Source organism: Burkholderia sp. PvR073, from assembly GCF_054055695.1.
On sequence record NZ_JBSRXO010000003.1, the window covers coordinates 114,191 to 171,224 of the forward strand.

The 57,034-nt window shown below is 66.9% G+C and carries 53 protein-coding genes and 1 tRNA gene (2 of these 54 cut by a window edge); 31 read left to right on the forward strand and 23 right to left on the reverse strand.

Translation table 11 applies throughout. The features are described 5' to 3' along the window. The 4 genes from phbB to ACVK00_RS12250 all read right to left on the reverse strand — a co-directional run. Positions 1-18, reverse strand: partial view of an acetoacetyl-CoA reductase gene (phbB, locus tag ACVK00_RS12235; RefSeq protein WP_228905715.1) — the 5' end (the start) only. It extends 726 nt beyond the left edge of the window; 18 of the gene's 744 nt are visible here — the first part of the coding sequence; it begins with the start codon at positions 16-18; the stop codon falls past the left edge of the window. 211 nt (positions 19-229) lie between these two features. Next, positions 230-1,411 (reverse strand): acetyl-CoA C-acetyltransferase, encoded by a 1,182-nt coding sequence (locus ACVK00_RS12240; RefSeq protein ID WP_228905716.1) that lies wholly within the window; start codon positions 1,409-1,411, stop codon positions 230-232. Between the two features lie 276 nt (positions 1,412-1,687). Then, on the reverse strand, positions 1,688-2,269 hold the full coding sequence (gene phaP, locus ACVK00_RS12245) for a TIGR01841 family phasin (RefSeq protein ID WP_228905717.1): 582 nt from the start codon (positions 2,267-2,269) through the stop codon (positions 1,688-1,690). Positions 2,270-2,750: 481 nt separating this feature from the next. Continuing rightward, entirely contained in the window at positions 2,751-3,515 is a 765-nt protein-coding gene (locus tag ACVK00_RS12250; protein ID WP_284894662.1) for a ParA family protein, read from the reverse strand. Between the two features lie 214 nt (positions 3,516-3,729). Between ACVK00_RS12250 and ACVK00_RS12255 the strand changes: the two genes are divergently transcribed. Continuing rightward, positions 3,730-3,951, forward strand: coding sequence for a hypothetical protein (locus ACVK00_RS12255; protein ID WP_228905721.1), 222 nt, complete (start codon positions 3,730-3,732; stop codon positions 3,949-3,951). Positions 3,952-4,235: 284 nt separating this feature from the next. Here the strand turns inward: ACVK00_RS12255 and ACVK00_RS12260 are convergent, their stop codons facing one another. Next, positions 4,236-4,799, reverse strand: coding sequence for a single-stranded DNA-binding protein (locus ACVK00_RS12260; protein WP_284894660.1), 564 nt, complete (start codon positions 4,797-4,799; stop codon positions 4,236-4,238). 103 nt (positions 4,800-4,902) lie between these two features. Further along, complete coding sequence (locus tag ACVK00_RS12265; RefSeq protein WP_043173922.1) at positions 4,903-6,090, reverse strand: MFS transporter; 1,188 nt, start codon at positions 6,088-6,090, stop codon at positions 4,903-4,905. Positions 6,091-6,353: 263 nt separating this feature from the next. On the opposite strand from ACVK00_RS12265, the gene uvrA reads away from it, so the two are divergent. Together uvrA and ACVK00_RS12275 are read left to right on the forward strand one after the other, a co-directional pair. Beyond that, positions 6,354-9,239, forward strand: coding sequence for an excinuclease ABC subunit UvrA (gene uvrA / locus ACVK00_RS12270; RefSeq protein WP_166723790.1), 2,886 nt, complete (start codon positions 6,354-6,356; stop codon positions 9,237-9,239). A 258-nt stretch (positions 9,240-9,497) separates the two neighbouring features. Next, a complete protein-coding gene (locus ACVK00_RS12275; RefSeq protein ID WP_166723791.1) occupies positions 9,498-10,580 on the forward strand; it encodes an AI-2E family transporter in 1,083 nt (360 codons plus the stop codon). A gap of 102 nt (positions 10,581-10,682) precedes the next feature. Here ACVK00_RS12275 and purU read toward each other — a convergent pair whose 3' ends face one another. The 5 genes from purU to ACVK00_RS12300 form a co-directional block, all read right to left on the reverse strand. Beyond that, a complete protein-coding gene (purU, locus tag ACVK00_RS12280; protein ID WP_166723792.1) occupies positions 10,683-11,567 on the reverse strand; it encodes a formyltetrahydrofolate deformylase in 885 nt (294 codons plus the stop codon). A gap of 50 nt (positions 11,568-11,617) precedes the next feature. Further along, entirely contained in the window at positions 11,618-12,475 is an 858-nt protein-coding gene (locus ACVK00_RS12285) for an NUDIX hydrolase (RefSeq protein ID WP_284894659.1), read from the reverse strand. Between the two features lie 5 nt (positions 12,476-12,480). Next, the gene (locus tag ACVK00_RS12290; RefSeq protein WP_354122865.1) at positions 12,481-13,101 is read right to left on the reverse strand and encodes a LysE family translocator; all 621 of its coding nucleotides are present in this window, start codon (positions 13,099-13,101) and stop codon (positions 12,481-12,483) included. Between the two features lie 26 nt (positions 13,102-13,127). Continuing rightward, positions 13,128-13,694 carry an adenine phosphoribosyltransferase gene (locus tag ACVK00_RS12295; protein ID WP_228905725.1) on the reverse strand — a complete coding sequence of 189 codons (567 nt, stop codon included), beginning with the start codon at positions 13,692-13,694 and terminating at the stop codon, positions 13,128-13,130. A gap of 79 nt (positions 13,695-13,773) precedes the next feature. After that, the gene (locus ACVK00_RS12300; protein ID WP_284894764.1) at positions 13,774-15,780 is read right to left on the reverse strand and encodes a monovalent cation:proton antiporter family protein; all 2,007 of its coding nucleotides are present in this window, start codon (positions 15,778-15,780) and stop codon (positions 13,774-13,776) included. 125 nt (positions 15,781-15,905) lie between these two features. On the opposite strand from ACVK00_RS12300, the gene kdsD reads away from it, so the two are divergent. The 11 genes from kdsD (at position 15,906) to ACVK00_RS12355 (ending at position 25,149) form a co-directional block, all read left to right on the forward strand. Then, positions 15,906-16,889, forward strand: coding sequence for an arabinose 5-phosphate isomerase KdsD (kdsD, locus tag ACVK00_RS12305; protein ID WP_166723797.1), 984 nt, complete (start codon positions 15,906-15,908; stop codon positions 16,887-16,889). Continuing rightward, positions 16,889-17,425, forward strand: a complete 537-nt coding sequence (locus ACVK00_RS12310) for a KdsC family phosphatase (RefSeq protein ID WP_228905728.1) — start codon at positions 16,889-16,891, stop codon at positions 17,423-17,425. The genes kdsD and ACVK00_RS12310 overlap by 1 nt, the downstream gene beginning before the upstream one ends. A 3-nt stretch (positions 17,426-17,428) precedes the next feature. Further along, positions 17,429-18,043 carry an LPS export ABC transporter periplasmic protein LptC gene (gene lptC, locus ACVK00_RS12315; RefSeq protein ID WP_228905730.1) on the forward strand — a complete coding sequence of 205 codons (615 nt, stop codon included), beginning with the start codon at positions 17,429-17,431 and terminating at the stop codon, positions 18,041-18,043. 20 nt (positions 18,044-18,063) lie between these two features. Next, positions 18,064-18,729, forward strand: a complete 666-nt coding sequence (gene lptA / locus ACVK00_RS12320; RefSeq protein WP_228905731.1) for a lipopolysaccharide transport periplasmic protein LptA — start codon at positions 18,064-18,066, stop codon at positions 18,727-18,729. Beyond that, entirely contained in the window at positions 18,726-19,502 is a 777-nt protein-coding gene (gene lptB, locus ACVK00_RS12325; RefSeq protein WP_166723800.1) for an LPS export ABC transporter ATP-binding protein, read from the forward strand. The genes lptA and lptB overlap by 4 nt, the downstream gene beginning before the upstream one ends. A 170-nt stretch (positions 19,503-19,672) precedes the next feature. Next, entirely contained in the window at positions 19,673-21,178 is a 1,506-nt protein-coding gene (locus ACVK00_RS12330) for an RNA polymerase factor sigma-54 (protein ID WP_228905732.1), read from the forward strand. A 158-nt stretch (positions 21,179-21,336) separates the two neighbouring features. Beyond that, positions 21,337-21,696: a ribosome hibernation-promoting factor, HPF/YfiA family gene (gene hpf / locus ACVK00_RS12335; RefSeq protein ID WP_006477786.1), complete on the forward strand. Its 360-nt coding sequence runs from the start codon at positions 21,337-21,339 to the stop codon at positions 21,694-21,696. A gap of 169 nt (positions 21,697-21,865) precedes the next feature. Beyond that, a complete protein-coding gene (locus ACVK00_RS12340; RefSeq protein WP_006752627.1) occupies positions 21,866-22,405 on the forward strand; it encodes a PTS sugar transporter subunit IIA in 540 nt (179 codons plus the stop codon). 129 nt (positions 22,406-22,534) lie between these two features. Next, entirely contained in the window at positions 22,535-23,503 is a 969-nt protein-coding gene (gene hprK / locus ACVK00_RS12345; protein ID WP_010090664.1) for an HPr(Ser) kinase/phosphatase, read from the forward strand. A 75-nt stretch (positions 23,504-23,578) separates the two neighbouring features. After that, complete coding sequence (gene rapZ, locus ACVK00_RS12350) at positions 23,579-24,487, forward strand: RNase adapter RapZ (RefSeq protein ID WP_228905733.1); 909 nt, start codon at positions 23,579-23,581, stop codon at positions 24,485-24,487. A gap of 26 nt (positions 24,488-24,513) precedes the next feature. Next, positions 24,514-25,149: an LON peptidase substrate-binding domain-containing protein gene (locus ACVK00_RS12355; protein WP_228905734.1), complete on the forward strand. Its 636-nt coding sequence runs from the start codon at positions 24,514-24,516 to the stop codon at positions 25,147-25,149. Positions 25,150-25,271: 122 nt separating this feature from the next. Here ACVK00_RS12355 and mutY read toward each other — a convergent pair whose 3' ends face one another. Both mutY and mutM read right to left on the reverse strand, forming a co-directional pair. Next, positions 25,272-26,378: an A/G-specific adenine glycosylase gene (mutY, locus tag ACVK00_RS12360; RefSeq protein ID WP_284894647.1), complete on the reverse strand. Its 1,107-nt coding sequence runs from the start codon at positions 26,376-26,378 to the stop codon at positions 25,272-25,274. Between the two features lie 35 nt (positions 26,379-26,413). Further along, the gene (gene mutM, locus ACVK00_RS12365; protein ID WP_006752632.1) at positions 26,414-27,241 is read right to left on the reverse strand and encodes a bifunctional DNA-formamidopyrimidine glycosylase/DNA-(apurinic or apyrimidinic site) lyase; all 828 of its coding nucleotides are present in this window, start codon (positions 27,239-27,241) and stop codon (positions 26,414-26,416) included. Positions 27,242-27,327: 86 nt separating this feature from the next. Here mutM and ACVK00_RS12370 point away from each other — a divergent pair, with 86 nt between their 5' ends. From ACVK00_RS12370 to hisC, 8 genes are all read left to right on the forward strand, one after another. Beyond that, positions 27,328-29,151, forward strand: coding sequence for a tetratricopeptide repeat protein (locus ACVK00_RS12370; RefSeq protein ID WP_284894646.1), 1,824 nt, complete (start codon positions 27,328-27,330; stop codon positions 29,149-29,151). Then, a complete protein-coding gene (gene lolB, locus ACVK00_RS12375; RefSeq protein ID WP_284894645.1) occupies positions 29,151-29,771 on the forward strand; it encodes a lipoprotein insertase outer membrane protein LolB in 621 nt (206 codons plus the stop codon). The genes ACVK00_RS12370 and lolB overlap by 1 nt, the downstream gene beginning before the upstream one ends. A 27-nt stretch (positions 29,772-29,798) precedes the next feature. After that, the gene (ispE, locus tag ACVK00_RS12380) at positions 29,799-30,680 is read left to right on the forward strand and encodes a 4-(cytidine 5'-diphospho)-2-C-methyl-D-erythritol kinase (RefSeq protein ID WP_228905739.1); all 882 of its coding nucleotides are present in this window, start codon (positions 29,799-29,801) and stop codon (positions 30,678-30,680) included. A 53-nt stretch (positions 30,681-30,733) separates the two neighbouring features. After that, positions 30,734-30,810 (forward strand) — tRNA-Gln (locus ACVK00_RS12385). Positions 30,811-30,854: 44 nt separating this feature from the next. Then, positions 30,855-31,817, forward strand: a complete 963-nt coding sequence (locus ACVK00_RS12390) for a ribose-phosphate pyrophosphokinase (RefSeq protein WP_011657974.1) — start codon at positions 30,855-30,857, stop codon at positions 31,815-31,817. Positions 31,818-31,979: 162 nt separating this feature from the next. Next, positions 31,980-32,588: a 50S ribosomal protein L25/general stress protein Ctc gene (locus ACVK00_RS12395; RefSeq protein ID WP_228905740.1), complete on the forward strand. Its 609-nt coding sequence runs from the start codon at positions 31,980-31,982 to the stop codon at positions 32,586-32,588. Between the two features lie 119 nt (positions 32,589-32,707). Next, a complete protein-coding gene (pth, locus tag ACVK00_RS12400; protein ID WP_006760396.1) occupies positions 32,708-33,307 on the forward strand; it encodes an aminoacyl-tRNA hydrolase in 600 nt (199 codons plus the stop codon). Positions 33,308-33,432: 125 nt separating this feature from the next. After that, positions 33,433-34,500, forward strand: a complete 1,068-nt coding sequence (gene hisC / locus ACVK00_RS12405) for a histidinol-phosphate transaminase (RefSeq protein ID WP_284894644.1) — start codon at positions 33,433-33,435, stop codon at positions 34,498-34,500. 82 nt (positions 34,501-34,582) lie between these two features. On the opposite strand, the gene ACVK00_RS12410 is transcribed toward hisC, so the two are convergent. The 3 genes from ACVK00_RS12410 to rsmD all read right to left on the reverse strand — a co-directional run bounded on the left by ACVK00_RS12410 (position 34,583) and on the right by rsmD (position 36,131). Next, positions 34,583-34,849 carry a YfhL family 4Fe-4S dicluster ferredoxin gene (locus ACVK00_RS12410; protein WP_006760398.1) on the reverse strand — a complete coding sequence of 89 codons (267 nt, stop codon included), beginning with the start codon at positions 34,847-34,849 and terminating at the stop codon, positions 34,583-34,585. 58 nt (positions 34,850-34,907) lie between these two features. After that, positions 34,908-35,405, reverse strand: coding sequence for a pantetheine-phosphate adenylyltransferase (gene coaD, locus ACVK00_RS12415; protein ID WP_006398238.1), 498 nt, complete (start codon positions 35,403-35,405; stop codon positions 34,908-34,910). 111 nt (positions 35,406-35,516) lie between these two features. Next, entirely contained in the window at positions 35,517-36,131 is a 615-nt protein-coding gene (gene rsmD, locus ACVK00_RS12420; protein ID WP_284894642.1) for a 16S rRNA (guanine(966)-N(2))-methyltransferase RsmD, read from the reverse strand. Between the two features lie 201 nt (positions 36,132-36,332). Between rsmD and ftsY the strand changes: the two genes are divergently transcribed. Then, a complete protein-coding gene (gene ftsY / locus ACVK00_RS12425; RefSeq protein WP_284894641.1) occupies positions 36,333-37,499 on the forward strand; it encodes a signal recognition particle-docking protein FtsY in 1,167 nt (388 codons plus the stop codon). Positions 37,500-37,603: 104 nt separating this feature from the next. On the opposite strand, the gene maiA is transcribed toward ftsY, so the two are convergent. Then, the gene (gene maiA / locus ACVK00_RS12430; RefSeq protein ID WP_284894640.1) at positions 37,604-38,248 is read right to left on the reverse strand and encodes a maleylacetoacetate isomerase; all 645 of its coding nucleotides are present in this window, start codon (positions 38,246-38,248) and stop codon (positions 37,604-37,606) included. A gap of 190 nt (positions 38,249-38,438) precedes the next feature. Between maiA and ybiB the strand changes: the two genes are divergently transcribed. Both ybiB and leuA read left to right on the forward strand, forming a co-directional pair. After that, positions 38,439-39,413, forward strand: a complete 975-nt coding sequence (gene ybiB / locus ACVK00_RS12435; protein ID WP_284894639.1) for a DNA-binding protein YbiB — start codon at positions 38,439-38,441, stop codon at positions 39,411-39,413. Between the two features lie 410 nt (positions 39,414-39,823). Then, positions 39,824-41,470, forward strand: a complete 1,647-nt coding sequence (gene leuA / locus ACVK00_RS12440; protein ID WP_284894638.1) for a 2-isopropylmalate synthase — start codon at positions 39,824-39,826, stop codon at positions 41,468-41,470. A gap of 143 nt (positions 41,471-41,613) precedes the next feature. On the opposite strand, the gene ACVK00_RS12445 is transcribed toward leuA, so the two are convergent. Beyond that, entirely contained in the window at positions 41,614-41,997 is a 384-nt protein-coding gene (locus ACVK00_RS12445) for a nuclear transport factor 2 family protein (RefSeq protein WP_228905756.1), read from the reverse strand. A 45-nt stretch (positions 41,998-42,042) separates the two neighbouring features. Further along, positions 42,043-42,612 (reverse strand): acyloxyacyl hydrolase, encoded by a 570-nt coding sequence (locus ACVK00_RS12450; protein ID WP_284894637.1) that lies wholly within the window; start codon positions 42,610-42,612, stop codon positions 42,043-42,045. A gap of 360 nt (positions 42,613-42,972) precedes the next feature. Here ACVK00_RS12450 and rpoH point away from each other — a divergent pair, with 360 nt between their 5' ends. From rpoH to ACVK00_RS12480, 6 genes are all read left to right on the forward strand, one after another. Beyond that, positions 42,973-43,908: an RNA polymerase sigma factor RpoH gene (rpoH, locus tag ACVK00_RS12455; RefSeq protein WP_166723814.1), complete on the forward strand. Its 936-nt coding sequence runs from the start codon at positions 42,973-42,975 to the stop codon at positions 43,906-43,908. A 328-nt stretch (positions 43,909-44,236) separates the two neighbouring features. After that, the gene (cydP, locus tag ACVK00_RS12460) at positions 44,237-44,515 is read left to right on the forward strand and encodes a cytochrome oxidase putative small subunit CydP (protein WP_416378709.1); all 279 of its coding nucleotides are present in this window, start codon (positions 44,237-44,239) and stop codon (positions 44,513-44,515) included. Next, positions 44,505-46,082: a cytochrome ubiquinol oxidase subunit I gene (locus ACVK00_RS12465; RefSeq protein ID WP_284894636.1), complete on the forward strand. Its 1,578-nt coding sequence runs from the start codon at positions 44,505-44,507 to the stop codon at positions 46,080-46,082. The genes cydP and ACVK00_RS12465 overlap by 11 nt, the downstream gene beginning before the upstream one ends. A gap of 31 nt (positions 46,083-46,113) precedes the next feature. Continuing rightward, a complete protein-coding gene (cydB, locus tag ACVK00_RS12470; protein WP_284894635.1) occupies positions 46,114-47,250 on the forward strand; it encodes a cytochrome d ubiquinol oxidase subunit II in 1,137 nt (378 codons plus the stop codon). A 54-nt stretch (positions 47,251-47,304) separates the two neighbouring features. Next, on the forward strand, positions 47,305-47,427 hold the full coding sequence (gene cydX / locus ACVK00_RS12475; protein WP_124615840.1) for a cytochrome bd-I oxidase subunit CydX: 123 nt from the start codon (positions 47,305-47,307) through the stop codon (positions 47,425-47,427). A 584-nt stretch (positions 47,428-48,011) separates the two neighbouring features. Further along, the gene (locus ACVK00_RS12480; RefSeq protein WP_284894634.1) at positions 48,012-50,495 is read left to right on the forward strand and encodes a family 20 glycosylhydrolase; all 2,484 of its coding nucleotides are present in this window, start codon (positions 48,012-48,014) and stop codon (positions 50,493-50,495) included. 185 nt (positions 50,496-50,680) lie between these two features. Here ACVK00_RS12480 and nagE read toward each other — a convergent pair whose 3' ends face one another. From nagE to nagA, 4 genes are all read right to left on the reverse strand, one after another. Beyond that, positions 50,681-52,444 carry an N-acetylglucosamine-specific PTS transporter subunit IIBC gene (gene nagE, locus ACVK00_RS12485; protein ID WP_284894633.1) on the reverse strand — a complete coding sequence of 588 codons (1,764 nt, stop codon included), beginning with the start codon at positions 52,442-52,444 and terminating at the stop codon, positions 50,681-50,683. A gap of 87 nt (positions 52,445-52,531) precedes the next feature. Beyond that, positions 52,532-55,114 carry a phosphoenolpyruvate--protein phosphotransferase gene (gene ptsP, locus ACVK00_RS12490; protein WP_284894632.1) on the reverse strand — a complete coding sequence of 861 codons (2,583 nt, stop codon included), beginning with the start codon at positions 55,112-55,114 and terminating at the stop codon, positions 52,532-52,534. Positions 55,115-55,129: 15 nt separating this feature from the next. Beyond that, positions 55,130-56,137: an SIS domain-containing protein gene (locus tag ACVK00_RS12495; protein ID WP_284894763.1), complete on the reverse strand. Its 1,008-nt coding sequence runs from the start codon at positions 56,135-56,137 to the stop codon at positions 55,130-55,132. Then, a protein-coding gene (gene nagA / locus ACVK00_RS12500) for an N-acetylglucosamine-6-phosphate deacetylase (protein ID WP_354122866.1) crosses the window boundary here: on the reverse strand, positions 56,130-57,034 show its 3' portion. Its footprint extends 199 nt past the window's final position; 905 of the gene's 1,104 nt are visible here — the last part of the coding sequence; its start codon lies off the right edge, out of view; the stop codon is at positions 56,130-56,132. Before nagA ends, ACVK00_RS12495 begins: the two co-directional genes overlap by 8 nt.

The following is a 57,034-nucleotide window of genomic DNA, read 5'->3' on the forward strand; positions in this document are numbered from 1 at the left end:
TGCAATTCGCTTAGTCATCCTATAAGTTACCGAGAAGAAAAGTAATCAATGGTGCGCGGCGACGGCATGGCACCTGCCGCCGCCCCACCGCTTCGGTGCGCCCGCGTCGCTGACGCGGCGCGCACCGGAACATCACACCTGTTGCGGGTTGCTCGTTCCGCGCGAAAGCTGCTTCGCGCGTGCGCGGCGCAGGCCTGCGCCGTACGCTGGCATGCTCGTCAGGCCCCGCTCAACCACGTTCGACCGCGAGTGCGACACCCATCCCGCCGCCGATGCACAGCGACGCCAGCCCGCGCTTCGCATCGCGCTTGACCATCTCGTGCAGCAGCGTCACCAGGATCCGGCAGCCCGACGCGCCGATCGGGTGACCGATCGCGATCGCCCCGCCGTTCACGTTCACCTTCGACGTGTCCCAGCCCATCTGCTTGTGCACCGCCAGCGCCTGCGCCGCGAATGCCTCGTTGATTTCCATCAGGTCCAGGTCGCCCGGCGTCCAGCCCGCACGCTCCAGGCAACGGCGCGATGCCGGCACCGGCCCCATGCCCATCACGCTCGGATCCACGCCCGCATTCGCGTACGCCTTGATCCGCGCCAGCGGCGTCAGGCCCAGCGCCGCCGCCTTCTGCGCCGACATCACCAGCACCGCCGCCGCGCCGTCGTTCAGCCCCGACGCGTTCGCCGCCGTCACCGTGCCTTCCTTCGCGAACGCCGGCTTCAGACCCGCCAGCGATTCCGCCGTCACGCCGTGACGCACGAACTCGTCGGTCGCGAACTGCAGCGGCTCGCCCTTGCGCTGCGGAATCGACACCGGCACGATCTCGTCGTTGAAGCGGCCGGCCTTCTGCGCGGCTTCCGCCTTGTTCTGCGACAGTGCCGCGAACGCATCCTGCTCGTCGCGCGTGATCCCGTATTCCTTCGCGACATTCTCCGCCGTGATGCCCATGTGGTACTGGTTGTACACGTCCCACAGGCCGTCGACGATCATCGTGTCGACCAGCTTCGCGTCACCCATCCGGAACCCGTCGCGCGAGCCCGGCAGCACGTGCGGCGCCGCGCTCATGTTTTCCTGGCCGCCCGCGATCACGATCTCCGCGTCGCCCGCCGCGATCGCGTTCGCCGCCAGCATCACGGCCTTCAGGCCCGAGCCGCACACCTTGTTGATCGTCATGCCCGGCACCGCGCTCGGCAGGCCGGCCTTGATCAGCGACTGACGCGCCGGGTTCTGTCCCGAGCCCGCCGCCAGCACCTGCCCCATGATCACTTCGCTCACCTGCTCGGGTTTCACGCCCGAGCGCTCCAGCACCGCGCGAATCACCGTCGCGCCCAGTTCCGGTGCCGCGATCTTCGCGAGCGAGCCGCCGAATTTGCCGACCGCGGTCCGCGCGGCCGATACGATCACTACGTCCGTCATGTTCAGTTCCTGCTTTGAAATCAGTGGGTCGATCTGAATTGTGTGCCGGTGCCGGTACGGCACTGCGGCCGGCGACGGCGCGTGAGCGCCGCGCGGCTCGCGATGCGGCAGCACGTTCGCGCGCGCATGCGCGCGGCACATCCGCGTGTTCCGGCCGTGCCCGGGCACGCCGCGGCGAGCCGGAAGATTGCCGGCCGCCACGCGGCACACGCGGCGGCCGGCGCCTCACGGCGCCGCTCACTCTTCACTCGTGTCGCGCTTGCGCGCGACACGCGCTCATGCAGCGGATTCGCGCGAAGCCGCGTCCTTGCGTGCGGCGGTGGCCGTCTGCTTGGCACCGCGCGCCGTCGTTTCGCTGACCGCGTCGAAACCGCTTTGTGCGGCCTCGATCGCCTGCCCCGCCGCTGCGCGCACGGAGTCGGCCGCGGCCGTCGCCGCGGACAGCGCCGAGTTCAGCGCGGCGACCACCGGGGCCGAGCCGGCCGGCGCGTGCTTCGACAGTTCGCCGAACACGTCCTTCATGCGCTTGTCGTTCTGCTCGTACTGAACCTGCGCGACCTTCGCCCACTCGGCCTGCGTCGACACCGCGATGTCGAACAGGTGGCGGCCGTACGCGACGGCCTTGCCGGCTGCTTCCTGCGGGACGGCAACCTGCTGCGCGAAGCCCACGGCCGGGTTGCTGGTGTTGAACGCGTTCTTCAGCTTGTCCTCGTACTCCTCCAGCGCCGTCTTGGCCGCCTGTACATTGAGTTCGACGACAGCCTCGAAACCGTTGATCGCCGGACGGGCAAGTGCGAACCATGCGGCGATTCCGGACTGATAATCGGCGGCGAATTTTTCGGGGGCAAATACGGACATCGGGTATGCTCCTGTTGGCAATTGCGAGAGACGACACAAAGGAAATGGAAGTCAGATCGACAGCCTGCTCCCTTATTTTCAACCCGCAGACGGCATTGAATGCGAGAAGTTGAAGAAGGCATTTTAGATGCATTAATTGTCAATTAAATGGCATTAATGCTAGGTAAAAACCCTTAAGGGTTGGAATAACCGCCTCGCGGCGGACGCATGCGCAGGTGGGGTCATGCTGCAACGCCTTGCGCCAAAAAGATTTTTTACTTTCTTACAGCAGCACGCGCCGTCCGACCCGCAATATTTACCCCGTCACCATTTCCGTTATTGGAAAAAAAGGTGCGTATGAAAACAGAACAACCATCCGTGTAATCGTTTTTCTGCGGATTTATTCTGAAATCGTTACCAGGATTATTTCCGAAATCGGAATCAGAATTATTAACAACGAATTAAATTATCGGATGAATTGCCGCACTTAATGGCGCGGATCTCACCCGACCAGCTCGCGATGCAGCGCGCGAAACTCCTGCGCGAGCTTGTGCGCCGGCTCGAGATGGATCACCGGCGTCGACTGCTGATGCGACTCGCGGATCTTCACCGAAGCCGACAGCCGCGACGCCAACACCGGCAACCCTTCTTCGATGAGTTCGTCGACCAGCCGCTGCGGGAGACTCGCGCGCGGCTGGAACTGGTTGATGACGATCCCTTCGACCTCGAGCGCCGCGTTATGGTCCTGCTGGATTTCCTTCACGTTCTCGAGCAGCGTGTACAGCGCGCGGCGCGAGAAGTCGTCGCAGTCGAACGGAATCAGGCAGCGCTCGACCGCGATCAGCGCCGAGCGCGTGTAGAAGTTCAGCGCGGGCGGCGTGTCGATGTAGACGGCGTCATAGGTGTCGAGCTCGTTCAGCGCGTCGCGCAGCTTGTAGATCTTGTAGCGCGACTCGAGCTTGCCGTGCAGCGTGTCGAGATCCGGATGCGCGGGCATCACGTCGAGCCCGTCGAACGGCGTCGGATGGATGAACGACGCGACGTCGACCGGCCGGAAGTTGAACGTCAGCGCCGTCTCGAAGAATTCGGCGACGCCGGGATGCACGTCGCTCGCGCGGTCGCCGAGCAGATAGCGCGTGGAATTCGCCTGCGCGTCGAGGTCGATGACGAGCGTGCGTATTCCTTCGCTCGCGCTGATCGCCGCCAGGTTGCAGACGATCGTCGATTTGCCCACGCCGCCCTTCTGGTTGAATACGACCCGCCGCATGGTGTCTCCTTCGATCGAAACGTCGAAAGAAGCAGTTTAGCCGGTCAATCGTGGCGACGGGGTGACATAAGTCAGATGCGCGGCACTGCACCACAAATGAAAACGTTGCCGGCACGCCGCGCGCCCTCGGCGCAAGGGGCCGAAATGTTGCAGTGCCGCATGCGCGATGCTAAACTAGGGAAAACCCTTAGTTCAAGCTCGCGAAGGAGCAATCGTGTACCCCGTATTTTCGTTCCTGATGGACATGCTGCCGGGCCGCAGCAAGGCGTCGTTTGCGCCCGCGGCCAAAGTGAACCGCGTCACACTCACGGGCACGGTCGACCGCAGCGACGGTGTGGTCCTGTCGATCGATGGCGGCGACGCCTTGGTCCGCTGGCCGAAGGGCGGAAAGTCGGTTGAGCGCGTCAGCAATCTGGTCGCGATCGCGGAAGCGTAATTCGCTGGTTCTCCGGCGCGCTCGGCGCCAGTTAGTTCAGCGTGCACGCGCGACGCCATCGCATCGATGGCTCCGCCGAAGGCCTTGGTCAATGCCATCGGCACTTCAGAAATTGCGTATCGAGTCACGTCAGGCTCCATTCGACGGAACGGAACCATTCGGTTAGGCACGTTCCAGCCGAATCGAAAAACGTGCACACGCAAAAAGACCCGAAGCTCCAGGCCAAATCACTGATTTAGCTCGGAAGTTCGGGCCTATCCGTACAGCGGGAACTAACGTTCCTCTTAGAACGGAATATCGTCGTCCATCTCGTCGAAGCCGCCGCCTGCCGGCGCGCTCGGACGGCTCTGGCCACCGCCTGCACCGCCGCGCGGTGCGCCGCCGGCACGACCGCCAGCACCGCCGCCACCGCCGCGCTCCATCTGCTCGCCGCCGCGACCGCCGCCGCCACCACCACCGTAGCCGCCGCCGTAACCGCCTTCGTCACCGCCACCACCGCCGCCGCCCGCGCCGCCACGGCCGCCGAGCATCTGCATCTGGTCGGCGACGATTTCGGTCGAGTAGCGATCCTGGCCGTCCTGGCCCTGCCACTTGCGCGTGCGGATGCGGCCTTCGATATAGACCGACGAGCCCTTCTTCAGGTATTCGCTGACGATTTCGGCGAGACGGCCGAAGAACGCCACGCGGTGCCACTCGGTCATTTCCTTGAAATCGCCGCTTGCCTTGTCCTTGTAGCGATCGGTCGTCGCGAGACGGATGTTCGCAACCGCGTCGCCGCTCGGCAGGTAACGGACTTCAGGATCGGCGCCGAGATTGCCGACGAGGATGACCTTGTTGACGGATGCCATGTGTTTCTCCAGTAAATTCGATGCCGGGCCGCCCGCGAAAGTCGTCGGAGCGGCCCGCCGGACAAGCCGGCGAGCGCCGCCCGTGCGTGTCCGAAAAGAAGGTTCAGGCCTTGCGCGGCGGCGCTTTCATGCTGGCCGCGATTATAAGCCACGCCGCCACGAGCCCAGAACACGCATAGAAGACGGTGTTCGCGCCGCCGTGTTTCAGCAGCCAGCCGCCTACGATGCCGCCGAGCGCGAGCCCGATCGATTGCGTGGTGTTGTAGACACCGGTGGCCGCGCCCTTGCGCGAACCGGGCGCGAGCTTCGACACGAGCGACGGCTGCGATGCTTCCAGGATGTTGAAGCCGAGGAAGTACACGAACAGGATCGCCGCCACAATCAGAATGGTATGCGGTGCGCTGCCGAGCAACAATTGGCCGATCAGGATAGCGAGGATCCCGCCGAGCAGCACCGGCTTCATCTTGCCCCGTTTTTCCGCGACGATGATCGCCGGGACCATCATCACGAACGCGAGCCCCATCACCGGCAGGTAGATCTTCCAGTGCGCGGCGACCGGCAGCCCGCCGTCGACCAGCAGGCGCGGCACGACGAGGAACAGTGCCGTCTGCGTCGCGTGCAGCACGAGCACGCCGAAGTTCAGGCGCAGCAGCTCACCGTTGTGCAGCACCTCGGCGAACGGCGCCGGCACGTGCACGGGCTTCGCCGCGTCGGGCACGATCCACACGACGACGCCGATCGCGAGGATCGACAGCACGCCGACGATCGCGAACAGCCCGCTCATCCCGACCCAGTGGAACACGATCGGCGCGCCAACGATCGCGACCGCGAACGACACGCCGATCGAGCCGCCGACCATCGCCATCGCCTTCGTGCGGTTCTGCTCGGAGGTCAGGTCGGCGATGAACGCGAGCACCGCGGACGACACGGCGCCCATCCCCTGGATCACGCGACCGACGATGATCCACGTGATGTCGTGCGCGAATGCGGCGACGAAGCTGCCGAGCGCGAAGATCACGAGGCCCGTGGCGATCACCGGCTTGCGGCCGAACTTGTCGGACGCCCACCCGTAGAAGATGTAGAACAGCGACTGCGTGACGCCGTAGGCCCCGAGCGCGATGCCGACGAGCAGCACGTTGTCGCCGCCCGGGATGGTTTTCGCGTAGACCGAGAACACCGGCATGATCATGAACAGACCGAGCATGCGCAGCGCGAAAATCGCCGCGAGCGACGTGGTCGCGCGCAGTTCGGGCGCACTCATGCGGGAAGACGTGGCGGACGGATTGGACATCGGGAATGAATTTCGAATGATCGGAATGTCCGCCCGGCGGCGGGCGGCGGAAGATCAGGGCCACCGGCCCGGCAGGCCTGGCAGGCGCTTTCCGGGACGTCCCACGGGCAGCCTGCGGGCCGCCCGAAGCCGTGCGGCGCGGCCGCTTCCCCGGCGTGGGCACCGCCTTGCTGCCAGTTGCTGCAAAGGCTGGGGGCCCCCAACGACGGCCTCGAAAAGCCGTTATAGTAGCAGGTTTGGTTCCCTCCATTTTCGCCAGGTTCATGGAACAGATCCGTATCCGTGGGGCACGCACCCACAACCTGAAAAACGTCAATCTCGACCTGCCGCGCCACAAGCTGATCGTGATTACCGGGTTGTCCGGGTCGGGCAAGTCGTCGCTCGCGTTCGACACCCTTTATGCAGAGGGCCAGCGCCGCTACGTCGAAAGCCTGTCCGCATACGCCCGCCAGTTCCTGCAGTTGATGGAGAAACCCGATGTCGACCTGATCGAGGGCCTGTCGCCCGCGATCTCGATCGAGCAGAAGGCGACGTCCCACAACCCGCGTTCGACCGTCGGCACGGTCACCGAGATCCACGACTACCTGCGACTTTTGTTCGCACGTGTCGGCACGCCGTACTGCCCCGACCACGACATCCCGCTCGAGGCGCAGAGCGTGTCGCAGATGGTCGACGCGGCGCTCGCGCTGCCCGAGGAAACCAAGCTGATGATCCTCGCGCCCGTCGTCGCGAACCGCAAGGGCGAGCACGCCGAGCTGTTCGAGGACATGCAGGCGCAGGGCTTCGTGCGCTTTCGCGTGCGCTCGGGCGGCGGCACCGCGAACGAAGGCGTCGCGAAGATCTACGAGGTCGAGTCGCTGCCGAAGCTCAAGAAGAACGACAAGCACACGATCGACGTCGTCGTCGACCGCCTGAAGGTGCGCCCGGACATGAAGCAGCGCCTCGCGGAATCGTTCGAGACCGCGTTGCGCCTCGCCGACGGCCGCGCGATCGCGCTCGAGATGGATACCGACCACGAGCACCTGTTCAGCTCGAAGTTCGCGTGCCCGATCTGCTCGTACTCGCTGCAGGAGCTCGAGCCGCGCCTGTTCTCGTTCAACAACCCGATGGGCGCGTGCCCGGAATGCGACGGCCTCGGCCAGATCACGTTCTTCGACCCGAAACGGGTCGTCGCGCACCCGTCGCTGTCGCTCGCCGCGGGCGCCGTGAAGGGCTGGGACCGCCGCAACCAGTTCTACTTCCAGATGCTGCAGAGCCTCGCGGCGTTCTACGAATTCGACATCGACGCCGCGTTCGAGGATCTGCCGGAAAAGATCCGCAAGGTGCTGCTGTTCGGTTCGGGCAAGCAGACGATCCCGTTCTCGTACATCAACGAGCGCGGCCGCACGACGATCCGCGAGCACGTGTTCGAAGGGATCATCCCGAACCTCGAGCGCCGCTACCGCGAGACCGATTCGGTCGCGGTGCGCGAAGAACTCGCGAAGTACCAGAACAACCAGCCGTGCCCGTCGTGCGAAGGCACGCGGCTGCGCCGCGAGGCGCGCCACGTGCGGGTCGGCGCGGGCGACTACGCGCGCGGCATCTATGAAATCAGCGGCTGGCCGCTGCGCGATGCGCTCGGCTATTTCGCCGGCCTGTCGCTCGACGGCGCGAAACGCGAGATCGCCGACAAGGTGATCCAGGAAATCGTCGCGCGCCTGACCTTCCTGAACAACGTCGGCCTCGACTACCTGTCGCTCGAGCGCAGCGCCGAGACGCTGTCCGGCGGCGAGGCGCAGCGGATCCGGCTCGCGTCGCAGATCGGCTCGGGCCTGACCGGCGTGATGTACGTGCTCGACGAGCCGTCGATCGGCCTGCACCAGCGCGACAACGACCGCCTGATCGCGACGCTCAAGCACCTGCGCGACCTCGGCAACTCGGTGATCGTCGTCGAGCACGACGAGGACATGATCCGCACGGCCGACTACGTCGTCGACATGGGCCCCGGCGCGGGCGAGCACGGCGGCGTGGTGGTCGCCGAAGGCACGCCGAAGCAGGTGCAGTCGAACCCGCAGTCGCTGACGGGCCAGTATCTGGTCGGCAAGCGCACGATCGAGTATCCGGACGAGCGGCTCGCGCCCGATCCCGAGCGGATGCTGCGCATCGTCGACGCGCACGGCAACAACCTGAAGCACGTCGACCTCGAGTTGCCGGTCGGGCTCCTGACCTGCATCACCGGCGTGTCGGGTTCCGGCAAGTCGACGCTGATCAACGACACGCTGTATCACGCGGTCGCGCGCCACCTGTACGGCTCATCGGCCGAGCCGGCGCCGCACGAGGCCATCGAGGGCCTCGAGCACTTCGACAAGGTGATCAACGTCGACCAGTCGCCCATCGGCCGCACGCCGCGCTCGAACCCGGCCACCTACACGGGCCTGTTCACCCCGATCCGCGAGCTGTTCTCGGGCGTGCCGACCGCGAAGGAGCGCGGCTACGATCCGGGCCGCTTCTCGTTCAACGTGAAGGGCGGCCGCTGCGAGTCGTGCCAGGGCGACGGCGTGCTGAAGGTCGAGATGCACTTCCTGCCGGACGTCTACGTGCCGTGCGACGTGTGCCACGGCAAGCGCTACAACCGCGAAACGCTCGAAGTGCATTACAAGGGCAAGAACATCAGCGAAGTGCTCGACATGACGGTCGAACAGGCGTACGAATTCTTCAGCGCGGTGCCGGTGATCGCCCGCAAGCTGAAGACGCTGCTCGACGTCGGCCTCGGCTACATCCGCCTCGGCCAGTCGGCCACGACGCTGTCGGGCGGCGAGGCGCAGCGCGTGAAGCTGTCGCTGGAGCTGTCGAAGCGCGACACGGGCCGCACGCTGTACATCCTCGACGAGCCGACCACTGGCCTGCACTTCCACGACATCGCGCTGCTGCTCGAGGTGATTCACCGGTTGCGCGACCAGGGCAACACGGTCGTGATCATCGAGCACAATCTCGACGTGATCAAGACGGCCGACTGGGTGATCGACCTCGGCCCCGAAGGCGGCGCCGGCGGCGGCCAGATCATCGCGCAGGGCACGCCCGAGGAGGTCGCGAAGACCAAGGCGAGCTTCACCGGCAAGTACCTCGCGCCGCTACTCAAGCGTTCACCCCGCAAGGCGGCGGCCGGTTGACCGCTTCCGTTCCCGCGCGCGGCCGCCCCGGCCGCGCCCCTGCCGGCGCCCGCCGCGGCGCCGGTCTCCTCGTTTTCCCTTGTGCGGTTTTCCCTTCTGCGTTTACACCACGAGCCAAACTGTCCCGTGACAGACCATAATGGCAGCTATACTTTACGGTCGTAAGGTTCGCTATCCGCACCAATCCGGTGCGACGCCGGGCGAGCACCGTCCTGCCGCCCACCGCGCGGCGCGACACACGAACGACAGGAATCCACGATGGAGAAGCAACAAGAGTCGCGCGACGCGCAGAGCCGCGAGCCCCACCTGCGCAGCGTGCGGCTGACGAGCGACTTCAGCCTGCCGAAGCTGTCGGCGATCGAGGTTGGCAGCTATCTGTTCGCCCTCGTCTCGATGGTGCTCGTCATCGAACTCAAGCTGCTGGGCGGGCTGCTGGCCGGCCTGCTGGTCTATCAGCTGATCCACACGATCGCCCCGGTGATCGAACGCCACACGACGAGCATGCGCGCGCGCTGGGTCTCCGTCGTGCTGCTGTCGATCGCGATCGTCGGCGGGCTCACGGGCCTGACGATCGGCATCATCGATCACTTCGAGCACACGGTGCCCAACCTGCAGAGCCTGCTCGGCCAGCTGATGCAGATCGTCGAGCAGACGCGTGCCCGCACGCCGGCCTGGATCGCGAACCTGCTGCCCGTCGACGTCGAACAGATGAAAACCAAGGCGGCGCTGCTGATGCACTCGCACATGGATCAGCTCCAGCAAGGCGGCAAGAGCGTCGCGCGCGGCTTCGGCCATGTGCTGTTCGGGATGATCATCGGCGCGATGATCGCGATCGGCGTCGAGCACGGCAAGGTGCGCCGGCCGCTGTCGACCGCGCTCGTCACGCGCGTGTCGCGCTTCGCCGAATCGTTCCGCCGGATCGTGTTCGCGCAGATCAAGATCTCGGCGATCAACGCGGCCTTCACCGGCATCTACCTGCTCGTCGCGCTGCCGATCTTCCACCAGCGGCTGCCGTTGTCCAAAACACTCGTGCTCGTCACGTTCATCGTCGGGCTGCTGCCGGTGATCGGCAACCTGATCTCGAATACGCTGATCGTCGCGGTGTCGCTGTCGGTCAGCATGGGCACCGCGATCGCATCGCTCGCGTTCCTCGTCGTGATCCACAAGCTCGAATACTTCCTGAACGCGAAGATCATCGGCGGCCAGATCGAGTCGCGCGCGTGGGAGCTGCTGCTCGCGATGCTGATCATGGAAGCCGCGTTCGGGCTGCCGGGCGTGATCGCCGCGCCGATCTTCTATGCCTACCTGAAGCGCGAGCTGTACATGCTGCGGCTGATCTGACGCGCCGCGCATCACGCGATAAAAAAACGCCGCGCCCCATCCAGGGCGCGGCGTTGTTACTTGCGGGCCGGCTGACGGCTAGCGGCCGACGCGAACCGCCGATCAGCGGAACACGACGGTCTTCGTCCCGTTCAGCACGATCCGGTGCTCGACGTGCCACTTCACCGCCCGCGCGAGCGTCACGCACTCGACGTCGCGGCCGATCGCGGTGAGCTGGTCGGGCGTCATGCTGTGGTCGACGCGCTCGACTTCCTGCTCGATGATCGGGCCTTCGTCGAGGTCGGTCGTCACGTAGTGCGCGGTCGCGCCGATCAGCTTCACGCCGCGGTCGAACGCCTGGTAATACGGCTTCGCGCCCTTGAAGCTCGGCAGGAACGAATGATGGATGTTGATCGCGCGGCCGGCGAGCTGCTGGCACATGTTCGGCGACAGGATCTGCATGTAGCGCGCGAGCACGACGAGATCGGCCCGGTGCTCGTCGATCACTTCCAGCACGCGCGCTTCCTGCGCGGCCTTCGCCGCATCGGACGAGCCACCCACGAGCGGGAAGTGATGAAACGGGATGTTGTAGCTCGCGGCGAGCTGGTAGAACTCCTTGTGGTTCGACACGATCGCCGGGATCTCGATCGGCAGCTGGCCGGTGCGGTAGCGGAACAACAGGTCGTTCAGGCAGTGGCCGATCTTCGACACCATGATCACGACGCGCGGCTTCACGGCCGCGTCGTGCAGCTCCCAGCGCATCGCGAACTGCTCGGCGAGCGGTGCGAATTCCTGGCGAAGCGTGTCGAGCGCCGACGCGGCATCCGCGCCGTCGGCATCCTGCTCGAAGTGCACGCGCATGAAGAACTCGCCGGTGCGGCTGTCGCCGAACTGCGCCGAGTCGAGAATGTTGTTGCTGCGCTCGAACAGGAAGCCCGAGACCGCGTGAACGATGCCGTGCCGGTCGGGGCACGACAGTTTCAAGATAAAGCTGTGATCGGTCGACATGACCGCTACTCCCTTCGTTTCGGTATTCGTCAAATAGGCCGTTCGGCGCGTTACGCGGCCGGCACGAACAGCGCGTCGATGCCCGCCGCGTCGGCCGCCGCGAGCCAGCGGTGGCGCAGCAGCGCGTCGAGCATCGCGAGGCTCGCATCCATCGTCGCGCGGCCTTCGCGCAGCCAGCCGATCACCTCGGGCACACCGGCCAGCACGTGCTCGGCCACTTCGCCGTCCTGGTTGTGCGGCGCGAAGTCGCGCGGCAGCGGCAGGTCGTACACGAAGATCAGTTCGGACTGCGTGCCTTCCGGCAGCGAGCACAGCACCTGCACCGCCCGGCCCGCGATCGCGCGCGCCGCCAGTTCGGCCGGCATGCCGGCCTCTTCCCAGCATTCCTTCGTGAGCGTCTCGTGAACGCTCAAGCCCCAGCCAATGCCGCCCGCGACGACGTTGTCGAGCATGCCGGGGTCGGTGGCCTTGGTCGCGCTGCGGCGGCCGAGCCACATCTGCGGCGCGGCGGGCGAACCCGGCGCAGCCGCATATTCTACGATGCCGTTCAGGTGCACCGCATAAGTCTGCGTGCCGAAAAAACGCGACGCGGCGCGCTCGATATACGCGAGCGGCGGATCGTCGAAGCGGTTGCGGATCGCATAGATCTCGTCGCGCCAGCCGGGAATCGCGCCTTCGGCCGCCAGCGCGCCGATCGCGCTCGCGAGCGCCATGCTGCGTGCATCGACCGTGTCATAGCGCGCCGACAGCACGACGCGCTCGTCGGTCAGCTCGAACACGTCGGGCCAGCGGGCGAGCTTCGCGACGTCCCGGCGACGCACCCAGCCGACCTGCTCGCCCGCGATCTCGAAACGCAGGTGCGCGAGCGGATCGAAGCGGCGCGCGGCCGCAATGCACGGAAACGTCATCGGGTTCAGTCCTTCAGCGCGACGCGAATGCCGATCGCGATGAAGGTCGCGCCGGCAATGCGGTCGAGCCACACGCCGGCCTTCGGACGGCGCTTCAGCCATGCGCCGATCGCGCCCGCGCCGACACCGAACAGCGAGAAGATCGCGGCCGTCTGCAGCATGAACAGCGCGCCGAGCTCGAACATCTGCAGCGTCACGCCCTGCGCGCCGTGCGGATCGACGAACTGCGGCAGGAACACGACGAAGAACAGCGTGACCTTCGGGTTCATCAGGTTGCCGATCACGCTCTGCCGGAAAATCGCGCGAAGCGGCTGCGGCGCACGCGCATGCGCATGCGCATTCGCGAGGCCCTGGCTGCGCAGCGCCTTGATGCCGATCCACACGAGGTACGCGGCGCCCGCGAGCTTCAGCGCCTGGAACGCGACCGGCGACGAGCGCAGCACGGCCGCGACGCCGAGCGCCGCGAGCGTCGTATGGAACAGGATCCCGGCCGTGAAGCCGAGCGCCGCGACGAAGCCGGCCGCGCGGCCCTGCGAGATGCCGCGTGCGAGCACCTGCAGGTTATCGGGACCAGGCGCGAACGTGATCGCGATCGACGTGGCGAGAAACAGCATGAAGTTGGGCATCGTGACCTCGCGGCGTGGGCCAGCGTTCAGTGACCGGGGAATTCGGTGACGGTATAGACGGGCAGCCCCGCGTTGCGCAGCAGCGTCGAGCCGCCGAGATCGGGCAGGTCGATGATCGACGCGCCCTCGACGACGACCGCGCCGAGCCGCTGCAGCAGGTTGCGCCCCGCCATCATCGTGCCGCCGGTCGCGATCAGGTCGTCCATGATGATCACGCGGTCGCCGGGGCGGCATGCGTCCTCGTGGATCTCGACCGTCGCGCTGCCGTATTCGAGGTCGTAGGATTCCGAGCGCGTCTTGTACGGCAGCTTGCCGACCTTGCGGATCGGCACGAAACCGACGCTCAGCTCGTACGCGACGATCGGCGCGATGATGAAGCCGCGCGCGTCGAGCCCCGCGACGTAGTCGAGCTTCGCATCGACATAGCGTTCGACGAACAGGTCGACGAGGATGCGCAGCGCCTTCGGGCTCTGCAGCAGCGTCGTAATGTCGCGGAACATCACGCCCGGCTGCGGCCAGTCGGGCACGGTGCGGATCTGGCTGTGGATGAAGGCGACCGGATCGAGCGGTGCGCCCGACGACGAATGCGGCATGAAACTCTCCGAAAAAAACGGTGCGCGAAGATCGGGCACCGTTTCGAATCAATACGGGTCAGGTCAACGAAATCGCGACTCAGGCGACCGCGGCCGGCGGCTCGCGCCGATGGCGCGACAGCCGCTCCTCCGCGAGCGCGAGCGCCTCGGGCAGCCCGCGCAGCACGACGATGTCGCTCGCGCGCAGCTTGGTCAGCGGGTCGGGTTCGACGCCGCGAATCCCGTGCCGGCGGATCGCCGTGACTTCCAGCCCGAGCGCATACAGCCCGAGCTCTTCCAGCGAGCGCCCGACCGCGTCCGCGCGCGCGTCGACCGGCACCGATTGTAGCCGCACCTGCTCGTGATCGTCGTCGTCCGCGTCGTCCGCGCCGTGGAAATAGCCGCGCAGCAGCCGGTAGCGCTCGTCGCGCATCTCCTCGACGCGCCGCACGACCTTGCGCATCGGCACGCCGACCAGCACCAGCGTGTGCGACGCGAGCATCAGGCTGCCCTCGACGATCTCCGGAATCACCTCGGTCGCGCCGGCCGCGAGCAGCTTCTCGAGATCGGCGTCGTCGACCGTGCGCACGATCGCCGGCAGCGTCGGCTCCAGCTCGTGCACGTGGTGCAGCACGCGCAGCGCGGACGGTGTGTTCGCGTACGTGATCGCAACGGCCGCCGCGCGATGGATACCGGCCGCGACCAGCGACTCGCGACGCGCCGCGTCGCCGAACACGACCGATTCGCCGGCCGTCGCGGCCGCGCTCACGCGATCGGGATCGAGGTCCAGCGCGACGTACGAAATGCCTTCCTGCTCGAGCATGCGCGCCAGGTTCTGGCCCGCGCGGCCGTAGCCGCAGATGATCACGTGGCCGCGCTGCTTGAGGCTTTGCGTCGCGATCCGCGTCATCTGCAGCGACTGCTGCATCCATTCCGTCGACGACAGCCGCATCACGATCCGGTCGGCGTTCTGGATCAGGAACGGCGCGGCGAGCATCGACAGCAGCATCGACGCGAGGATCGCCTGCAGCAGCGTCGAATCGACGAGATGCCGGTCGAGGATCAGGTTCAGCAGCACGAAGCCGAATTCGCCGGCCTGCGCGAGCCCGATGCCGGTGCGCATCGCGACGCCCGGCGTCGCGCCGAACAGGCGCGCGAGCCCCGCGATCATCGTCCCCTTGAACAGGATCTGCCCGACGAAGAAGCCGAGCACGAGCAACGGGTGCTCCCAGATCACGCTCGGATCGAGCAGCATCCCGGTCGTCACGAAGAACAGCCCGAGCAGCACGTCGCGAAACGGCTTGATGTCTTCTTCCACCTGGTGACGGAACGGCGTCTCGGAGATCAGCATCCCCGCGATGAACGCGCCGAGCGCGAGCGACAGGCCGAAGCGGTCGGTGATGAACGCGGCGCCGAGCGTGATGAGCAGCAGGTTCAGCACGAACAGTTCCTGTGAGCGGCGCCGCGCGACCACGTTGAGCCAGCGCGTCATGAAGCGCTGGCCGATGACGAGCAGCAGCGCGAGCGCGATCACGATCTTGACCGCCGCGAAGCCGAGCGTGATCGCGAGATCCTTCGACGACTCCGCGCCGAACGCGGCGATCACGATCAGCAGCGGCACCACCGCGAGATCCTGGAACAGCAGCACGCCGAAGATGTTGCGGCCGTGCTCGGTCTCGATCTCGAGCCGCTCGGCGAGCATCTTCGACACGATCGCCGTCGACGACATCGCGAGCGCGCCGCCGAGCGCGACGCTGCCCTGCCACGTGATGTGCACCCAGCGCTCGAACAGCGCGCCGAGCGCGACCGCGAGCACGAGCGTCACGACCACCTGCAGCAGCCCGAGTCCGAACACGAGCCGCTGCATCGCCCTCAGCTTCGCGAGCGAGAATTCGAGGCCGATCGAGAACATCAGGAATACCACGCCGAATTCCGCGAGGTGCTCGGCCCGCTCGAGGTCCGCGGCGATGCCAAGTGAGTGCGGGCCAACCAGGATGCCGACGGTCAGGTAGCCGAGCATCGGCGGCAGATTCAACGAGCGAAAGACGACGACGCCCACCACCGAGGCCAGCAGCAGCAGCAGGGTCATTTCGAGCGGGGAAATCACGGGCAAAGCGTCCTCGTTCGTCGGGGCCACGGCAATGCGGGCGCGGGTGGTGGCGGGGGGCAAGCGACCTCGGACGAGTCCGAAGGTGCGGCGCGGCGAACAAACGCCTTTGCTATACTCCGCGCATGATAGCGAAAATCAATGATGACCGGGCGCTCGCGCTCGCCCGCGACGTGCTCGACATCGAGGCGGACGCCGTGCGCGCGCTGCGCGACCAGCTCGACGGCGACTTCGTGCAGGCCGTCGCGCTGCTGCTCGGCTGCCGCGGGCGCGTCGTGGTATCCGGCATCGGCAAATCGGGGCATATCGCCCGCAAGATCGCGGCCACGCTGGCGAGCACCGGCACGCCGGCCTTCTTCGTCCACCCGGCCGAGGCCAGCCATGGCGACCTCGGCATGGTCACGTCGGACGACGTCTTCATCGGCATCTCCTATTCCGGCGAATCGGAAGAGCTCGTCGCGATCCTCCCGCTCGTCAAGCGGATCGGCGCGAAGCTGATTGCGATCACGGGCCGTGCGGAATCGAGCCTCGGCACGCTCGCCGACGTGAACCTGAACGCCGCGGTGTCGAAGGAAGCGTGCCCGCTGAACCTCGCCCCCACCGCGAGCACGACCGCCGCGCTGGCGCTCGGCGACGCGCTCGCCGTCGCGGTGCTCGACGCGCGCGGCTTCGGCTCCGAGGATTTCGCGCGCTCGCATCCGGGCGGTGCGCTCGGCCGGCGCCTGCTCACCCATGTGCGCGACGTGATGCGCTCGGGCGACGACGTGCCGCGCGTCGGGCTCGATGCCACGCTGTCGGACGCGCTGTTCCAGATCACCGCGAAACGGCTGGGCATGACGGCCGTGGTCGACGCCGACGGCCGCGTGGCCGGCATCTTCACCGACGGCGACCTGCGCCGCGTGCTCGCGCGCGAAGGCGATTTCCGCACGCTGCCGATCGTCGACGTGATGACCCGCGAACCGCGTACGATCGGCCCCGAACATCTCGCGGTCGAGGCCGTGGAACTGATGGAGCGCCACCGGATCAACCAGATGCTGGTGGTCGATGCCGACGGCGCGCTGATCGGCGCGCTGAACATGCACGACCTGTTTTCGAAGAAGGTGATCTGATGAGCGCAGCGCTGACTGCGGCCGAACGCGCGAGCCGCGTGAAGCTGATGATTTTCGACGTCGACGGCGTGCTGACCGACGGCGGCCTGCTGTTTACCGCGTCCGGCGACGCGATGAAGTCGTTCAATTCGCTCGACGGGCACGGCGTGAAGCTGCTCGGCGAGGCCGGCATCGCGACCGCGATCATCACCGGCCGCCGCTCGGAGATCGTCGCGGCGCGCGCGAAGGAAATGAAGATCGCGCACCTGTTCCAGGGTGTCGAGAACAAGCTCACCGTGTTCGCCGACCTGATCGCGTCGCTCGACATCGGCGCCGACGCATGCGGCTACATGGGCGACGACTGGCCCGACCTGCCGGTGCTGCTGCGCTGCGGCTTCGCGACCGCGCCGGCCAACGCGCACCCCGAAGTGATCGCCCGCGCGCACTGGGTGGCCGAGGCCCGCGGCGGCCACGGCGCGGTGCGCGAAGTCTGCGACGCGATCCTGCGCGCGCAGCGCCGCTACGACGCGCTGCTCGCGGCTGCCTGCGGAGCCTGACGGATGAACACGCATTTCCGCTGGACCCAGTTGTTGCCGCTCATTGCGGTCGCCGCGCTCGCGGGCATCACGTGGTGGCTGCTGCAGGCAACGCTGCCGCCGCCCGGCGAGGGCACCGCGCAGCCGAAGCGCCATACGCCCGACTATTTCGCGGACAACTTCTCGGTCACCGAGCTCGACCAGTCGGGCACGACCCAGTACCGGCTGACGGCCGCGAAGCTGATCCACTATGAAGACACCGACAACAGCGACCTGACCGATCCGGCCATGCGCGCATTCCAGCCCGGCAAGCCGGTCGTCACGACCACCGCGAAGCGCGGCACCGTCAACGGCGACGTGTCGATCGTCGACTTGTACGACGACGCGCGCATCCTGCGCGTGGCCGGCGGCGGCGATCCGCAGATGCAGGCCGATTCCCAGCATTTCCGGATCTTCGTCAATGACGATGTGATCAAGACCGAAAAGCCGGTTAAACTTCAGCGCGGCCTGTCGCTCGTCAACGCGACCGACGGCATGAAGTACAACAACGTCACCCGGGTCATCGAGCTTTACGGCAACGTGCGCGGCACGATTGCCGCGGCGGACACGTCCGGCGGCTCGAAAGGTCAATCCAGGTAACGCATCCCTCACGTGACTGCATGAACGAACCGTTCCCTCGACAGAATTCCGGCGGCGCTGCGCGCGCCGTCCGCGCCGCGCTCGCCGCGACGCTCGTGGCGCTCCCGCTCGTCGGGCTGGCGCCGCTCGCCCATGCCGAGAAGGCTGACCAGAACAAGCCGATCAACGTCGAGGCGGACAACCTCACCTACGACGACCTGAAGCAGGTGACAGTCGCGACCGGCAACGTCGTGATCACGAAGGGCACGATCATCATCAAGGGCGATCGCGTCGAAGTGCGCCAGGATCCGGAAGGCTATCAGTACGCGACGTCGTTCGGCAGCGGCAAGAAGCACGCGACGTTCCGCCAGAAACGCGAAGGTCTCGACGAGTACATCGACGGCGACGCCGAGCGCATCGACTACGACGGCAAGCAGGACCTGACGACGCTGACGACCGCCGCGACCGTGCGCCGCCTGCAGGGTTCGTCGACAATCGCCGACACCGTGCACGGCAGCGTGATCACGTACGACGGCCAGCGCGACTTCTACACCGCGAAGGGCGGCAAGGACGTCGCGGCGCCGGGCAATCCGAACGGCCGCGTGCGCGCGATGCTGTCGCCGAAGAGCGGCGGCCCCGGGCAGTTGAACGGCGCGCCGGCGAAGCTGTCGCCGTCGACCACGATCCAGGGAGCGCCGGGACAATGAACGCGCTACCGAACCGCCAGCCGGCCGGCACGACGAGCTCGCTCGTCGTGCGCAACCTGAAGAAACGCTACGGCTCGCGCACGGTCGTCAAGGACGTGTCGCTCGACGTGAAGAGCGGCGAAGTCGTCGGCCTGCTCGGCCCGAACGGCGCCGGCAAGACGACGTCGTTCTACATGATCGTCGGCCTCGTGCCGCTCGACGCGGGCGAGATCTCGCTGAACGGCAGCTCGATCAGCCTGCTGCCGATCCACAAGCGTGCATCGCTCGGCCTGTCGTACCTGCCGCAGGAAGCGTCGGTGTTCCGCAAGCTGACCGTCGAGGAAAACATCCGCGCGGTGCTCGAGCTGCAGCACGGCGACGACGGCAAGCGACTGTCGAAGGACGCGATCGCAGCGCGCACCGAGGAACTGCTCGACGAGCTGCAGATCGGCCACCTGCGCGAGAACCCGGCGCTGTCGCTGTCGGGCGGCGAACGTCGTCGTGTCGAGATCGCGCGTGCGCTTGCGACCAGCCCGAACTTCATCCTGCTCGACGAACCGTTCGCCGGCGTCGACCCGATCGCGGTGCTCGAGATCCAGAAGATCGTCAAGTTCCTGAAGCAGCGCAACATCGGCGTGTTGATTACCGATCACAACGTCCGCGAAACGCTCGGCATCTGCGACCACGCATACATCATCAGCGACGGTTCAGTGCTCGCCGCCGGCGCGCCGAGCGAAATCATCGAAAACGAAAGCGTGCGCCGCGTGTACCTCGGCGAACACTTCCGCATGTAACCTCCCCCTTTTATGGCTGGCTGCACCCCGCCCGGCATCGCCGCGCGGGGCTGCGCCCGCGTGCCCCGCGCGGCGGCCCTGCCCGCGGCCGGGCGCCGCGCCGCGCGTAATCGCCGATGGCTCAATGCGGCTCGGTCGTGGCAAACTGCCGGTATGACTCCCTCTCTGCCATGAAAGCCAGCCTTCAACTCCGCCTGTCGCAACACCTGGCGCTGACCCCGCAACTGCAGCAGTCGATCCGGCTCCTGCAACTGTCGACGCTCGAACTGCAGCAGGAAGTCGCGATGGCCGTCGCACAGAATCCGCTGCTCGAGAACGAAGACGAATGGATCTCGAGTCCGCTGCGTGTCGCGTCGGACGGATCGCTGATTGCGCAGGCGCCTTCCGGACAGAACATCGAGCCGGGCCCCGCGAACAGCAGTAGCCAGTCGAGCGATCGCGCCGAGCGCGACGAGCCGGCCGGCGCCGACGAATACGACGGCTACGGGTCGGGCGACGCCGGCGACGGCCCGCAGTGGAATCTCGACGAGTACGGCCGCTCGAGCGGTGCCTCGGACGACGACGACCTTCCGCCGCTGCAGGTGCAGGAAGCCGCGACGTCGCTGCGCGACCACCTGTCCGCGCAATTGCGCGTCACGCAGGCTGGCCCGCGCGATCGCGCACTCGTGATGTTCCTGATCGAATCGCTCGACGACGACGGCTATCTGACCGCCTCGCTCGACGAAGTGCTCAACGACCTGCCGCCGGAACTGGAAATCGACTGCGACGAACTGAATGCGGCGCTCGCGCTGCTGCACAGTTTCGACCCGGCCGGGGTCGGGGCCCGTTCGGCCTCCGAATGCCTGAAGCTGCAGTTGCTGCGCCTCGATCCGTCCCCCACCCGCACGCTCGCGCTGGAGATCGTGTCGCAGCACCTCGAGCTGCTCGCCGCGCGCGACTTCACGCGGCTGCGCAAGCACCTGAAGGCGAGCGACGACGCGCTGCGCGACGCACACGCGCTGATCCGCTCGCTGGAGCCGTTCCCCGGCGCCGCATACGGCAAGGCCGAGGCCGACTACGTCGTGCCCGACATCATCGTGAAGAAGGCTGGCCAGGGCTGGCTCGCGGAACTCAATCCGGAAGTGATGCCGCGCCTGCGGATCAACAACCTGTACGCGAACATCCTGCGCAACAGCCGCGGCGATCCGTCGGCCGGATCGCTGAAGCAGCAGCTCCAGGAAGCACGCTGGCTGATCAAGAACATCCAGCAGCGATTCGACACGATTCTGCGTGTCGCGCAGGCCATTGTCGAACGTCAAAAGAATTTCTTCGCGCATGGTGAAATTGCCATGCGCCCCTTGGTTTTGCGGGAAATAGCTGATACGCTGGGCCTACACGAGTCGACTGTCAGCCGTGTGACAACAGGCAAGTACATGCTGACCCCGTTCGGTACGCTGGAATTCAAGTACTTCTTCGGGTCACACGTTTCGACCGACACCGGGGGCGCCGCATCGTCGACCGCCATCCGAGCCCTCATCAAGCAACTGATAGGAGCTGAAGACCCAAAATCGCCACTTTCGGACAGCCGCATTGCCGAGCTGCTGGCAGAACAGGGTTTCGTGGTTGCGCGCCGCACGGTTGCCAAGTATCGCGAAGCCCTCAAAATCCCAGCAGTGAATCTGCGCAAGTCTCTTTAGCCTGCTGCCTGCCCGGCGGCGGGCGTCTTCCGGCCACCGCGCACACGGGGGACAAGCCGGGCGACCTGTCCGCGAATTTGCCGTCACGTACGGCAAGGGCAAGTCGACCGGAGCGCCGCCTCGATGCGGCCGGGTGGTCACTCGCTTGGAGAAGCACTATGAACCTGAAGATCAGTGGACATCATCTCGAAGTCACGCCTGCAATTCGCGAATACGTGATCACCAAGCTGGACAGGGTGCTACGGCATAGCGATCAGGTGATCGATGGCACTGTGATCCTCTCGGTCGACAACCACAAGGAAAAGGACAAGCAGCAGCGCGCGGAAATCAATCTGCACCTGAAGGGCAAGGATATCTTCGTCGAAAGCGCAAACGGCAACCTCTACGCTGCGATCGATCTGCTGATCGACAAGCTGGACCGCCAGGTCGTCAAGCACATGGAGCGTCTGCAGACCCATGCGCACGACCCGATCAAGCTGCAGCCGTCGATCGACCAGATCGAACTGCCGCCGCAATAACGTTCACCGCAACACCCACGCCGCCCGGTTCGCCGGGCGTTTTTTTTGTGTCCGTGCGGCAGTGGTGCAACCGGTCCGTCCATGCCGCGCCACGCACGCGGCTGTGCTCTATAATGTCCCGGTTATCGCCGGGGGGCGTTGGGTGCGGTAGCTGCCTTGCAGGTTGCCGATGCCAAACGCCTTGATATCGCCGAACATGGAAAATCAGTCTGCCGCCGCAAGGAGACCCCAGGCCGCCCAATCGCCTGCCAACATGAATCGCCTAGCCAAAATCCTGCCCATAGAGAACGTCGTCATCGACCTCTCCGTCACCAGCAAGAAACGCGTCTTCGAACAAGCCGGGCTGATGTTCGAGAATCAGAACGGCGTCGCCCGCAGCACCGTCACGGACAACCTGTTCGCGCGCGAGCGCCTCGGCTCGACCGGGCTCGGCGAGGGCGTCGCGATTCCGCACGGGCGCATCAAGGGGCTCAAGCACCCGCTCGCCGCGTTCGTGCGGCTCGCCGACGCGATCCCGTTCGAAGCACCCGACGGCCAGCCGGTCGGTCTCCTGATTTTCCTGCTCGTCCCCGAGCAAGCTACCCAACAGCACCTCGAGATCCTGTCGGAAATCGCGCAACTGCTATCCGATCGCGACGCGCGCGAGCGTCTGCACAACGAAACAGATCTCGCCGAGTTGCATCGCGTGCTCACTCAGTGGCAACCTTGAGTTGATCCGGGCGGAATATTTTCCCGAACGAGGCGGCACGCGCCGCCGTCCAGGGCCGCCCGGCGCCGGTCCGGCATGGCGACGCCCGTCGCCGCGCGCATGCACCGGCTCATTGGAGTGACGAAAGTCATGGATACGTCCAGCATCAACGCCCAGAGCATCTTCGACGACAACGCGGCCACGCTGAAACTGAGCTGGCTGACGGGGCATGAAGGCTGGGAGCGCGGTTTTTCGGCCGATACCGTCGCCAACGCGACGTCGAGCGCCGACCTCGTCGGCCACTTGAACCTGATCCACCCGAACCGGATCCAGGTGCTCGGCGAAGCCGAAATCGACTACTACCAGCGGCAGACCGACGAAGACCGCTCGCGCCACATGGCCGAGCTGATCGCGCTCGAACCGCCGTTTCTCGTCGTCGCCGGCGGCGCCGCCGCGCCGCCCGAACTCGTGCTGCGCTGTACGCGCTCGTCCACGCCGCTGTTCACGACGCCGATGTCGGCCGCCGCGGTGATCGACAGCCTGCGGCTCTACATGTCGCGCATCCTCGCACCGCGCGCGACGCTGCACGGCGTGTTCCTCGACATCCTCGGGATGGGCGTGCTGCTCACCGGCGACTCCGGGCTCGGCAAGAGCGAACTCGGCCTCGAACTCATCAGCCGCGGCCACGGCCTCGTCGCCGATGACGCCGTCGACTTCGTCCGACTTGGCCCCGATTTCGTCGAAGGCCGCTGCCCGCCGCTGCTGCAGAACCTGCTCGAAGTGCGCGGCCTCGGCCTGCTCGACATCAAGACGATCTTCGGTGAAACCGCCGTGCGCCGGAAAATGAAGCTGAAGCTGATCGTCCAACTCGTGCGCCGCCCGGACGGCGAATTCCAGCGGCTGCCGCTGGAAAGCCAGACGGTCGACGTGCTCGGCTTGCCGATCAGCAAGGTCACGATCCAGGTGGCGGCCGGCCGCAACCTCGCGGTGCTGGTCGAGGCAGCCGTGCGGAACACGATCCTGCAGCTGCGCGGCATCGACACGTTGCGCGATTTCATGGATCGGCAACGACTTGCGATGCAAGATCCCGACAGTCAGTTCCCCGGCAAGCTCGTGTAACTTCCCCGCGCCGGCCTCGCAGCGCCGACGCGTCGAGCCGGTGCTATGATGAAACGTCAGGATTCTCTGCTTCCCATGCGTATCGTCCTCATCACCGGCATCTCCGGCTCAGGCAAGTCCGTCGCGCTGAATGCGCTTGAAGACGCAGGCTACTACTGCGTCGACAACCTGCCGCCGCACGTGCTCCCCGAACTCGCCCGCTACCTTGCCGACGGCGGCCAGCATCGGCTCGCGGTCGCAATCGATGCGCGCTCGAGCGCGTCGCTCGACGAATTGCCCGGCCTGATCCGCTCGCTGTCGCTCGAGCACGATGTCCGCGTACTGTTCCTGAACGCGAGCACGCAGGCGCTGATCCAGCGCTTCTCCGAAACGCGCCGACGCCACCCGCTGTCCGGTTCGCCGTCGCACGACGCGAACATCGGGCTGCTGTCGTCGCTCGAGGAAGCGATCGAGCGCGAGCGCGACCTGGTCGCGCCGCTCGCCGAATTCGGCCACCAGATCGATACGAGTACCCTGCGCGCGAACGTGCTGCGCACGTGGGTCAAGCGCTTCATCGAGCAGAAGAACAACGACCTGATGGTGATGTTCGAGTCATTCGGCTTCAAGCGCGGCGTGCCGCTCGATGCCGACCTGATGTTCGACGTGCGCGCGCTGCCGAATCCGTACTACGACCATGAGCTGCGCCCGCTCACCGGGCTGGACCAGCCGGTCATCGCCTTTCTCGACGCACTGCCGATCGTCCACCAGATGATCGACGACATCCAGGCGTTCCTGATGAAATGGCTGCCGCACTTTCGCGAAGACAACCGCAGCTACCTGACCGTCGCCATCGGCTGCACGGGCGGTCAGCATCGCTCGGTATTCATCGCGGAAACGCTCGCCGCGCGCCTCGCGCACGATGCGAACGTGATCGTGCGGCATCGTGACGCGCCAGTGGATGTCGACGCGTCGTCGCGGCTCGTCACTGAGGTCGACCGACCTTAGCGACACCACCCTCTCACCGGCGCGCCATGTCCACCCTATCGACCACCCTGATCGACCTGCCGCTGTTTCCGCTGCACACGGTGCTGTTTCCCGGTGGCTGGCTGCCGCTCAAGGTGTTCGAGGCGCGCTACCTCGACATGTCCCGCGCATGCCTGCGCGACGACGCACCGTTCGGCGTGTGCCTGCTCAAGAGCGGCCCCGAAGTCGCGCAGGACGGCGCCGTGTCGGTGCCCGAGACCATCGGCTGCATGGCGCGCATCACCGAGTGCGACACCGGCGAATTCGGGATGCTGTACCTGGAGGCGATCGGCACGCAGCGTTTCGAGCTGCTGTCGTATCGTGTCCAAGGCAACGGGCTGTTGGTCGGGATCGCGGAGCCGCTGCCCGACGACATCCCGCTCGAAGGCGAGCAGGCGCTCGCGCAATTCGGCTCGTGCGCCGAGGTGCTCGAGCGCATCATCGAAGCGCTGAAGAAATCCGAACCGGGCAAGCTGCCGTTCGCCGAACCGTTCCGCCTCGACGATCCGAGCTGGGTGTCGAACCGCCTCGCGGAACTGCTGCCGCTCGACCTGCGCGCGCGGCAGAAGCTGATGGAGTTTCCGGATGTCGGCGCGCGGATCGATGCCGTGCACCACGTTCTCGACCGGCACGGATGGCTGTAGGCATCGGCCACCCGGTCACATCGTAGCGTCGCAGCGGTGCCGACGCCGTGCGTCGCCCAACGGATGGATGCCCCGCGGCGGCCGGGCGTCGTCCCGAGCGCGACCCGCCCCATCCCCTTTCGTTACAGCAGCGGCCCGCTCAGCGCATCGAGCAGCTTGCGCACCGGCGCCGGCACGCCGTACGCATCGAGCCCGCTTAGCGGCACCCACGCCGTCTCGGCATCCTGCGCGTGCGCGGCCGGCAGCCCGCCGTTCGTCATGTCGCTCAGCCGCGGCTCGATCTCGAGCCGGAAATGCGTGAACGTGTGCGTGAACGGAGCGAGCGGCACCGGGCCGCCACCGCCGAAGCCGCGTGCGAGTGCCGCAAGTGCGGCATCGCCGTCCGCCTGCGGCAGGCACCACAGGCCGCCCCAGATGCCGGCGGGCGGACGCCGCTCGAGCAGCACGGCGTCGCCGTCGCGCAGCACGAGCATCCAGGTCTTGCGCGTCGGCACGGCCTTCTTCGGCCGCGCGGCCGGCAGTTCGCGCTGGCGGCCCGTCGATTGCGCGACGCAGTCGCCCGCGAACGGACAGCGCGCGCAATCCGGTTTGCCGCGCACGCACAGCGTCGCGCCGAGATCCATCAGCCCCTGCGTATAGGCACTCACGTCGGCCTCGTTCGCGGCATCCGGCAGCAGCGATTCGGCCAACGCCCACATGTCGTTCTCGACACGCTTCTCGCCCGGAAAGCCTTCGACACCGAACACCCGCGCGAGCACGCGCTTCACGTTGCCATCGAGGATCGTCGCGCGCGCACCGTACGCGAACGACGCGATCGCCGCGGCCGTCGAGCGCCCGATGCCCGGCAGTTCGGCGAGCGCGTCGGGCGTCGACGGGAATACACCGCCATGCTCGGCGACGACGACCTGCGCGCAGCGGTGCAGGTTGCGTGCGCGCGAGTAGTAGCCGAGGCCGGCCCACAGCGCCATCACGTCGTCGGCCGGGGCGGCCGCGAGCGCGGCGACGTCGGGAAAGCGTTCGAGAAAGCGCAGGTAGTACGGGATGACGGTCGATACCTGCGTCTGCTGAAGCATGATTTCCGACAGCCAGATCCAGTACGGATCGCGGGTGTTCTGCCACGGCAGGTCGTGGCGGCCGTGCATGCGCTGCCATGCGATCAGGCGCGTGGCGAACGTGCGGTGCAGCGGCGTGACGGGGAACGGAGCGGGGGCAATGCGGGGCGGCTTCAAGTGTTCGAATCTTTGAAAAAAGGTTTCAACGGGGCTCAACGCTGGCAGGTCGGGCAGAAATAGGTCGAGCGCTGACCCTGCACGATCTGGCGGATCGGCGTGCCGCATACGCGGCAAGGCAGCCCCGCACGGTCGTAGACGAAGCAGTCGAGCTGAAAATAGCCGCTTTCGCCGTTGCTGCCGACAAAATCGCGCAACGTACTGCCGCCGCGCTCGATCGCGTCGGCGAGCGTCGCGCGCACCGCGTCGGCCAGTCGCTCGTAGCGCGGCAGCGATACCTTGCCGGCGGCCGTCGTCGGCCGGATACCGGCGCGAAACAGGCTCTCCGATGCATAGATATTGCCGACGCCGACGACCATGTCGCCCGCGAGCAGCGCCTGCTTGACCGACACCGTGCGGCCGCGCGTGCGCGCGTGCAGCAGCGCGCCGGTGAACGCCGGCGAGAACGGCTCCACGCCGAGGCTCGCGAGCAGCGGATGCGCATGCACGTCGCCCGCCTCGCGCGGGTGCCACAGCACGGCGCCGAAGCGGCGCGGATCGCGAAAGCGCAGCACGAACTCGTCGAAGATCCAGTCGATGTGGTCGTGTTTCGCGGCGACCGGCACGCCGGCCGCGGGCAGTACGCGCAGCGTGCCCGTCATCCCGAGATGAACGATGAACCAGCCCGCGTCGACCTCGAACAGCAGGTACTTGCCGCGACGCTCGACGGCGAGCACCTCGCGTGCGCGCAATTGCTCCGCGAGCCCCGCCGGCACGGGCCAGCGCAACATCGCGGTACGGATGTCGACACGCTCGACGCGGCGGCCCGCGACAAAGGGCTCGATGCCCCGGCGCGTGACTTCGACTTCTGGCAACTCTGGCATGTTTTGCGGGTCTGAAACGGGATTCACGATCGTGCGTGTATTGTAGCGAGCGCGTTACAATCGGTTGAAACATCGAACGGATTTCCATGACTCTGCCCTCGAAGCTGCTTCTGAAGCGCCCCGCCGCCGAGCACGGCGCGCGCGCCTTCCCGGTCCGCCGTGCGCTCGGCGCCGCGCTGTTCGCCGCCTGGACCCTCACCGCCTTCCCGGCTCACGCGCAGGATCCGGCATCGGACGACGCGCAGCCGCAGGGCGCGTTCGAGCATGTGATGGCGGACGAGCAGAAGAATCTCCCCGGCGTCCCGCTGACGAGCCAGATCGTCTATCAGGTGCTGGCCGCCGAAGTTGCGCTCCAGCGCAACCAGCCGGCGCCGGCCTACCAGACCTACCTCGCCCTCGCCCGCGACACGCGCGATCCGCGCATGGCGCAGCGTGCGACCGAGATCGCACTGGGCGCGCAAAGCCCGGCCGACGCGCTGTCCGCGGCCAATCTGTGGCGCCAGTACGCGCCCGATTCGAACCGCGCATCGCAAGTCGACGCCGCGCTGCTGGTGCTCGCCGGCAAGCCGGCCGACGCGCAGCCGCTGCTCGCGCGCGAACTGGCCCGCGCGACCGGCGAAACGCGCGGTCCCGCGATCCTCGCGCTGCAGGCGCTGCTGGTGCGCGGCTCCGACCGCGTCGCCGGCCTCGCGGTGCTGAAGGACATGCTGAAGAACGACATGAACCGCCCCGAGGCGCAGCTCGCGATCGCGCGGCAGCAACTGGCGGTCGACGACAAGGAAGGCGCGGCGCGGTCGCTGAAGCAGGCACTGCAGATCCGTCCTGACTACCTGCCGGCGGCGCTGATGCTGTCGCAGATGGGCCCCGCGGAGCGCGCGGCCGGCATCGCGTCGTTCGAGAAATATGTTCAGCAGAATCCGAAGTCGCGCGATGGGCGACTCGCGCTGTCGCAGCTCTATCTCGCCGACGACCGCCTCGACGACGCGCAGAAACAGTTCGAGACGATGCGCAAGCTCGACTCGAAGGACCCGACGCCGCTGATGGCGCTCGCGCTGATCAAGATCCAGCAGAAGAAGCTCGACGACGCGAGCGCGTACCTGAAACAATACGTGCAGCTCGGCGACAAGCAGTCGAACCTCGACGTCGGCCAGGGCTACATCTACCTCGCGCAGATCTCGATCGAGCAGGGCAACGACGCGCAGGCGTCGCAATGGCTCGACAAGGTCGACCAGACGAGCCAGCACTACCTGCCGGCGCAGATCACGCGCGCGCAGCTGCTGCAGAAACAAGGCAAGACCGACGAGGCCCGCAAGGTGCTCGACGATCTGCCGATCAGCGATCCACGCGATGCGGCGGTGGTCGCACGCACCGACGCGTCGATCCTGTTCACCGCGAAGCGCTATCCGGAAGCCGAGGCGCGGCTCGGCCAGGCGGTCCAGGACTTCCCGGACGATCCCGACCTGCGCTACGACTACGCGATGGCGGCCGAAAAAACCGGTCACTACGCGACGATGGAAAAGCAGCTGCGCGAACTGATCCGCACGCAGCCCGACAACCCGCAGGCGTACAACGCGCTCGGCTATTCGCTGGCCGATCGCAATCAGCGCCTGCCGGAGGCCAGCAAGCTGATCGACAAGGCACTGTCGCTCGCGCCGAACGACGCATACATCATGGACAGCCTCGGCTGGGTGAAGTACCGGATGGGCGACACGACCGGCGCGACCAAGGTGCTGCAGCGCGCGTTCGAGTTGCAGCCGAATGCCGAGATCGGCGCGCACCTCGGCGAAGTGCTGTGGAAAAGCGGCGCGCAGGACGACGCGCGTATCGCATGGCGAGCCGCGCAAAAGCTCGAGCCCGACAACGACACGCTCGTGCAGACGCTGAAGCGCCTCCAGATCAACGGCCTCTGATGCGGATGTTCCCGATGCTTTCCCTGTCTTCCCGCGCGCAGCGCACGCTGGCCGCGGCCGGCGCGGCGCTCGCGCTCGCCGGCTGCGCGAGCACGCCGCCGTCGGCGAACGCGCCGGCTGACGCCGCGTTGCAGACGGCCGCGACGCATGCGTACCATGGCCGTTTCGCGGTGCAGTACAACGACCGTCTCGGCAGGCAGCAAAACGTGTACGGCAACTTCGACTGGCTGGAGCACGGCGACGACGTGTCGCTCGAACTGCGCAGCCCGCTCGGCCAGACGCTCGCAGTCGTGAAAGCGACGCCGCAGGCCGCAACGCTCGAACTGCCGAACCGCCAGCCGCAGTACGCGACCGACGTCGGCGAGTTGATGCAGAACACGCTCGGCTTCTCGCTGCCGCTGGCTGGCCTGCGCTACTGGCTGCTGCCGACGCCCGCGCCCGCCACGCCCGCGCAGACGGTGCGCGACCCGGCCGACGCGACACACGTCAAGCAGATTCGCCAGGACGGCTGGACGATCGACTACCTCGCCTACGCGGACGCACCGGCCACCGGCGTCAAACGTGTCAACCTCGTGCGCGCGACGCCGCCGCTCGACATCAAGCTCGTGCTCGACCAGTAAGCACGTGAACCTAGCCCCGACATACGCATGACCGATTCGACCCGCTCGCTGCGCAACTGCCTTGCGCCCGCGAAACTCAACCTGTTCCTGCACATCACCGGCCGTCGCCCGAACGGTTATCACGATCTGCAAAGCGTGTTCCAGCTGCTGAACTGGGGTGACACGCTCCACTTCACGCTGCGCGACGACGGACGCGTCGCACGCGTCACCGACGTGCCGGGCGTGCCCGAGGAAAGCGATCTCGTCGTGCGCGCGGCCAACCTGCTGAAAGCGCATACGGGCACCGCGGCCGGCGTCGACATCGAGATCGACAAGTGCCTGCCGATGGGCGCGGGCCTCGGTGGCGGCAGCTCCGACGCGGCGACGACGCTGCTCGCGCTGAACCGCCTGTGGCAGCTCGACCTGTCGCGTACGGAACTGCAATCGCTCGCGGTCAAACTCGGCGCCGACGTCCCGTTTTTTGTTTTTGGAAAAAATGCGTTCGCAGAGGGTATCGGAGAAGAATTAGCTGAGGTAGAATTGCCGACTCGCTGGTTCCTGGTTGTGACGCCGCGAGTTCATGTCCCCACCGCTGAAATTTTTTCAGATGAGTTGTTGACAAGAAATACGAAGCCAGTCACAATTGCTGACTTTCTTGCACAGCAAAACAGCGACGCGGGATGGCCAGACAGTTTCGGCCGGAACGATATGCAGCAAGTTGTGACAAGTAAGTACGCGGAAGTTGCGCAGGTGGTCAAATGGTTGTATAATGTGACCCCCGCGAGGATGACCGGCTCCGGAGCAAGCGTGTTTGCAGCGTTTCAAAGCAAGCACGAGGCAGAAGCGGCGAAAGCCAAGCTGCCCACCGGTTGGAACGGTGCAGTTGCCGAGAGTCTGAACGAGCATCCGCTCTTCGCTTTCGCGTCATGAAGTTTTGCTTTACCGGATGGCCTACAACGCCGGTGAAGTTATCAGTTGAGTGTAGGGGAGTCGCCAAGTTGGTCAAGGCACCGGATTTTGATTCCGGCATGCGAGGGTTCGAGTCCTTCCTCCCCTGCCAAAAATTTTCCCGCATTTCCCGCCCAAGCCTGAAGCAGGTGCACGATGAGCAGCCACAGCCTTGATGGCCTGATGGTCTTTACTGGCAACGCGAATCCCGCGCTCGCCCAGGAAGTCGTCAATATCCTTGGAATCCCCCTCGGCAAAGCAATGGTCAGCCGTTTCTCCGACGGCGAGATTCAAGTCGAGATCCAGGAAAACGTGCGCGGCAAGGACGTCTTCGTCCTGCAATCGACGTGCGCGCCGACGAACGACAACCTGATGGAACTGATGATCATGGTCGACGCGCTCAAGCGCGCGTCCGCCGGCCGGATCACCGCTGCCATCCCCTACTTCGGCTATGCCCGCCAGGACCGTCGCCCGCGCTCGGCGCGTGTCGCGATCTCGGCGAAGGTCATCGCGAACATGCTGGAAATCGCCGGCGTCGAGCGGATCATCACGATGGATCTGCACGCCGACCAGATTCAAGGTTTCTTCGACATCCCGGTCGACAACATCTACGCAACGCCGATCCTGCTGGGTGACCTGCGCAAGCAGAACTACTCGGATCTGCTCGTCGTGTCGCCGGACGTCGGCGGCGTGGTCCGCGCCCGGGCACTCGCGAAGCAGCTCAACTGCGATCTCGCCATCATCGACAAGCGTCGTCCGAAAGCGAACGTCGCCGAAGTGATGAACATCATCGGTGAAGTCGAAGGCCGCACCTGCGTGATCATGGACGACATGGTCGATACGGCCGGCACGCTCTGCAAGGCCGCGCAAGTCTTGAAGAATCGCGGTGCGAAGCAAGTGTTCGCGTACGCGACGCACCCGGTTCTGTCGGGTGGCGCCGCCGAGCGTATCGCCGCATCGGAGCTCGACGAGCTGGTCGTCACCGATACGATCCCGCTGTCGGCCGAATCGCTGGCCTGCTCGAAGATCCGCTCGCTGACAAGCGCGAGCCTGCTGGCCGAAACGTTCTCGCGAATCCGTCGCGGCGACTCGGTGATGTCGCTGTTCGCGGAATCCTGATCGCGTAACGACACAAAAAAGCATGCGCAGAAAGCGAAGCGGCAACGCTTCGCTTTTTGCACAATCGGACGGGATAGACGAAACCCCGCCCGTTTCATCAGGGGCCGCCATTTCGCAGGCCCCGTTTTACTGCCTGGTCGCGGGCAGCTAATGGAGAATCACATGAAAGTCGTCGCTTTCGAGCGCCAAGAGCAAGGTACGGGTGCGAGCCGCCGCCTGCGCAACGCTGGCAAGACCACGGGTATCGTCTACGGTGGCGAAGCAGCCCCGCAAAAGATCGAACTCGATCACAACGCGCTGTGGCACGCACTGAAGAAGGAAGCCTTCCACTCGTCGATCCTCGATCTCGAAGTGGCCGGCCAGTCGCAACAGGTTCTGCTGCGCGACGTGCAATACCACCCGTTCAAGCAACTCGTGCTGCACGTGGACTTCCAGCGCGTCGACGCGAAGAAGAAGCTGCACACGAAGGTGCCGCTGCACTTCCTGAACGCTGAAGTCAGCCCGGCAGTGAAGCTGTCGAGCGCAGTCGTCTCGCACGTCGCGACGGAAATCGAAGTCGAGTGCCTGCCGTCGGCTCTGCCGGAATTCCTCGAAGTCGACCTGTCGAAGATCGAAGCAGGTCAGTCGCTGCACGCGAAGGACATCACGCTGCCGAGCGGCGTGGCACTGGTCGCGCACATCGACGCGGAAAACCCGGTTGTCGCATCGGCGACGATCCCGGCTGGCGCCGTGTCGGACGCAGCAGGCGAAGGCGAAACGCCGGCTGCCTAAGGGCTGCCCACGCGCCCGTTCGATCGGTTTCACGAAACGGTCGACGCAACCCGCCGCGGCTCGCCCGGCGGGTTTTTCTTTTTCTGCGCCCAGGCGGCCGCTGCCGCCTACGAAACGTCATGATCAAACTGATCGTCGGCCTCGGCAACCCCGGGGCGGAATACACTGCGACGCGCCACAATGCCGGCTTCTGGCTGGTCGACCAGCTCGCCCGCGAAGCGGGCGCGACGCTGCGCGACGAGCGCCGCTTCCACGGCTTCTACGCGAAAGCGCGCCTGCACGGCGAGGAAGTCCACCTGCTCGAGCCGCAAACCTACATGAACCGCTCCGGCCAGTCGGTCGTCGCGCTCGCGAGTTTCTTCAAGATCCTGCCCGACCAGATCCTCGTCGCTCACGACGAGCTCGATCTGCCGCCCGGCACCGTGAAGCTCAAGCTCGGCGGCGGCAGCGGCGGCCACAACGGCCTGAAGGACATCTCCGCGCACCTGTCGTCGCAGCAGTACTGGCGGCTGCGCATCGGCATCGGCCATCCGCGCGACCTGATCCCGGAAGGCGCGCGTGCCGGCGCGAAGCCCGACGTCGCGAACTTCGTGCTGAAGCCGCCGCGCCGTGAAGAGCAGGACGTGATCGACGCATCGATCGAGCGCGCGCTCGCCGTGATGCCGATGGTCGTCAAGGGTGAGCTCGACCGCGCGACGATGCAGCTGCATCGCAACTGAAGCCGCACCGGCACGGTGCAACGTGCCGTCCGGTGGCGCCGGGCGGCCTCTCGGCCCCGTGCAATTACGCACCGCGTCGCCCACATGCGGTAATCTGGTCGTTTTTGCCCGTCAGGAGCCAAGCGGTGAGCCGTTACTGGAGCGACGTCGTTCAGCAACTCGTGCCTTACGTGCCGGGCGAACAGCCCGCACTCGCACACCCCGTCAAGCTGAACACCAACGAGAATCCCTATCCGCCTTCGCCGCGCGTCGTCGCGGCGATCGCACGCGAACTCGGTGACACCGGCGACACGCTGCGCCGCTATCCCGATCCGCTCGCGCGCGCACTGCGCGAGACGGTCGCGGCCCATCACCGCATCAAGCCCGAACAGGTCTTCGTCGGCAACGGCTCCGACGAGGTACTCGCGCACGCATTCCAGGCACTGCTCAAGCATGACCGGCCGCTGCGCTTTCCCGACATCTCGTACAGCTTCTATCCGACCTACGCGCGCCTGTACGGCGTCGAGACCACGGTCGTGCCGCTCGCGGACGACTTCTCGATCCGAGTCGAAGACTATCTCGACGACGCGGGCGGCGTGCTGTTTCCGAACCCGAACGCGCCGACCGGGCGCGCGCTGCCGCTCGCGGACATCGAACGTATCGCGGCCGCGAACCCGTCGTCGGTCGTGCTGATCGACGAAGCGTATGTCGATTTCGGTGCGCAATCCGCGATCACGCTGATCGACCGCTATCCGAACCTGCTCGTCGTGCACACGACGTCGAAGGCGCGTTCGCTCGCGGGCATGCGCGTCGGCTTCGCGTTCGGCGATGCGGCGCTGATCGACGCGCTCAATCGCGTAAAGGACAGCTTCAACTCCTATCCGCTCGACCGGCTCGCGCAGGTCGCCGCCCAGGCCGCATACGAAGACACCGACTATTTCGACGCGACCTGCCGGCGCGTGATCGATACCCGTGCGCGCCTCACGCGCGCGCTCGAGGCGCTCGGCTTCGACGTCGTGCCGTCGGCCGCGAATTTCGTGTTCGCGCGCCACCCCGCGCACGATGCGGGCGCGATCGCGGCAAAGCTGAAGGATCGGGAAATTTTCGTGCGGCACTTCCGCGCGGCGCGCATCGACCAGCACTTGCGCATCACCGTCGGCACCGACGCGGAATGCGACGCGCTCGTCGCGGCGTTGCGCGACTTGATCGGCTGAGGCACAAGCGGGAAGCGGAACCGGCGCCGAGGGGCGCCGGTCGAGGAAATCGTGACGTCGCGACGCGTGCGTCACGGCGGGGTCACTGCGCGTCGTCGCCCTTCGCGGCGGTCAACGCGTGATACTTCTCCATCAACTGCGCGTGCGATTCGTCATGCTGCGGATCGCGCGGAATGCATTCGACCGGACACACCTGCTGGCACTGCGGTTCGTCGAAATGGCCGACGCACTCGGTGCACTTGTTCGGGTCGATCACGTAGATATCCGGGCCCATCGAAATCGCGCCGTTCGGGCACTCGGGCTCGCACACGTCGCAATTGATGCACTCGTCGGTAATCATCAAAGACATACTGATCTCACTTCTTAGGCCAGCGGCCGGCTTCGAAATGAAACCGGCCGGCGCCGCATCACGCGGCCGGGCCTCCCATCGCGGCGACTTTCTCGGTCAACCACTTCTCGACGGACGGGAACACGAATTTGCTGACATCGCCGCCCAACTGCGCGATTTCGCGCACGATCGTCCCCGAGATGAACTGGTATTGATCGGACGGCGTCATGAACATCGTTTCGACGTCGGGCAGCAGATAGCGGTTCATCCCCGCCATCTGGAACTCATACTCGAAATCGGACACGGCACGCAGGCCGCGCACGATCACGCGCGCGTTGTTGGTGCGGACAAAGTCCTTCAACAGGCCCTTGAACCCCATCACCTTCACGTTCGGATAATGGCCGAGCACCTCGTTCGCAATCTTCAGACGTTCTTCCAGCGAGAAGAACGGCTTCTTCGCGCGGCTGTCGGCCACACCGACCACCAGCGTATCAAAAATGCTCGACGCACGCCGCACGAGGTCTTCGTGCCCGCGCGTCAGCGGATCGAACGTACCGGGATACACGGCGACTACCATGTCGCTCCTCCTGTCATCACGCAAACGGGTTGGCAGCCGTGCGATGCGCACGCCACTGCCGAGATGGGCATGCGTCGCCTTTCCGGCGCGCCGCCTCGTATGGAACGCGCATTATTCATCATTTTCGCGCTGCAGCAAATGGTAGTGAACCGCACCGGCCTTGCCGTGCTTGACCACTTGCCAGCCGGCGAGCGCTTCGTGCGCGGCCGGGTCGAGCTCCGCCCCCGTCTCGACGTAGAGCAAGCCATCCGGCGCGACGAGCGGCGCCGCCAGCACGATCACGCGATCGAGCACGGCCGCCTCGCCGAACGGCGGATCGAGGAACACGACGTCGAACGCGCCCGGGGTCAGCCCGGCCGCGAGCCGCAGCGCGTCGGCTTCCGCGACCTCGACCGAGCGCGCGCCGAGCTTCTCCTTGATCGCACGCAGCTGCTGCGCCGCGCGCGGGTGGCGCTCGACCATCACGACGCTTGTCGCGCCGCGCGACGCGGCCTCGAACCCGAGCGCGCCGGTGCCCGCGAACAGGTCGAGGCAGCGCCGGCCGTCGAGATCCTGGCCGAGCCAGTTGAACAGCGTCTCGCGCACGCGATCGGGCGTCGGCCGCAGGCCGTCGAGATCGAGCACGGCGAGCGGCGTGCGTTTCCAGTCACCGCCGATGATGCGGATCGTGTGCGGCTTGCCGCGGCCGGAGGGGGCCGCCGGGCGGCCGGAAGAGGAACGGGACATACGAAATATCGACGACGGAGGGACCGGGTGCGCACGGGGGCGCACCGCCAAACAGGCGCACGTTACCACAGCGGCGGCACCGGCTGACGCGAGTGCCGCGCCGCACTGATAAAATGCACGGTTTCGGCCGCCGTGCGCACGCCCGACAGCCCCTGCCGCGCGCCGCCCCGCGGCGCCCCGCCCTCTTCCCGACGTCAGACCATGTTCAGCTTCTTCAAACGATTCAAGAAAACGCAGGAGTCCGACTCCACGGAATCGCAATCGGCCGACGCGCTGCAACCGGACGAGCCGTCCGACGCGCCCGCCCGCGATGCCCGTCAGGCGATCGAAGCACCGCCCGCCCCCGCCCCCGCGCAACCGCAACCGGCCGCGCCGGCCGTCGTGATGACGGTCACGCCGACCAACGACGGCACCGACGAAGTCGTCGAAGCGGTCGAGATCGTGCCGCCGCCGACGCAGGACGCCTCGGCGAAGAAATCGTGGCTCGTGCGCCTGAAAACGGGGCTCGCGAAGACGGGTTCGAGCATCACCGGCGTGTTCGTCAACACGAAGATCGACGAAGACCTGTACGAAGAACTCGAAGCCGCGCTGCTGATGTCCGACGCCGGCGTCGATGCGACCGAGTACCTGCTCGGTGCGCTGCGCGAGAAAGTGCGAACCGGCCGGCTGACCGATCCGCAGCAGGTGAAGAGCGCGCTGCACGACCTGCTCGTCGAACTGCTGAAGCCACTCGAGAAATCGCTGATGCTCGGCCGCGCGCAGCCGCTCGTGATGATGATCACGGGCGTGAACGGCGCGGGCAAGACCACCAGCATCGGCAAGCTCGCGAAGCATCTGCAGAGCTTCGACCAGTCGGTGCTGCTGGCCGCGGGCGACACGTTCCGCGCGGCCGCGCGCGAACAGCTGGCGGTCTGGGGCGAACGCAACAACGTGACGGTCGTCCAGCAGGAAAGCGGCGACCCGGCCGCGGTGATCTTCGACGCGGTCAGCGCCGCGCGCGCGCGCAAGATCGACGTGATGATGGCCGACACGGCCGGCCGGCTGCCGACACAGCTGCACCTGATGGAAGAGCTGAAGAAGGTGAAGCGCGTGATCTCGAAGGCGCACGACGGCGCGCCGCACGAGGTGCTGCTCGTGATCGACGCGAACACCGGCCAGAACGCGCTCACGCAGGTGAAGGCATTCGACGATGCGCTCGGCCTCACGGGCCTGATCGTCACGAAGCTCGACGGCACCGCCAAGGGCGGGATCCTCGCCGCGATCGCGCGGCAGCGCCCGGTGCCCGTCTACTTCATCGGCGTCGGCGAGAAGGTCGAGGACCTGCAGCCGTTCAACGCCGTGGAATTCGCGGACGCGCTATTCGACTGAACGCCGCCGGCCCGCATCGCACGGGGCGCCTTCGGGCGCCCTTTTTCATGCGCGCCGGAAACTGCCAGCCGGCGGCCGCGGCATCGCTCGGCGTCACTCGGCATTCACTCGGCGTCGGGCTGCACGCCGGGCTCGGCGGCCTTGAACGCGTCGAGCGTCGACGCGTAATCGGCCACCCGCTGGATCGTCGGGAAGCGCGTCGTATCGATCGAGAACCGGTTCGCGTTGAACACCTGCGGCACGATGCAGATATCGGCGAGCGTCGGCGTGTCGCCGAAGCAAAGCTTGCCGGTGCGCGAATCGTTCGCGAGGCGCGTCTCGAGCGACGCGAAACCCGCCTCGATCCAGTGCCGATACCATTCGTTCTTCGCTTCCTCCGGCACCTTCAGCGTGTGCTTCAGGTACTTCAACACGCGCAGGTTGTTCAGCGGATGGATCTCGCACGCGACCTGCAGCGCGATCGCCCGCACGTACGCACGGTCGCCCGGCTGCTTCGGCAGCAGCGCGGGTTCGGGATGCGTTTCCTCGAGATATTCGATGATCGCGAGCGATTGCTGCAGCGTGGCATCGCCGTCGATCAGCGTCGGCACGACGGCATCCGGATTCACAGCGCGGTAGGCGTCCTTCAGTTGCTCGCCGCCGTCGCGCAGCATGTGCACGGGGACGGTTTCGTACGGCAGCTGCTTCAGGTTCAGGGCGATCCGCACGCGGTACGACGCGGAACTGCGGAAATAGCTGTAGAGCTTCATGGGATGTCTCTCGTAGTCATATTCGGCCGGCAACGCGATGCGCAGGGCACCGCCGGGAACCCGAGTTTAGCGCGCCGCGCGGTGCCGACGCGCGCGGCCGCGCCCTTGAGCGAGCCGCGCCCATGCGATACTCGGGGCATTCCTTACCGTTCACCGCGCGGCCCGATGCCGGCCGCCCGCCCCACGCCCGATGACCGCTCCCCACGACTCCGCAGCCTCGCCGTTCCCTTGCGCCCGCTTCATCAAGGAAATCGGCCGCGGCCCGAACGGCGCACGCGCGCTGTCCGCCGAAGACACGTTCGAGCTCTACCGCGCGATGCTCGATGGCCGCGTGTCGGACGTCGAGCTCGGCGCGATCCTGATCGCCTATCGCCTGAAGGGTGAAAGCGCCGACGAACTGGCCGCGATGCTCGCCGCCGCGCAGGCGTCGTTCGAACCCGTGCACGTGCAGGATGCCGCGTTCCGCCCGGTGTCGATTCCGAGCTACAACGGCGCGCGCAAGCAGCCGAACCTGGTGCCGCTGCTCGCGCTGCTGCTCGCGCGCGAAGGCGTGCCGGTGCTCGTGCACGGCGTCGAGCGCGATCCGGGCCGCGTGACGAGCGCGGAGATCTTCTCGGCGCTGTCGATCGCGCCGTCGACGTCGCACGACGCGATCGAGGACACGCTCGCCGAGCGCCGCGTCGCATTCGCGCCGATCGATGCGCTGGCGCCGCGCATCGCGCGCCTGCTGTCGATGCGCCGCGTGCTCGGCGTGCGCAACTCCACGCACACGCTGGTGAAGATCCTGCAGCCGTTCGCGCCGGCCGGGCTGCGGCTCGTCAACTACACGCATCCGCCGTACCGCGAGAGCCTCGCGCAACTGTTCCGCGATCATCCGGACGCCGCGCTCGGCGGTGCGCTGCTCGCGCGCGGCACCGAAGGCGAAGCGGCGGCCGACACGCGGCGCCAGGTGCAGGTCGACTGGCTGCACGACGGCGTGTGCGACACGCTGATCGAGGCCGAGCGCTCGTCGACCGACGCGCCGCCCGTCACACTGCCCGAATCGCGCGACGCGGCGACGACGGCCGCCTGGACGGACGCCGTGCTGCGCGGCGAAATTCCGGTGCCCGACGCGCTTGCGCGGCAGGTCGCGACAATCGTGCGGATCGTCCGGACCGCACCGTAAACGGTATCCCGGGTCGGCCGCATCCGGGTCGGCCCCTTTCGCGCCGACCTTTGAACCGACCATTTGACACGCGCATGCATCCTGGCATAGAGTTGTCGCCATGCGTTCCTTTCCGAACACCCTCCGAATTACCTCCGGCCGCCTAGCGCGGTCGCTATCGCTACGACTAGCCTAAGGCTCTCGTAGCGCCGTGTGCTGTCCGCACGGTCCCTCCAGCAGTTCCTCGCAGCACCCTTCTCGCAGTTTTTACAACCCGAAGTCGTCAGCATTCGTCCGTCTATCCGTCGGTCGATTCGCGAAGATCATCCGCATCCGCGGCGCGTTTTTTCCTGCGCCACGGTGCGAGGCAGCGCCAACCGTCGCCCCTGCCGCCCGTCTTCGCTCGCGACTTGAGACCCGAGGTCCAGAAGATGAAGCGCAACCCGCAAGACAAGTACCGTCCGTTCGAACCCGTCCGCCTCAATGGCCGCCGCTGGCCGACCCGCACCATCGAGCGTGCGCCGGTCTGGATGAGCACCGACCTGCGCGACGGCAACCAGTCGCTGATCGAGCCGATGAGCATCGAGCAGAAACTGGAATTCTTCGACATGCTGGTTGCGATCGGTTTCAAGGAAATCGAAGTCGGTTTTCCGTCGGCGTCGCAAACCGACTTCGATTTCGTCCGCAAGCTGATCGACGACAAGCGCATCCCCGACGACGTGACGATCGAAGTGCTCGTGCAGTCGCGCGAAGACCTGATCGCACGCACCTTCGACGCGCTCGAAGGCGTGCCGCGCGCGATCGTGCACCTGTACAACGCGATCTGCCCGTCGTTCCGGCGCATCGTGTTCGGGATGTCGAAGGACGACGTGAAGGCACTCGCGGTCGACGGCACGCGCCTCATCAAGGAACATGCGGCGGCCCGCCCGGACACGCACTGGACCTACCAGTACTCGCCGGAAACCTTCAGCATGACCGAACTGACGTTCGCGCGCGAAGTGTGCGACGCGGTCGCGCAGGCATGGCGGCCGACCCGCGATCACAAGATGATCGTCAACCTGCCGGCGACCGTCGAAGCCGCGGGCCCGAACGTGTTCGCCGACCAGATCGAGTGGATGGACCGCAATCTCGCGTACCGCGACAGCATCGTGCTGTCCGTGCATCCGCACAACGATCGCGGCACCGCGGTCGCGGCCGCCGAACTCGCGCTGCTCGCGGGCGCCGACCGCATCGAGGGCTGCCTGTTCGGCAACGGCGAGCGCACCGGCAACGTCGATCTCGTCACGCTCGCGCTGAACCTCTATACGCAGGGCATCGACCCGGGCCTCGATTTCTCCGACATCGACGCGGTGCGCCGCGTGGTCGAGCGCTGCAACCAGATTCCGGTGCATCCGCGCCATCCGTACGCGGGCGACCTCGTGTTCACCGCATTCTCCGGCTCGCACCAGGATGCGATCCGCAAGGGCTTCGCGCAGCAGCGGCCCGACGCGGTGTGGGAAGTGCCGTATCTGCCGATCGACCCGGCCGACCTCGGCCGCAGCTATGACGCGGTGATCCGCGTGAACAGCCAGTCCGGCAAGGGCGGCGCGACGTTCCTGCTCGAACGCGGGATGGGCTTCACGCCGACGCGCCGCGTGCAGATCGAATTCAGCCACGCGGTGCAGACGCTCGCCGACGCGTCCGGCGAGGAAGTGACCGGCGATGCGATCTGCGCGCTGTTCGCCCGCGAATTCTTCGAGACCGCCGGCCCGGCCGCGCGCCACGGTGATGCCGCACGCTGGCAGAACCGCGACATCGCGGCTGCGCCGCCGGCCGACGCGACGCCCGAAGACGCCGTGCAACGGATGGCCGCAGCCTTCGCGACGGCGGCCGGCGCGACGATCGACGTCGCGTCGTGCGAACACGCGCGCACGACGGACGGCAGGATCGCGGTATCGGTCGGCTGCCGGATCGGCGATGCGCCGCTGCGGCACGGCGTCGGGGTGCACGCCGATGCGGCGAGCGCCGCGCTCGACGCGGTCGTCAGCGCGATCAACCGCTCGACCTGGCAGTGCGCCGACCGACGCGCGGCGGCCTGAGCACCGGGTTTCACTTCAGGGTTTGAACGTCAGGGAGCGGGGCGTGACCGCCCGTGCGCCGCGCGATCCGCGCCGCACGGGCCAGCAAAAAGCGGCCCAGGAGGCCGCTTCGGTGGGGACATGCAAAGGAGCGCCACGCGCGCTCATGTCTCGGTCGCGCACCGCGTCGCCTGCCACGCCAGCAGGCGCCAGTGGCCCCGCTCGTGGGTATGGACGGCCGTATAGGCGATCGGAAACACCAGCCCGCCGTTGTTCGTTTCCATCTCGATCAGCGCGCGCCCGGTGACGACGCAGGTGGCGTCGCCGACGGGCAGCAGGTCCTGCGACTGGATTTCGATCTGACGATAGCGGCGGCGGCCGGCGACGATTGCGTCGATGAACTGCTGCTTGGTTTCGCGTTTGCCGTTGGTGTGCACGAAGAACACCTTGTCCGACAACTGCGCGTCAAGCGCCTCGCCGTCCCCGTCGACCATCGCCCGGAACCGATCGCGCTCGAGTGCGCGAATCGCATCGACCACCTTCGTCATCGCCTGACTCCTCGGCAACGCGCCCGCCGTGCGCGGGCGTGCGGATCAGAAGTTGTACTGCACGTAGAACTGGTGGAAATTTATACCAGGATTCGGCTCTTTGATACCCGCGTTAGACACATGTTGAAAACGGTAACCGAGCTGATATTGTTGGCGTTCTCCGAACTGCGCGCCGACACCGACCACGTCCGCGAACTGGAAGGACGTCGACAGCGACAGATTGTTCGAGATCGTCGGGTGAGTCAGGAACCGGATGCCGGCGCCGGCCTCGATGAACGGGCGAACCTGGCCCGCGCTCTTGATGAAACGGAACATCGGCGTCGCGCCGAACTCCCCGATATTGGCGTGAACGTTGCCGCCGGTATGCCAGTAGCCGGCGTGGCCTTCCATCACGAACGCGAAGTGCCAGCCGCCGATTTCCCACCAGTTCCAGCCCGGATCCCACACCACCGCGAGATCGGCCTTGTCGATCCCGTGGCGATCGGAAAACCCGCCGCCCGCCTGGATCCCCCACCGGTCCGCGAATGCGGCCCCCGATCCGCCCAGCAGCGACGCCGCCAGCAGCGCATCCAGCGCAAGCCGGCGAGGGGACCGGCGATTCTTCTTATTGTTCATCTGACACTCCAACTTTGCGGGTTGAATGGAGCCTTGCCGCAGCGGCCGGCCCGAGCGAACTGAATGGTATGGTAAAGGACTTTTCGGATCGGCATCACGAAGCGAAATTGTTTGCTTCCAAAACTACAAAAATCGAAAACGTCTACTGATTACCATCTGAAACAAGGGTTTACGGAACTTCGTCCAGCGAGCCCTGTCGCAAATTAGACTATCGACTCGACAAGTTCGATAGAAAAACCGGGAACTTGGATGCCCACGCGCCCTCTAAGGATTAGCACTCGAATTACGGGAGTGCTAAGATGGGCCCCGGAATCTCATCCGAGACCAGGGGTTTGTCCCTGATTCCAAAGGAGTTTTTTAGTGAGCCACGCCCTGACCCTTCCGAACACCCTGAGCCCGACGCCGGCCAAGGCCGAATCGGCAGGCTCGCTGGCGCTCGCAACTCATTCGATGTTGCCGGGCCAGCTTGGCAACATCGACGCGTATATCCAGGCCGTCAACCGGATCCCGCTGCTGACCGCCGAGGAAGAACGCCGCTATGCGACCGAATTCCGCGAAGACAACAACCTCGACTCGGCACGCCGCCTCGTGCTGTCGCACCTGCGGCTCGTCGTGTCGATCGCGCGCAACTATCTCGGCTACGGCCTGCCGCACGGCGACCTGATCCAGGAAGGCAACATCGGCCTGATGAAGGCGGTGAAGCGTTTCGACCCGGCGCAAAACGTGCGCTTGGTGTCGTACGCGATCCACTGGATCAAGGCCGAGATCCACGAGTACATCCTGCGCAACTGGCGGATGGTGAAGGTCGCGACGACGAAGGCGCAGCGCAAGCTGTTCTTCAACCTGCGCAGCCACAAGAAGAGCATGCAGGCGATGACGCCCGAGGAAATCGACGGCCTCGCGCAAGAGCTCAACGTCAAGCGCGAAGACGTGACCGAGATGGAAACGCGCCTGTCGGGCGGCGACATCGCGCTCGAGGGGCAAGTGGACGACGGCGAGGAGTCGTATGCGCCGATCGCCTACCTGGCCGATTCGCACAACGAGCCGAGCGCCGTGCTCGCCGCGCGTCAGCGCGACATGCTGCAGACGGACGGCATCGCGCAGGCGCTCGAGGCGCTCGACGCACGCAGCCGCCGGATCATCGAGGCGCGCTGGCTGCACGTCGACGACGACGGTTCGGGCGGCTCGACGCTGCACGATCTCGCGGCCGAATTCGGCGTGTCGGCGGAACGCATCCGCCAGATCGAAGCGAGCGCCATGAAGAAGATGCGCACCGCACTCGCCGAATACGCATAAATCCGCGATTTAGAGCGCTTCACCGAAAACCGCTGCCCGACCGGCAGCGGTTTTTTTTCGTCTGTCGTTTCGCACATTGCTCCGCTAATTAATCGGCCTTATTGACCGGCTATCGGACGGATTCCAGCCCCATCCGCATACCCTTGATCTACCTCAAGTTTTGGCCCGCGATTCGCGACGGTCTGCCGCAGCGCGGCACTCGGCATCGGAAAGCCGGCGCTTTAAAATTGGCATGTCGGCTTAAAAGGATTAAAACAGCTTAAGTGCCGTCATAAATCCGACGTAAAGTCGCCCCAAAACCCACGTAAATCGATTCAGGATAATCGCCTTGATCTCGATCAACAAAGAGCCTGCGCCGCCTCCCCCGCGGGCCGCCGGCACGATCGGCTGGCGCGCGCGCATCGCCGCGTGGGCGCGCGGCCCGACCCTCATGCGCGACATCACGCTGGTGCTGATCGTCAAGCTGATCCTCCTGATGTCGCTCAAATACGCATTCTTCAATCATCCGCAGGCCGAGCACATGTCGCTGCCGCCTGCCGTCGTCGCCGAGAAGCTGCTCTCGGTGCCGGCTCCTGCATCTACCGAGGGAGACCACCATGATAAGTAGCGAAGTCGTCGATCTGTCACGTCTACAGTTCGGCATCACGGCGCTCTACCACTTCCTGTTCGTGCCGCTGACGCTCGGCCTGTCCTGGCTGCTCGTCATCATGGAAGCCGTCTACGTGATGACCGGCAAGCAGGTCTACAAGGACATGACCCAGTTCTGGGGCAAGCTGTTCGGGATCAACTTCGCGATGGGCGTGACGACCGGCATCACGCTCGAATTCCAGTTCGGCACGAACTGGTCGTACTACTCGCACTACGTCGGCGACATCTTCGGCGTGCCGCTCGCGGTGGAAGGCCTGATGGCGTTCTTCCTCGAATCGACGTTCGTCGGCCTGTTCTTCTTCGGCTGGAACCGCCTGTCGAAGATCAAGCACCTGATGGTCACGTTCCTCGTGGCGCTGGGCTCGAACCTGTCCGCGCTGTGGATCCTCGTCGCGAACGGCTGGATGAACAACCCGGTCGGCGCGGCGTTCAACTACCAGACGATGCGCATGGAGATGACGAGCCTGTTCGACGTGCTGTTCAACCCGGTCGCGCAGGTGAAGTTCGTGCACACCGTGTCGGCCGGCTACGTGTCGGCGGCGATGTTCGTGCTCGGCGTGTCGTCGTGGTACCTGCTGAAGAAGCGCGACGTCGACTTCGCGCTGCGCTCGTTCGCGGTCGCGGCCGGCTTCGGCCTCGCAGCGACGCTCTGCGTGATCGTGCTCGGCGACGAATCGGGCTATACGACCGGCGAAGTGCAGAAGATGAAGCTCGCCGCGATCGAATCCGAATGGGAAACGCAGCCGGCACCCGCGTCGTTCACGCTGATCGGCATTCCCAACCAGGAAGCGCAGCGCACCGACTATGCGATCAAGATCCCCTACGCGCTCGGCCTGATCGCGACGCGCTCGATCGACGAGCCGGTGATCGGCCTGCGCGAGCTCGCGAAGCACAGCGAGGAGCACATCCAGAGCGGGATGGTCGCGTACGGCGCGCTGCAGAAGATCAAGCAGGGCGACACGAGCGAGGCGACCCGCGCGTTGTTCGACCAGCACAAGGAATATCTCGGCTACGGGCTGATGCTCAAGCAGTTCACGCCGAACGTGACGGACGCGACGCCCGAGCAGATCAAGGCCGCCGCGAAGAAGACGATCCCGCCGGTTGCGCCCGTATTCTTCTCGTTCCGGATCATGGTGGCCCTCGGCTTCCTGTTCGTCGCGACGTTCGTTGCCGCGTTCTGGTTCTGCGCGCGCCGCGAGCTGCTGCAGGACAACCGCCGCTGGTTCCTCCGCTACGCGGTGTGGGCGATTCCGCTGCCGTGGATCGCGATCGAATTCGGCTGGATCGTCGCCGAGCTCGGCCGCCAGCCGTGGACGATCGCCGGCGTGCTGCCGACGCACCTGTCCGCGTCGAGCCTGCAGCCGAGCGACCTGTACCTGAGTCTCGCCGGCTTCATCCTGTTCTACACCGCGCTGTTCGTCATCGAGATCAAGCTGATGTTCAAGTACGCGCGCCTCGGCCCGTCGTCGCTGCATACCGGCCGCTATCACCACGAACTCGCCGCCGGCGAGCGTGCCACGGTTTGAGCACGCGCCCGCAACGGAACAAGGAATCGCTATGGACTATGCAACTCTCAAGCTGATCTGGTGGCTGCTCGTCGGCGTGCTGCTGATCGGCTTCGCCGTCACCGACGGCTTCGACATGGGCGCGACCGCGCTGCTGCCGTTCCTCGGCAAGACCGACGACGAGCGCCGCATCATCGTCAACACGGTCGGTGCGACGTGGGAAGGCAACCAGGTGTGGCTGATCACGGCCGGCGGCGCGATGTTCGCCGCGTGGCCGCTCGTCTACGCCGCGTCGTTCTCCGGCTTCTATTTCGCGATGCTGCTCGTGCTGTTCGCCCTGTTCTTCCGGCCGGTCGGCTTCGACTATCGCAGCAAGCGGCCCGACCCGCGCTGGCGCGCGGGCTGGGACTGGGGCCTGTTCGTCGGCGGCTTCGTACCGGCGCTGGTGTTCGGCGTCGCGTTCGGCAACCTGCTGCAGGGCGTGCCGTTCAAGTTCGACAGCGACCTGCGCGTGACCTACTACGGCGGCTTCTGGGCGCTGCTGAACCCGTTCGCGCTGCTCTGCGGGCTCGTCAGCCTCACGATGCTCGTCGCGCACGGCGCCGCGTTCATCAAGATGAAGACCGACGGCGTGATCGCGCGCCGCGCGTCGATCGCACTGCGCGTGTCGGCACTCCTGGCGGTCGTGCTGTTCGTGCTGGCCGGGGTGCTGGTCGCGTCGACGATCGGCGGCTTCCACATCACGCACGCCGCGCCGAACGACACGGTCGCGAACCCGCTGCTGAAGGACGTCGCCGCCGGCTCGGGCCTGTGGCTCGCGAACTACGGCGAGTATCCGTGGATGATGGCGGCGCCGCTGGTCGGGATCGCGGGCGGCCTGCTCGCGCTGCTGCTCGCCGGCTCCAGACAGGAAAAGACGGCGTTCTTCTGCACCGGCCTGATGGTCGCCGGCGTGATCCTGACCGCGGGCTTCTCGATGTTCCCGTTCATCATGCCGTCGTCGCTCGACCCGCGCAGCAGCCTGACCGTGTGGGATTCGACGTCGAGCCACATGACGCTGCAGGTGATGCTGTTCGCGGTGATCGTGTTCCTGCCGATCGTCCTGCTCTACACGAGCTGGGTCTATCGCGTGATGCGCGGCAAGGTCACGCGGCAGACGCTCGAAGAGAACGAGCACTCGATGTATTGAACCCGGCCGGGGCGCGCACGCGCCCTCGCCCACCGTTTCGCAAGGAGTCGGATCATGTGGTATTTCAGCTGGATTCTCGGTATCGGCGTCGCGCTGTCGTTCGGCATCGTCAACGCGATGTGGCTCGAAGCGCGGCAGAAGCCGCAGGAAGCGCCGGCGCGCGCGCGCCGCGACTGACGCGTGCGCGGTGGCGGCGCGCACCTCGCCCGCCACCGCTGCGTCGGGAACGAACCTCGCTTCATGCGAGGTTTTTTTTCGTCCGGGCAGTGGGGGCACGCGCCGCAGGCCGATCCCAATTTAGCGCCAGATTGATACCACTTGAATACCAATAAAAGGTTTCATATGATCGTTGGACGCGGCCGCCGACAGGCCGAATCCATTTGAGTGGGGGAGACATGCGAATCCCGTGTGTGGCGCGCGCCTGCGCGTCGCGTCGCCGCTTGCGTGCGGCGGCCGGTTGCCGGGTGACGGCGCTCGCCGTTGCCGTCGGGCGCGACCACCCTGATACCGCCGGCGACGCACGCATCGACGCCGCCGCATCTGCCGCCCGTTCCCGATGAACGCGCCGACGTGCCCTCGCCGATCGGATCGGCACGCGTGCCCGCCTCCCGTTCCGTAACGCACGCGACTCGCGTGCCGCATACGTCCGGCGCAACCGCCTCGCGCCGGGCGCTGGTGTCCCCGCAGCTCCGTTGAAAGACCCGACCGCAGCGACGTCGTCCCACGACGCCGCCACGCCCCCTTTTTTCTCAGGAGTTCGAATGAAGAGCCCGTTTCCCTCCCTGTTGACCGGCTTGCTGATCGCGGCACTGTTGCCGGCCGCGACCTGCGCCGAGCCCGCGCAAACCGCCGCCGGCGCGATCGCCGGCACCGCCCGGCCGGCCACGCAGCCGGCCGATCTCGCCGCACTGCTGTCGAATGGCCTCGCGTTGCGCTTCACCGTGGACAACAACCACGCGGCCGCGGCCGGCGTGCCATGTGCCGACCTCGGCGCCGACGGCGCGGCCTGCGCGACGGGCCGCCTGTTCCTGCAGAACCGCGGCCACCAGCCGATCGCCGACGGCGGCTGGAAGCTCTACCTGCACAGCATCCGCCGCCTGCTGCGAATCGACCGTCCGGGCTTCGCGCTACGCCGGCTCACCGGCGACCTGTACGAGCTGACGCCGCAGCCGGGATCGGTACGGCTCGCGCCCGGCGAACGCATCGAGCTGCCGTTCGTCGCCGAATACTGGGTGCGGCGCTACAGCGACGTGATTCCGCGGCCGTACGTCGTCGTCGACGGCGCATCGCCCGCGGTGCTCCGCTACAACGACACCGACGACGAGCTTCGCTACGTCGAATCGCTGCCGGCTGACGCACAGAACAACTCGACGGGCAACGCGCCGGCCGTCGCCGCGCGGCCCGACGCGAGCCGCGCGCTGCCGAGCGTGAAGCGCGAGCAGCCGCTGCCCGGCGCGCTCGATCTGCGCGGCGTCGAGCTCTTGCTGGCCGGCCTGCCCGACGCGCAGGTCGCGGCGCTGCGCGAGCGCGCGACGACGCTCGGCCTGGACGGCGCACGCGTGCCGGTGCTCGGCGCGGTCGCACCGCGCCGGCTGCCGGCCGACATCGCGACGCCGGGCGGCTACCGGCTCGCGATCGGGCCGCGCGGCGTCCTCATCGAGGGCTACGATCGCGCCGGCCTCTACTACGGCGTGCAGACGCTGTTCTCGCTTGCGCCGGCCGGCGGCGGCACGATCCCGGCGCTGCTCGTCGAGGATGCGCCGCGCTTCACGCATCGCGGGATGCACGTCGATCTCGCGCGCAACTTCAAGCATCCGGCGACGCTGCGCCGCCTGATCGACCAGATGAGTGCGTACAAGCTCAATCGCCTGCACCTGCACCTGTCCGACGACGAAGGCTGGCGCATCGAGATTCCCGGCCTGCCCGAGCTGACCGACATCGGCGCACGCCGCTGCCACGATCCGAGCGAGACGCGCTGCCTGCTGCCGCAACTCGGCTCCGGCCCCGACAACCGCTCGGGCGGCGGCTACCTGACGCGCGCCGACTACGTCGCGCTCGTGCGCTACGCGGCCGACCGCTTCATCGACGTGATTCCCGAAATCGACATGCCCGCGCACGCGCGCGCGGCCGTCGTGTCGATGGAGGCGCGCTACCGCCGGCTGCATGCGGCCGGCCGCGAACAGGACGCGAACGCGTACCGGCTGCTCGATCCGCAGGACACGTCGAATCTGACGACGGTGCAGTTCTACGACCGGCGCAGCGACCTGAACCCGTGCGTGCCGGGCGCGCTCAACTTCGCGTCGAAGGTGATCCGCGAGATCGCGGCGATGCATGCGGACGCGCAGGCGCCGCTGCGCATCTGGCACTACGGCGGCGACGAAGCGAAGAACATCCTGCTCGGCGGCGGCTTCCAGCCGTTGAACGGCACCGATCCGAACAAGGGGCGCATCGATCTCGCCGCGCAGGACAAGCCGTGGGCGCGCTCGCCCGCGTGCACGGCGCTGCTCCAGCGCGGCGAGATCAAGTCAATCGACGAGCTGCCGACGCGCTTCGCGAAACAGGTGAGCGCGGCGGTCGACGCGAACGGGATCGGCACGATGGCCGCGTGGCAGGATGGCATCAAGCATGCGAACGGGCCGCAGGACTTCAGCACGCGGCGTGTGATGGTGTCGCTGTGGGACACGATCTTCTGGGGCGCGTCGGACAGCGCGCGCGACCTGAGCAGCAAGGGCTACCAGACGGTGCTGGCGCTGCCTGATTACCTGTACTTCGACTTCCCGTACACGCTGAACCCGCGCGAACGCGGCTATTACTGGGGCTCGCAGGCAACCGACGAGTACAAGGTGTTCTCGCTCGCGCCGGAGAACCTGCCGCAGAACGCCGAAGTGATGGGCGATCGCGACGGCAACGCGTTCGAGGTGACCGGCACGGGCCCCGCGCCGCGCATCGAAGGCATCCAGGGGCAGGCCTGGGGCGAGGTGATGCGCAACGACACGTTCCTCGAGTACATGGTGTATCCGCGCCTGCTCGCGCTTGCCGAGCGCGCGTGGCACCGGGCCGACTGGGAGCTGCCGTACACGGCCGGCGTGCGCTACAAGCGCGGCGACACGCACCGCGTCGACACGGCCGCGCTGCAGCGCGACTGGGCCGGTTTCGCGACGCTGGTCACGCAGCGCGAATTGCCGAAGCTCGATCGTGCCGGCATCGGCTACCGGAAGCCGACTTTCACGCTGACGAACCCGTGAACGTTAGACTGGCTGAGCGGCAGATCAGTCGACAAGCGGCCGAGCGGCTGACCGCTGACCGGCTGAGCGATGCAGATGAACGCATCGCGCATACGCCCCGCCAATGAAAAACGGCTTGCGACGCATCGCAAGCCGTTTTCGTTTTGCTGCCCTACGACCCGGCGGACCGGGCCGGCCTCAGCGCATCAGGCCGGTTGCGCGGCCGCGCCGCCGTCCGTCGACGGCAGACGTGCGCCGAGCTGCTCGGCGTAGCGTGCCGCCGCGTTGCCGCAGACGATGTGGAACGTGTCCGGCGACACCCATGCGACATCGAGTGCACCGAGGCGCTCACGATCGACAGCCGATGCGTCGCGCACGACGACACGCAGGCGCGTGGTCGCGATCGCGTCGAGCGCGACGACGTTGGTCGCGCCGCCGAACACCGCGAGCCAGCGCAGCGGATCGGGATCGAGCGGGCCGCCCGTCGCGCCCGTGCCCGGCTGCGCGGCCGCGGCCGTGGCCGGCGCCGCGGCACCGGTCGCGCCGCTGCCGATCGCCGAACGCATTTCGTCGGCAATGATGTCGGCCTCGGGCCCGATGATCACCTGCACGCTGTTGCCGCCGCGCTTGAGCACGCCGCGCGCGCCGATCGACTTCAGTTCAGGCTCCGACACCTTCTCCGGGTCGACGACGCTCAGGCGCAGGCGCGTCGTGCATGCGTCGACGACCGTCAGATTGCCCGCACCGCCGAGCGCGGCGATGTAGCGCAGCGCACGCGGCGCTGCCGCCGCGGCACCGGCAGCCGGTGCGACGAAACCGCCCGATGCGAACGACTCGGTCGCCGCATCGGCCGAGGCCGGCTCGCGGCCCGGCGTCGCCATGTTGAACTTGCGGATGAAGAAACGGAACAGCCCGTAGTACGCGACCCCGTACGCGATGCCGAGCGGAATCGCGATCCAGCCCTTCGTCGACAGCCCGTAGTTCAGCACGTAATCGATCGCGCCGGCAGAGAACGTGAAGCCGAGCTTCACGCCGAGCAGCTGGCAGATCGCGAGCGACAGCCCGGTGAGCACCGCGTGGATCACGTACAGCACCGGCGCGAGGAACATGAAGCTGAATTCGATCGGCTCGGTCACGCCGGTCAGGAACGACGTGAGCGCCATCGAGAACAGCAGGCCGCCGACCATCGCGCGGCGTTCCTTCGGCGCTTCGTGCAGCATCGCGAGACACGCGGCCGGCAGGCCGAACATCATGATCGGGAAGAAGCCGGCCATGAAGGTGCCCGCGGTCGAATCGCCCGCGAAGAAGCGGTGCAAGTCGCCGTGCACGATCTCGCCGCCGGCCGGCGGCGTGAAGTTGCCGAACACGAACCACGCGAGCGAGTTGATGATGTGGTGCAGGCCCGTGACGAGCAGCAGGCGGTTCAGGAAGCCGAACACGAACGCACCGATCGCGCCCGCCGTCGTCAGCCACTGGCCGGCCGCGTCGATCGCATGCTGGACCGGCTGCCACACGTATCCGAACACGATGCCGAGTATCACGCACACCAGCCCCGTGATGATCGGCACGAACCGCTTGCCGCCGAAGAACGCGAGGTAGTCCGGCAGCTTGATGTCCTTGTAGCGGTTGTACAGCAGCCCCGCGACCACGCCCGCGATGATCCCGGACAGCACGCCCATGTTCAGCTTGGGATCGATGTCCTTCATGATCGCGGTTTCGATCAGGTAGCCGATCGCGCCCGCGAGCGCCGCCACGCCGTTGTTGTCCTTCGCGAAACCGACCGCCACGCCGATCGCGAACAGGAGCGGCAGGTTGTCGAAGATCGCGCCGCCGGCGTCGGCGATCATCTTGATGTTGAACACATCCGGCTGCCCGAGCCGCAGCAGGATGCCGGCGACCGGCAACACCGCGATCGGCAGCATCAGCGCCCGGCCCAGGCCCTGTATCTTCAGAAACGGATTCCCGTCCATTCAGTCCTCCAGTCCATGTCTCGTCGTTAATCGTCGTTGAACGAATTGCTTTCGTAGTGAAACGGGTCGCGCGCCCGCCGTCGACGTTCAGTCGAGCGGCCAGACCTCGCGGCTTGCTGCCCTTACCGCCTGTGCCGAGTCGAGTGCGAGCAGATCCTGCGCACGCTGGCGACACAGCTGGTAATCGAGACGGCGCACGCGCGCCTTGATGCCCGGCACCGACACCGGGTCCACCGACAGTTCGGTCACGCCGAGGCCGACGAGGATCGGCACCGCGAGCGGATCGCCGCCCAGCGCGCCGCACACGCCGACCCACTTGCCATGCTTCGCCGCGCCGCGCACCGCGATGTCGATCAGGCGCAGCACGGCCGGATGCAGGCCGTCGGACTGCGCGGCCAGATCGGCCTGGCAGCGGTCCATCGCGAGCGTGTACTGCGTCAGGTCGTTGGTGCCGATCGACAGGAAATCCGCGTGCTGCGCGAGCTGGTCGGCAAGCAGCGCCGCCGACGGCACCTCGATCATCGCGCCGACCTCGATCGGCTCAGTGCGGCCCTGCGCACGCGCGAATTCGTCGATGCGCTTGCGCAGCCGCACGAGTTCGCCCGCATCCGTGACCATCGGCAGCAGGATGCGCACCGCGCCGAACGGCTGCACCGCGAGCAGGCCCTGCAGCTGATCGTCGAGCAAGTCGGGGCGCACCTGCGCGAGGCGGATGCCGCGCAGGCCGAGCGCCGGGTTCGGTTCGGGCGGCAGCGTCAGGTAGTCGACTTCCTTGTCGGCACCGACGTCGAGCGTACGGATGATCGCGGTGCGGCCCTGCAGCGCGTCGACGATCGACTGGTAGCTCTGCTGGTGCTCGACGACGCTCGGCGCGGCCTGGCGGTGGATGAACATCAGCTCGGTGCGCAGCAGGCCGATCGCGTCCGCGCCGTTGTCGACCGCGGTGTTCGCGTCATCGAGCGTCGCGATGTTCGCGGCGACCTCGATCGCGCGGCCGTCGGTGGTCGCGGCGGCGGCACCGGCCAACCGCCGGTTCGCTTCGCGCACGCCGTCCAGACGCTGGCGTTCGTGGCGCGCGCGCTCGACGTCGAGCGCGGTCGGTGCGTGTTCGAGACGGCCCGCGCTCGCATCGACGACGACCTGCGTGCCGTCCGGAATCGCGTACAGCGCGTCGCCGACCGCGACGAGCGCCGGAATGCCGAGCTGGCGCGCGATGATCGCCGCATGCGAGGTCGCACCGCCGCGCGCCATCACGAGCGCGGTCACGCGCTGGCGATCGAGCGACGACAGGTCCGACGGCGTGAATTCCTCGGCGGCGAGCACGGCCTCGTCGGGCAGTGCGCGCGTCGCGCCGCTGGTGTGGCCGAGCGCGCGCAGCACGCGCTTCTCGATGTCGCGCAGGTCGGCCGCGCGCTCGGCGAGCAGCGTGTCGTCGAGCTTCGACAGCGTGTCGATCTGCGCGCGGATCGTCGCGCGCCACGCGAAGCCCGCGCTCTTGCCGAGGCTGATCTGGTCGCGCGCCGCGTCGACCAGCGTCGGGTCCTCGAGCAGCACGCGATGCACCGCGAAGATCCCCGCCTCGCCGACCGCGCCGCGCGCGGACGCGTTGCGCACCGTTTCGTCGAGTTCGGCGTCGACCGCCTTCAGCGCCTGGTCGAGCCGGCGGCTTTCCGACGCGGGCGTGCCGGACGCCTGTTCGGGCGGCACGATTTCCGCATCGTCGAGACGCACGAGCGTGCCGACCGCGATGCCGGGCGCCGCGCATACGCCCGCGAGCGTGTTCGGGTCGAGCGGCGCGCCGGTATTGCGCACGACCATCTGCGGCGCCGGCGAACGCAGCCGCGCCGGCTTCTCCTCGACTTCGCCGTGCGCTTCGCGCAGCAATTCACGTTCGACCGCTTCGACGGCTTGCTGCGCGTGCGCGCCGCGGCCGATCAGTTCGATCGTCGCGCCTTCGCCGGCGCCGAGGCCGAGCAGGCCCACGACGCTCGTGATCGACGCCTTGCGGCCGTCGAACTGCACGTCGACCGTCGCGTCGATGCCGCGCACGGATTCACGCGCCCGTGCGGCCGGGCGTGCATGCAGGCCGCCCGGCTGCGTCAGCACGAGCTCGCGGCGCACTTCGTGCATCGCCGCGGCGCCGGCCTGCGCCGCCTGCGCGGCGGCTTCGCCCTTGCCGCGCAGCGTCAGCAGCGGCGTCTCGCCGGCGGTCGCGAAACCGCTCGCGCGCTCGACGACCTCGAACGCGTCGGAGTTCGCGATCGCGATCACCGACACCAGCGAATGCGCGCTGCGCGCGACCGCGTCCTGGTCGAACTCGATCAGCAGGTCGCCCGCCGCGACCCGCGCGCCGGCTTCGACATGCGCGGTGAAACCCTGCCCGTTCAGCTCGACGGTGTCGATGCCGATGTGCAGCAGCACTTCCGCGCCCTGCGGCGTCGTGATGGTCACCGCATGGCCGGTGCGCGCGAGATGCGACACGACGCCGGCGCACGGCGCGACGAGCCTGCCCGCGAGCGGGTCGATGCCGATGCCGTCGCCGAACATCCCGCCGGAGAACACCGGATCGGGCACATCGGCCAGCGCGACGATCGGCCCGGTCAGCGGGGCATGCAGGACGATCGGATCATGGGTGGAACTCTTCAACTGGGACTCCTCGGCGCGTCTCATCGGCGGTCTCGGCTATCAGTGCGTTTCGGTGACTTTGTTCAGGTGGCGCGGCGTGTCGGGATTGCGGCCGCGCGCGACGGCGAGATCCGCCGCCATCACGTAGAACGAAAGAATGGCGGCGATCGGGTCGAGCGCCGAATGGGCGGACTGCGCAAGCGGCAAGGTCGCGCCGGGCGTGCCGGCAGGCGCCGCGAGCAGCACGGCGGCGCCGCGTGCGCGCATGTCCTGCGCGAGCTGCAGCAGCCCGGCCTGCTCGGGCCCCGGCGGCGCGAACACCAGCAGCGGATAGTCGCGGTCGATCAGCTCCATCGGGCCGTGACGGACTTCGGCGCTCGAGAAAGCCTCGGCCTGGATGCCGGAGGTTTCCTTCAGTTTCAGCGCGGCTTCCTGCGCGATCGCAAGACCAAGGCCGCGGCCGATCACGATCATCCGCTCGACGTCCGCGAGCGCGGCGACGGCCGGCGACCAGTCGAGCTGGCCGGCTTGCGCGAGCACGTCGGGCAGGCCGCGCAACGCGGTGATCAGCGCGGCGTCGCGCTGCCAGTACGCGACGATCTGCGCGGACAGCGACAGCATCGCGATATAGCTCTTGGTCGCGGCGACCGACAGCTCGGGGCCGGCCAGGAGCGGCAACTGGTGCTCGCACGCATCGGCGAGCGGCGACGGCAGCACGTTGACGGCGGCGACGGTGCGCGCGCCGGCTTCGCGCAGCGCGGCCATCGTGTTGACGAGATCGGGGCTCTTGCCGGACTGGGAGAAGGCGAGCGCGAGCTGGTCCTGCACCTTCAGCGGCGCCTGCTGCAGCGTCGCGACCGACATCGGCAGCGACGCGACGGGCACGCCGAGGCGGCTCATCGTCAGGCTCGCGAAATAGCTGGCGGCGTGATCCGAGCTGCCGCGCGCGACCGTCAGCGCGACGGCCGGCGGGTGATCGAGCAGCTGGCCGGCGAGCGCTTCGACGCGCGTGGTGTCGGCGAGTTGCGCGGCGACGACCTGGGCGGACTCGCGCGCTTCGTTAAGCATATTCGACAATCGATTCTCCTTCGACGTAGGTCGCGGTGAGGTTCAGGTCGCGATCGAACACGACGAGGTCGGCCCATGCGCCGCGCTGGAGGCGGCCGCGATCGGCGATGCCGAGGTAGTCGGCCGCATAGCGCGACATCCGGTTCGACACGTCGGCGATCGGCAGACCGAGCGACACGAGATTGCGCAGCGCCTGATCCATCGTCAGCGTGCTGCCGGCGAGCGTGCCGTCGGCGAGCCGCACGCCGCCGAGACACTTCGTCACGTGCTGGCTGCCGAGCCGGTATTCGCCGTCGGGCATGCCGGTGGCCGACGTGCTGTCGGTCACGACGTACAGGCGCGGGATCGCGCGCAGCGCCGCACGAATCGCACCGGGGTGCACGTGCAGCAGGTCGGGGATGATTTCCGCGTACTCGGCATGCGCGAGCGCCGCGCCGACGAGGCCCGGATTGCGGTGATGCAGCGGCGACATCGCGTTGAACAGGTGCGTGAAGCCGCATGCGCCGTGCTTGAGCGCGGCGACGGCGTCGTCGTAGGTCGCGAGCGAGTGGCCGAGCTGCACGCGCACGCCGCGCGCGGCCATCTCGCCGATGATCTCGATGTGGCCGGCGATTTCCGGCGCGAGCGTGACGACGCGGATCGGCGCGATCGACAGGTACTTCAGCACTTCGTCGAGCACGGCCGACACGGCCGCGTCCGGCTGCGCGCCGAGCTTGCCGGGGTTGATGTACGGCCCTTCGAGGTGCACGCCGAGCACGCGTGCGCCACCGGGCGTGCGGGTGCGCGCGACGCTGCCGAGATTGGCGACGACCTGCATCAGTTCGTCGCGCGGCGCGGTCATCGTCGTCGCGAGCAGGCTCGTCGTGCCGAACTGCGCATGGGTGCGGGCGATCGTCT

Bases quoted from the DNA above. Each gene is read 5' to 3' on its own strand.
- ACVK00_RS12445 (WP_228905756.1), bottom strand. From the start codon at position 41,997: ATGACGAAGGTGGTCGATGCGATTCGCGCACTCGAGCGCGATCGGTTC.
- ACVK00_RS12450 (WP_284894637.1), bottom strand. From the start codon at position 42,612: ATGAACAATAAGAAGAATCGCCGGTCCCCTCGCCGGCTTGCGCTGGAT.
- kdsD (WP_166723797.1), top strand. From the start codon at position 15,906: ATGATAGCGAAAATCAATGATGACCGGGCGCTCGCGCTCGCCCGCGAC.
- ACVK00_RS12465 (WP_284894636.1), top strand. From the start codon at position 44,505: ATGATAAGTAGCGAAGTCGTCGATCTGTCACGTCTACAGTTCGGCATC.
- rsmD (WP_284894642.1), bottom strand. From the start codon at position 36,131: ATGTCCCGTTCCTCTTCCGGCCGCCCGGCGGCCCCCTCCGGCCGCGGC.
- ACVK00_RS12295 (WP_228905725.1), bottom strand. From the start codon at position 13,694: ATGCCGCATTCGTCGTCGGGCGCACCGCTCGATCCGGTCGCCTTCATC.
- ACVK00_RS12480 (WP_284894634.1), top strand. From the start codon at position 48,012: ATGAAGAGCCCGTTTCCCTCCCTGTTGACCGGCTTGCTGATCGCGGCA.
- phaP (WP_228905717.1), bottom strand. From the start codon at position 2,269: ATGTCCGTATTTGCCCCCGAAAAATTCGCCGCCGATTATCAGTCCGGA.
- uvrA (WP_166723790.1), top strand. From the start codon at position 6,354: ATGGAACAGATCCGTATCCGTGGGGCACGCACCCACAACCTGAAAAAC.
- purU (WP_166723792.1), bottom strand. From the start codon at position 11,567: ATGTCGACCGATCACAGCTTTATCTTGAAACTGTCGTGCCCCGACCGG.
- hprK (WP_010090664.1), top strand. From the start codon at position 22,535: ATGGATACGTCCAGCATCAACGCCCAGAGCATCTTCGACGACAACGCG.
- ACVK00_RS12310 (WP_228905728.1), top strand. From the start codon at position 16,889: ATGAGCGCAGCGCTGACTGCGGCCGAACGCGCGAGCCGCGTGAAGCTG.
- ACVK00_RS12495 (WP_284894763.1), bottom strand. From the start codon at position 56,137: ATGCTTAACGAAGCGCGCGAGTCCGCCCAGGTCGTCGCCGCGCAACTC.
- ACVK00_RS12265 (WP_043173922.1), bottom strand. From the start codon at position 6,090: ATGTCCAATCCGTCCGCCACGTCTTCCCGCATGAGTGCGCCCGAACTG.
- ACVK00_RS12330 (WP_228905732.1), top strand. From the start codon at position 19,673: ATGAAAGCCAGCCTTCAACTCCGCCTGTCGCAACACCTGGCGCTGACC.
- lptC (WP_228905730.1), top strand. From the start codon at position 17,429: ATGAACACGCATTTCCGCTGGACCCAGTTGTTGCCGCTCATTGCGGTC.
- coaD (WP_006398238.1), bottom strand. From the start codon at position 35,405: ATGGTAGTCGCCGTGTATCCCGGTACGTTCGATCCGCTGACGCGCGGG.
- ybiB (WP_284894639.1), top strand. From the start codon at position 38,439: ATGACCGCTCCCCACGACTCCGCAGCCTCGCCGTTCCCTTGCGCCCGC.
- cydX (WP_124615840.1), top strand. From the start codon at position 47,305: ATGTGGTATTTCAGCTGGATTCTCGGTATCGGCGTCGCGCTGTCGTTC.
- lptB (WP_166723800.1), top strand. From the start codon at position 18,726: ATGAACGCGCTACCGAACCGCCAGCCGGCCGGCACGACGAGCTCGCTC.
- rapZ (WP_228905733.1), top strand. From the start codon at position 23,579: ATGCGTATCGTCCTCATCACCGGCATCTCCGGCTCAGGCAAGTCCGTC.
- ACVK00_RS12340 (WP_006752627.1), top strand. From the start codon at position 21,866: ATGCCAAACGCCTTGATATCGCCGAACATGGAAAATCAGTCTGCCGCC.
- maiA (WP_284894640.1), bottom strand. From the start codon at position 38,248: ATGAAGCTCTACAGCTATTTCCGCAGTTCCGCGTCGTACCGCGTGCGG.
- mutM (WP_006752632.1), bottom strand. From the start codon at position 27,241: ATGCCAGAGTTGCCAGAAGTCGAAGTCACGCGCCGGGGCATCGAGCCC.
- lptA (WP_228905731.1), top strand. From the start codon at position 18,064: ATGAACGAACCGTTCCCTCGACAGAATTCCGGCGGCGCTGCGCGCGCC.
- ACVK00_RS12370 (WP_284894646.1), top strand. From the start codon at position 27,328: ATGACTCTGCCCTCGAAGCTGCTTCTGAAGCGCCCCGCCGCCGAGCAC.
- pth (WP_006760396.1), top strand. From the start codon at position 32,708: ATGATCAAACTGATCGTCGGCCTCGGCAACCCCGGGGCGGAATACACT.
- ptsP (WP_284894632.1), bottom strand. From the start codon at position 55,114: ATGAGACGCGCCGAGGAGTCCCAGTTGAAGAGTTCCACCCATGATCCG.
- leuA (WP_284894638.1), top strand. From the start codon at position 39,824: ATGAAGCGCAACCCGCAAGACAAGTACCGTCCGTTCGAACCCGTCCGC.
- lolB (WP_284894645.1), top strand. From the start codon at position 29,151: ATGCGGATGTTCCCGATGCTTTCCCTGTCTTCCCGCGCGCAGCGCACG.
- hpf (WP_006477786.1), top strand. From the start codon at position 21,337: ATGAACCTGAAGATCAGTGGACATCATCTCGAAGTCACGCCTGCAATT.
- ACVK00_RS12240 (WP_228905716.1), bottom strand. From the start codon at position 1,411: ATGACGGACGTAGTGATCGTATCGGCCGCGCGGACCGCGGTCGGCAAA.
- ACVK00_RS12260 (WP_284894660.1), bottom strand. From the start codon at position 4,799: ATGGCATCCGTCAACAAGGTCATCCTCGTCGGCAATCTCGGCGCCGAT.
- ACVK00_RS12250 (WP_284894662.1), bottom strand. From the start codon at position 3,515: ATGCGGCGGGTCGTATTCAACCAGAAGGGCGGCGTGGGCAAATCGACG.
- ACVK00_RS12395 (WP_228905740.1), top strand. From the start codon at position 31,980: ATGAAAGTCGTCGCTTTCGAGCGCCAAGAGCAAGGTACGGGTGCGAGC.
- ftsY (WP_284894641.1), top strand. From the start codon at position 36,333: ATGTTCAGCTTCTTCAAACGATTCAAGAAAACGCAGGAGTCCGACTCC.
- nagE (WP_284894633.1), bottom strand. From the start codon at position 52,444: ATGGACGGGAATCCGTTTCTGAAGATACAGGGCCTGGGCCGGGCGCTG.
- ACVK00_RS12285 (WP_284894659.1), bottom strand. From the start codon at position 12,475: ATGACGTTTCCGTGCATTGCGGCCGCGCGCCGCTTCGATCCGCTCGCG.
- ispE (WP_228905739.1), top strand. From the start codon at position 29,799: ATGACCGATTCGACCCGCTCGCTGCGCAACTGCCTTGCGCCCGCGAAA.
- ACVK00_RS12355 (WP_228905734.1), top strand. From the start codon at position 24,514: ATGTCCACCCTATCGACCACCCTGATCGACCTGCCGCTGTTTCCGCTG.
- ACVK00_RS12275 (WP_166723791.1), top strand. From the start codon at position 9,498: ATGGAGAAGCAACAAGAGTCGCGCGACGCGCAGAGCCGCGAGCCCCAC.
- ACVK00_RS12390 (WP_011657974.1), top strand. From the start codon at position 30,855: ATGAGCAGCCACAGCCTTGATGGCCTGATGGTCTTTACTGGCAACGCG.
- ACVK00_RS12290 (WP_354122865.1), bottom strand. From the start codon at position 13,101: ATGCCCAACTTCATGCTGTTTCTCGCCACGTCGATCGCGATCACGTTC.
- ACVK00_RS12410 (WP_006760398.1), bottom strand. From the start codon at position 34,849: ATGTCTTTGATGATTACCGACGAGTGCATCAATTGCGACGTGTGCGAG.
- cydB (WP_284894635.1), top strand. From the start codon at position 46,114: ATGGACTATGCAACTCTCAAGCTGATCTGGTGGCTGCTCGTCGGCGTG.